Genomic DNA, 57,671 nt, shown 5'->3' with positions numbered 1-57,671 from the left:
CTGACGCTGTGTGGCGGCTCGCCCATGGGCCCGCAGATTGGCTCGCTGGAACACGGTGCGCACATCATCGTTGGCACGCCGGGCCGGCTGCACGATCACCTGGCGCGCGGCACGCTGGACCTGCGCCGCGTGAGCATGCTGGTGCTGGATGAAGCGGACCGCATGATCGACATGGGTTTTTACGACGAAGTGGTCAACATTGTCCGGCAGTGCCCCAAGCACCGCCAGACCATGCTGTTCTCCGCCACGTATACCGAAGATATCCGCAAGCAAAGCGCGGGTTTCCTGCGTCAGCCGGTGGAAATCAAGGTGGAGTCTTTCCACGACGCCAACCACATTGAACAGCGGTTTTACGATGTAGAACACACCCGCCGGAACGATGCGGCAGCGCAGATCATTGAACACTTCCGTCCGGTATCCACCCTGGCGTTCTGTAATACCAAGATCCATTGCCGCGAACTGGCCCAGGCCCTGCGCGAACGCGGTCTGTCCGCGCAAGCGCTGTATGGCGACATGGAACAGCGCGACCGCGATGAGATTCTGGTGCGCTTTGCCAACCGCAGTTGTTCCGTGCTGGTCGCCACCGACGTGGCCGCGCGCGGGCTGGATATTGCCTCGCTGGACATGGTACTGAACGTGGATGTCTCACGCGATGCGGAAGTCCACGTGCACCGCATTGGCCGTACCGGTCGCGGCAAGGAACGTGGCCTGGCGGTCACGCTGGCCTCGGCGGACGAGAAAAAGTGGGTGCGCCTGATTGAGGAATACCAGCAAGGCGTCAAAGCCGTCTGGCACCACCTGACCGAAGCCGCGCCGGCAGATGGCAAAACCCTGCAACCGCCCATGGCAACGCTGGAAATTGCCTCCGGCCGCAAAGACAAACTGCGTCCCGGCGACGTGCTGGGTGCGCTGACGGGTGACGCCGGCTTCAAGGGTGAGCAGATCGGCAAGATCAACGTGTTCGATTTCTCCACCTTTGTGGCGGTCGAACGCAATATTGCCTACGAAGCGTTGCAACGCCTGAGCAATACCAACATCAAGGGCAAACGCTGCCGGGTGCGCTTGCTGGATGAGTAACCACGCTGCTGGCAGGCGCTAACGCCCTGCCAGCAACGGGCCCAGTTCATTCATGTGCCCAAACACCCGCACCCCGGCGGGTACAGGTTCCTCTGCCTGATGGGGCTGATAAAACAGGGCCTGCATCCCTGCCGCTACGGCGGCAGTCACGCCGGTCGGGCTATCTTCCACCACCACGCATTGCGCTGGTGACGCCCCGTATTGTGCGGCCACGTGCAAGAACAAACCCGGATCAGGCTTCCAGATACCCACGTCGTAAGCACTATGCAGACGCTCCCCAAATACGGCGCCAGCCCGGTCACCGTCAGGGCATGGCGCATTTTGGCGAGCGGACCATTGGAAACCAGACAGAACGGCAAGGACAACTGGCGGATCATGTCCAGCACCCCGGGCATGGGCACCAACTCGTCATCGAACAGTTGCGCCACGCGGGCCCGGTAACGGGCTTCAAAGTCATCTGGCAAGGGGTGGCCAATGCGGCGGGAGAGATCGGCGGCAATGGGGGCAAACTTGACCCCGCGATAACGCGCCACCATCCCTTCAAGGGTTTCATCCAGTTGCGGCAACAACTCCAGAAACGCCTGATTACACAGTCGTTCGCTGTCAACCAGGGTGCCATCCAGATCAAAACAAACCAGTTCTACTGCAGACATCCAGGTACAACCTCAGGCACGAAACATGCCGTTCAGCATACCCGCCAACGCGGGCAGTGACTAGGCAACGGGTTGCGCTGCAGCAACGACAATTTCCTCACCCAGCAAGGTGTGGATTTCTGGCTGTACCAGCGCCAGCATGCTGAACGCCGTGCCGGTATCCATAAAGCGATCAGCCGCAGCCCGACAACTTGACTCGTCTTCCCAGACGAGGCGGTCAAAAAAGTAACCGTCGCCTTCGTACAGTTCATAGGCCACAAACCCTGCCTGTACGCGCAACCACGCCAGCATGTCCTGAGTCAGCGCTAGATAAACATCGTGGGCATTGGGGTCTTTGAGGCGAGACTGGACAAGCTGAACGAACATGCAAACTCCGATGGGTTTATATCAGGTTGAATTTATACTTACATATTAAACAAGTTTTAAAAAATTTGCAGGTAATCATTTAGCCGGAATTGCACACCATCCGGTATGTTTTATGTCGCAGTGCAACATCCACAACGCAACCGGTAGTTTCAGGATTACAGTCGTAAAAAAACACGCCGCGCAGGACGTGTTTTTTGTGCATTCCGAGGTGGTTTGTCAGTGACTGGCAGAGGCCTTGGGGGCCTTGGCGGTGGCGGGCGGTGCCAGATTCCACTCCCCGTCTGCACCTTTGCAATAAGACGGGTTCATGACATCGTTTTGCACCTTGTTGATAAAGTTAAGCTTCACCTGGCGGCAACTCAGGCCATTGCGCTCAAACTCACGGCTCGGGGTGATTTTGACTTCGGTCGGGTTGCTTTTTTGCGTATCGGCATTGCTCCAGGATTCGCTCTGGCCAATCTTGCTGTGCTCTAGCGCATCGCTAATGGTTTTATCCAGGCTGGCAATCTCGTCCGGCTTGAGGCGGCTCAGCGGGGTATTGCTCATGAAGCCAAGCCCGGCGGCATGCACCTGGCCGATCAATGCGGCACAAATCAACGCTGTTGTTATGAGGGTCTGTCGGGTTCGCATTTCGGTGTTCCTCAACGTTTTTCCGGATACAAGATTGGGTACTTCATTTTAAGGGGCAGGCCAGACGATCGCTGACTGGCGTGCGCTTCATACTGAAAAATCGGCGGCGTAATCCGCTTCGGTTCTGGCTTGCAAGCGACCAGAACGACACGCTTTCGAGAACGCATCATAGTCAATGTCGACCTGTGCCGCATACGCCATTGCATATTTACCAAGTGCCCCGGCCATGCTTTCGCTCTTGCCCAGATAACCACTGATTTCCGCCGCCATGCCCCCGGCGCGCGCGTGGGAACGCGCCAGTGCCCAGCCGCAAGCGCGAGCGTAACCGGTCAGACGTTCTGCATCATACAAATCAACCTGGGCAGAGACCTTCATGTCGCGCAACTGGCGCAGATAAAAGTGGCGGCCAGAGGGGCCGGTCGACCAGCCCAGGAAAATATCGCTGGAGGCCTGCATCAAGCGTTGACCATCGACCACCCGGCGACCCTGATGTTGCAACGGTGATTTGCTTTTCACATAGGGAGCCAGCACCGAGGTTGCCGCTTCTTTGATCTGCAAGAACAAGGGTTTGCCTTGATCATCCATCATCAGCGCCACAAGGCAGCGCGTGCCGACGCTGCCTACCCCGACCACCTTGAACGCCATGTCATGCAGTGAGAAGCGCTCCAGCAACAGCCGGTGGCTAGGCGCAATGGTGCCGCTGTATTCCTTGTAAAGTTTTTTGATCAATTCTTCCGGGCCGCCCAGTTGCACCCAGTCATCCACTTCATCAAACAGCGAGGTATTGCTGTGAATGTGAAAAACCGCTGGCGGTGCATCCCGGATTTTCCATTTACCGTTTTCCAGCACGCCCAGTTTGGGCAGCAATTCTTCGCTACTGCGCCGGTCTGCCTTGGCCATGCCTTCCTTGACGATCTTGCGCCCTTCAGCCGTTCTGGATTGCTCCAGAATCCGGTCAAAGGTGATCTGGTCGTACCAGACATCCAGCGCGCCCATCTGTGCGTATTCGCCCATGTATTGCTGATAGGTCCGGGCCGCAGTCCAGGCCATTTCTTCGGCCGCCACATCACCGTGGCCCAAGTGGCGCGCCGCCACGGCAAAGCTGGCACAAAGACGCTTGAGATCCCATTCCCACGGGCCGGGATGGGTTTCATCAAAATCGTTCAGATCAAACAACAAATGGCGCTCTGGCGTGGCAAATCCGCCAAAGTTGGAGAGATGACAATCGCCGCAGATCTGGAAATAAATGCCCGAGTCTGGCGTGCCGGACAAATCATGAGCCTGCAAAATGGCGCTGCCGCGGAAAAATGCAAATGGCGACGTCAGCATGCGCGCATAACGCAATGGCACCAACCGCGCCACCCGGCCTTCGCTATTGGCTTGCAGTAACAGGATAGGGTCTCGATCACACTTGCCCGGATGATCATGCGTACCCCGTTTGACCGCTTTGCGCGCTTCCACACCACGGGCAATCCGGTCTTCCAGGGTGATTTCATGTTTGCGCATTCATGACTCCATTGCGAGATGGCAGAGGGCAGCCCGCCCGCCTCTGCGAATAGTCACAGAATAGCCCGCCATGGCGCAATTGCCCGACCAACCCAAAACCAGGCGGCAACCGTGCGGGGAATCAATCAGGAAACAGCATGGATGCGGTCAAGCGCACACCCCAGCCGGGGGTGCTGTCCGGGCGGCTGATCCAGTATTTTCCTTCCACGCCCAGCATGGCTTTTTCGCTGCCGAAGGAAAACATGCGCGATAACCCGGCGCTGACGGGCACAGTCCAGACCTTGCCCACCCAGTCATAGGTGGTTTCTGAACCCAGTGACCAGATCAGACCGGAATGCTGGCTGATCGACACAAAGGGCTGCACGGCCGAGGTGCTGGCATTGCCATGCAAAGCCGGTACGGTGTAAGACCAGATATGATTGGCTTCTACCCCCCAGCTCCAGCTCTCGTTCTGCATCATCAGCACGCCAGAGGGGCCGGCCCCCCAGCGCGGTAAGCCGTTGGGAGAGTTAAGTGTACTTTCGCCCAGAAACGCCGTGCCGCCCCCGACCACCCAGGCGCCTTCGTTGACCTTGGCGGGCACCAGCAACAGGTTTTGCACATCCTGGCCGCTGCCATAGGGGTTGGAGCCGGGTAACAAATCGGAGTGAGAACCGCTCAATAGCGGTTGGGAAACAAGGGACCACTGATTGCCGAGCGTATAGGCAGAAGGCCCGAAGCCGGATGCCTTGGTGTTCCAGCCATTAGCCGCCGCATTGCTACCCATGCGTTCGGGGGCCAGGGCATTATCGGGCGCAGCAGGCTGCGCCGGCGAAAAATGATCATCTGCCAGTGCCACACCGGCAAGACTGGCGGCCAGCACGCAACCCGTCACAAGCTTGGTTAAGCCCGTTTGCATACCCATCTCCCGGCCGTTGCGCCTCTTTGGGCGGCGGTGCCGTATTTTTATCGATCTTGTGTGTGCCGCGACAGTTGCAAAAAGCCGCCGGTGCATTGTGCATTGCTCACCCCTAACGTTAGACGCTTGTAAGTCTTTGCGTTAGGCAGACTGTTGGACAAACGGCGCCGCCGGTCAGGCAGTGACACCAACAACACCCAAAACCGGCGCCACAGAGTCCGGATAATGTTGCGGCCGGTACGGCCAGAATGAGGAAAGACGCGTGTTGCAGCGCGACACCCGTCAGCTTGCTGCCCCTTTGGAGAAGCTGTGGACGGATCTGTTACCAGCGTCGCACAGAAACAACAAAGCCCGGATTAACCGGGCTTTGTCAGTGAAGCTGCTGGTCAATCAGGCCAGCGCGGGCGAGCGCGGATTGCGCTGATGCAGTACCACGGTCAACACTACGCCAGCGGCAGCGGCCAGCGCCGCAATGCAAAAGATCGCCGGATAACCGTAACCGCTGATGACCAACCCTGCCACCGGTCCAATCAGACCCAGGGCAACATCCAGGAACACTGAATACGCGCCCAGCGCGGCACCACGACTGGCGGCCGGCACCAGCGCTACGGCCTCAACCCCCAGCGCCGGGAATACCAGCGAGAAACCAATGCCGGTCAACGCCGCGCCGACCAGCGCCATGGTGGGGGTAAGCGCGTTCCACAACAGCGTCAGGCCAATGCACTCCACCACAAACGAGACGATAGCCACTTTGAAACCGCCATAGCTATTGATGCTGCGGGCAAACACCAGCCGCGTTGCGACAAAGCACAGGCCGAACATCGACAGGGTAAACGCCGCGTTGGGCCAATGCCGGCTGGCGTAGAACAGCGTAACAAAGGTGGCAATCGTGCCAAAACCAGCGGAACCCAGCGCCAGACCGGTGCCGTAGGCAAACACCTTGCCCAGCACGCTACGAAATGGCAGACGTTCACCATGCACGATCGGGGAAGCTTTACGCGGCAAGGCCAGCGCCACGCCAATCACGCCCAGCAACATCACCACCACACCAATGGATGCAAAGCCAATATGCTGGGTCAGCAACACGCCCACTGGCGCGCCCACGGCCAACGCACCATAGGTGGCGACACCGTTCCAGGAAATCACCTTGGCGGTATGTTGCGCGCCCACCGTGCCTATGCCCCAGGTAATCGCCCCGGTACCGCAACAACTTTCCGCAAAACCCAGCACCAGTCGGCCAATCAGCAACAGGGTCAGGCTCAGCAGCGGAATATGGGTGGTCAACGCCGCTGCCAGCATGAACACGCCACTGACGCCTGCGGCGGCCAGACCGTAAAGCACGGTGCGCTTGGCGCCCATGGTGTCAGACATGCGCCCGGCATGCGGGCGGCTGGCCAGCGTCGCCAGATATTGTGCGCTGATCGCCAGACCTGCCAGCACCGAGCCATAGCCCAGATCGTTATGCACGTAAGACGGCAGCACCGCCAGCGGGATACCAATGGTCAGATACGCCAGAAACGTAAACAGGACGATACTCACCACGCGCAGCGTGACGTTTTCGTCCTGGGTTTCGGTGATAACAGGGGTGGTACTGGATTCTGAAGACATGGATTGCAGCCGGTCTGGTCAAACAAGATTTTGCACGAGCACAAAACTGGACCGGTCGGTTTGATGCGGAGCAGCAAAATGTGCGCAAACTGAATGATAGGCCCAAACCTGACCGCGCTGTATCATTCATGCCCGAAAATGACCGTTTTCTTATTTACAAACTGTACAAAAATACCTACCTATGCCTTATCTGATTGTCATCAACGTGGTTTGGGCCTTGTCTTTCAACCTGATCGGCATTTTCCTGGCCGGGCATGTTGATAGCGACTTTGCCGTGCTGACCCGCGTCGCCATTGCCGGCCTTGTGTTCCTGCCCTTCACTGCCTGGCGCGCGATTCCCGCCATGCGCAAACTGGGCACCATGGCCGCCGGGGCTTTGCAGTTTGGTGTGACCTATCTGCTGCTCTACCGCTCTTTTCACTTTGTGAGCGTGGCCGAAGTCTTGCTGTTCACCATCTTCACGCCGATCTATATCACGCTGCTGGACGACCTTTATCAGCGCCGCTTCAACCGCCGCGCGTTTGGGGCCACGCTGCTGGCCGTGCTGGGCTCCTTGATCATCCGTTATGACCATATCGACGCCAACGCGCTGACCGGCTTTATGTTGCTGCAACTGGCCAACCTGACCTTTGCGGCGGGTCAGGTGGGCTACCGGCAACTGGTACGGCGTTACCCGGTCAGCCTGCCAGAATATCGTTCATTTGGTTATTTCTTTGCCGGCGCCCTGATCGTCGCCCTGCCCTCGTTTCTGATCTTTGGTAACCCGGCCAAATTGCCGACCTTGCCGGAGCAGTTTGCTGTGCTGGCCTTCCTGGGGCTGGCGTCTTCCGCGTTGGGGTTTTATTGGTGGAACAAGGGTGCGTGCATGGTTGACGCCGGCACGTTGGGTGCCATGAACAATATGCATATCCCGATTGGGTTGCTGATTAACCTGGTGTTTTTTAACCAGCATGCGGATGTGGTGCGGTTGGTGGCTGGCGGGGTGGTGATGTTGGGGGCGGTTTGGTATTCCAGGGGTGGAAACAGGGTTTAGGTCCTGGCACTCGCTGCTCTGCGCGGCAGGCTTATTCGTTTATTGCCTTGACTGCTATATGTAACACGCTGGCTTTTGTAAGCGCCTTCGGCGCAGTGTTTAAAAGCATTTAATACCCGCGGTGGCGGGAGCACCCTACTTTCTTTGCTTCACCACCTCGGCGGCCCCAAAGAAAGTAGGCAAAGAAAGGCGACCCCCGGGCTTTTCCGCTCCGCGGTTCCCTCAATCAGTCGGGAGCCTGGGGTCTCCCTCCCTCAATCGGAAAAGTCCTCGACAGGGGGAAACGTCAAAAACAACTACAATCCCGAAACCCAACACCAACACAACTGCCAATTCAACCGGCATCCCACTCGCTCGTCATTCCGGCCTTGAGCCGGAATCCAGCTGCAATGCATGCACGCTGTTCAGAGTAAATCCGAAGTGAAGCAGTCGGCCACCGCAAGCAGCCCGTTGGGCTGCGGACTGGATTCCCGCCTTCGCGGGAATGACGAAGTGGTGAGGCGGGCCAATCATTCTTGCGGGCAGACAGTTTGCGGGCTTGGGGGCTTTCGCTTTGGCTTTGGCTTTGGCTTTGGCTTTGGCTTTGGCTTTGGCTTTGGCTTTTGACCTCCCTCCCCTCCGGCAGTGCCGAGCATCGCAGCGGGGCCCGGGGTTTCGGCGAGGGGTGTCTGAGCGCAGCGAGTTCCCGAGCCTGCCGGGCCACGCGAGAAGCGCAGGGAACCCACGAAGTGGGCGCTGTCGCAGGGGGCGCCTTTCTTTGCTTACTTTCTTTGGCGACGCAAAGAAAGTAAGGTGCTCCGGCCACCGCCGGTATCAAACCCACCACGCCGCAAGGCGCTAAACCCCAAACAAAAAAGCCCCAGATCATCCGGGGCTTTTTTGTTTCAACCACCACAACCCATCACTTGGCAGCAGAAGCCGTCTGCGTCATCTGCGACGCCTCCCACCCACCACCCAGCGCCTTGATCAACAGCACATTGGCGGTAAAGCGCCGCTGCTGCACATCCAGCGCAGTGCGCTGGGCGCTCAGCAAAGAGGCCTGGGTCGTCGCCACATTGACATAAGTCGCCGTTCCCGCCTTGTACTGGTTGAACGCCAGATCAGCCGAATCCTTGGCAGCCTTCACAGCCAGGTCCTGGGTCTGGGCTTCGTCTTGCAAGATACGCAGCGCGGCCAGGTTGTCTTCGACCTCTTGCAAACCACCCAGTACGGTCTGGCGATATTCCGCGACGGTGGCGTCGTATTGGGCCTGCGCTTCTTGCTGCCCCGCTTTCAACAGGCCACCTTCAAACAGCGGTTGGGTCAGACCGGCACCCAGCGACCAGATGCGGTTGGGCAGGTCGAACAGATTGCCCCATTCATTGCCCTGGTAACCGCCGGAGCCAGACAGCGTCAGCGCCGGGTACATGGCGGCGGTGGCGACGCCGACGTTGGCGTTGGCTTGCGCGACGGCACGTTCGGCCGAGGCAATGTCCGGGCGGCGTTGTAGCAGATCAGACGGGAGCCCCGCCGGAACATCCGGCAGCGTGGCCATCAGCGCGGGTTGCTCGGGCAGGCTGAAATTGGCCGGGGCCTTGCCAATCAGGATGGCGATGGCGTGTTCAAGCTGTGCGCGCGACATGCCCAGATCGGTCTGCGATGCCTGCGCCGTCAACAGTTGCGTTTGGGCCTGGGCGACGTCAGCGCGGGTCACGATGCCGGCCTTGTACTGGTTTTGCGTCAGCGTCAGTGACTTCTGGTAGGCGTCGACCGTCTGGTTCAACAGCACTTTCTGGGCATCAATCACGCGCAGCTGGAAGTAATCTTGTGCCAGGGTGGCCTGGGCAGAGAGCAAGGCCCCGGCCAGGTTCGCCGCAACCGCTTGCGTGTTGGCGTCCTGAGCTTCGACCTGGCGACGCACCTTGCCCCAGATATCCGGCTCCCAACTGGCGTTCAGTGTTGCCCCGTAGTTGTTCTTTACGGCGCTGCGCTGCACGGTGGTGGTTGAGCCACCGGTGCCGCTCACGGTACTGGTGTTGCTCTGGCTGCGCGAGGCAGACAGATCCAGCCCCAGCGTGGGCCAGTAAGCAGCGCGGGCCACATCACCGGCGGCCTGGGCCTGGCGATATTGCGCTTCAAACTGTTTGACGGTCTGGTTGGTGACTTGTACCTGATCGATCAAACCATTCAGCGTGCTGTCGTTGTAGGCCTCCCACCACTTGCCACGCGGCGAGAGGTCTTGCGGGTTGGCCTGTTTGAAGCCCTGGGCTTCCTTGAACGCCGTACCGGCGTCCATCTGCGGCGCGCCTTTGTAGTCTGGGCCGACGGCGCAGCCGGTCAGCGCCGCCACAACGGCAAAGGTCATCAGGGTAAGTGTCAGATTGCGTTTCATTTAGCGGGCTCCTGCGCCACTTTGCGCGTCAAACGTCGTTTGTGCTTCGGTCCGGCCCAAACGGCGCAGACACCAGAAACGGAAACGGTCCAGGTACAGATACATGACAGGGGTGGTGTACAGCGTCAGCACCTGGCTGACCACAAGACCACCAACGATTGAAATCCCTAACGGCTGACGCAGTTCAGCGCCATCGCCCTGTCCGAGCGCCAAAGGGATGGCCCCGAGGATGGCCGCCATGGTCGTCATCATGATCGGGCGGAACCGCAACAGGCAGGCGTGATAGATGGCCTCACGCGAGGTCATACCCTGTTTGCGCTCTGCCTCCAGGGCAAAGTCGATCATCATGATGGCGTTCTTCTTGACGATGCCAATCAGCAGCAACACGCCAATCAAGGCCACGATGGTGAACTCGGTCTTGAACAACATCAGCGCCAGCAGCGCGCCGACCCCGGCGGATGGCAGCGTGGAGAGAATCGTGATCGGGTGCACGTAGCTCTCGTACAAAATGCCCAGCACGATATACACCGCCACAATCGCTGCCAGGATCAACAGCGGCTGCGAGTTCTGAGATTGCTGGAACGCCGCTGCGCTGCCGGCAAAGCTGCCGTGAATGGATGTCGGCACACTCAGCCGGTTCATCGTGTCTTCAATCGCTGCCTGGGCTTCAGACAACGACGTACCCGGGTCCAGGTTGAACGAGATGGTCGCCGCGACAAACTCGCCCTGATGGTTCACCGCCAGCGGTGTAAACGTGGGGCCGTAGCTGGCCACGGTGGATAGCGGCACCTGCGCCCCGGCAGCGGTGATGATATAGATATTCTTCAGTGCTTCCGGGCTTTGCCAGAACTGCGGTGCCACTTCCATCACCACGTGATACTGGTTCAGCGGCTGGTAAATGGTGGAGACCTGGCGCTGGCCGAAGGCATCGTTCAGCACGGAGTCGACCTGGGTGACGGTCAGCCCCAGCCGCGCCATGGCGTCGCGATTCAGCGTCAGCGTGGTTTGCAGCCCTTTATCCTGGGAGTCCGTATTCACATCTTTCAGGATGTCCACATTGGCCAGCGCGGCCTGGATTTTCGGCTGCCACTCGCGCAGCACGGCCAGATCATCTGCCTGCAAGGTGTACTGGTACTGCGCGTTGGAACTACGCCCACCCACGCGGATATCCTGCACCGATTGCAAAAACAGTTGCGCGCCCGGCTCGTTGGCCAGTTTGCCGCGCAAGCGGGCAATGACGGCGTCAGAGGAAATCTTGCGTTCGCTCAAGGGCTTGAGCGAGACAAACATGAAGCCGCCATTACGCTGACCGCCACCGGTATACGCCGTGACCACATCCACCGCCGGATCGCTCTTCACAATGGTGGCGAAATCCACCATTTTCTGGCGCATGGCCTGGAAAGAAATACTCTGGTCCGCCTGCACATTGCCGGTAATGCGGCCAGTGTCTTGCTGCGGGAAAAAGCCCTTGGGGATGACCACGTACAGGTAGACATTCAGGCAGACCGTGATCAGCAAGATCAGCATGACCAGCGGGCCGTGGCGCAGCACCCAGGTCAGTGAACGGCTATAGCCCTTTTGCATGCCATTGAAAAACGCCTCGCTCCAGCGATACAGCCGGCCGTGGGTCTTGCGTTCTGGCCGCAACAGGCGGGAGCACATCATCGGCGTGGTGGTCAGGGAGATAATCAGCGACACCAGAATAGCCACCGACAAGGTCACCGCAAATTCGCGGAACAGCCGGCCGATAATCCCTCCCATCATCAAAATGGGGATAAACACCGCCACCAGCGAAATACTCATGCTGATGACGGTAAAACCCACTTCGCTGGCCCCGGCCATGGCGGCCTGGAAGGGTTTCATCCCCTCTTCAATGTGCCGGGAGACGTTCTCCAGCACCACAATGGCATCATCCACCACAAAACCGGTGGCAATAGTCAGCGCCATCAGCGAGAGATTGTTCAGGCTGAAGCCGCACAGATACATCGCCGCAAAAGTGGCAATCAGTGACACCGGTACGGCTACCGCCGGGATCAGTGTGGCGCGGCCGTTGCGCAGGAACAGGAACACCACAAAGATCACCAGCACAATCGACACCACCAGCGTGCGCTCCACTTCATTGAGCGAGGCACGGATGGTGGGCGAGCGATCCATCGCCACATCGACATGAATAGCAGCGGGAATCTGCGCTTCCAGCTTGGGCAGTTCAGCGTAAATGCGGTTGACGGTCTCGATGATGTTGGCGCCCGGCGAGCGCTGCACAATCAAGAGGACTGATGGCTTGCCATTGGCCGAACCGGCATTGCGCAAGTCCTGCACCGAGTCTTTGACCTCTGCCACATCCGACAGCCGCACCGCGTTGCCGTTTTTGTAGCTGACGATCAGCGGCAAATACTCTTTGGCGGTCTTGGCCTGGTCGCTGGCGTAAATCTGCCAGTGCCGATCACCGTCTTCGGCAAAGCCCTTGGGCCGGTTGGCGTTAGCGGCGGCCAGCGTGGTGCGCACGGTTTCCAGCGATACGCCGTACTGATTCAACTGGGTGGGGTTGAGTTCTACCCGCACCGCCGGCAAAGAACTACCGCCGACGTTGACCGTACCGACGCCATCAATCTGCGACAGCTTTTGCGCCAGGATGGTCGAGGCCGCGTCATACATCTGGCCCTGACTCATGGTAGCCGAGGTCAGCGCCAGAATCATGATCGGCGCATCCGCCGGGTTCACCTTGCGGTACGTCGGATTGCTGGGCATGCCGGTGGGCAGCAAGCTGCGCGCGGCGTTGATGGCGGCTTGCACGTCACGCGCGGCACCATTGATGTCGCGATCCAGATCAAATTGCAGCGTAATGCGCGTGGAGCCCAGCGAACTGGACGAGGTCATTTCTGTCACGCCGGCAATGCGGCCCAGCGCACGTTCCAGCGGGGTGGCGACCGTCGCTGCCATGGTGTCCGGCGACGCGCCGGGCAAGCTGGCGGAGACCGAGATGGTCGGGTAATCCACCTGCGGCAGCGGCGACACGGGCAAGAGCATGAACGAGACCATGCCCGCCAGCGCAATGCCGATGGTCAGCAGCGTGGTGGCCACCGGCCGGGTGATGAAAGTGGCAGAAAAACTCATCAGCGCACGTCCGTCGAAGGCGTTGGCGTCTGGCCATTGCGGCGGGCTTGCCAGTCGCGGAACCGGCCACTGACACGATCAAACCACAGGTAAATCACCGGCGTGGTAAACAGCGTGAGCAACTGGCTGACCAGCAAACCACCGACCATGGTCACACCCAGCGGATGGCGCAACTCGGCCCCGACACCGGTACCCAGCATCAGCGGCAACGCGCCCAGCAAAGCGGCCATGGTGGTCATCAAGATCGGGCGGAAACGCAGCAGACACGCCTGGAAAATGGCTTCCCGCGGGGCTTTGCCTTCGTCACGCTCGGCCTGCAAGGCAAAGTCGATCATCATGATGGCGTTTTTCTTGACGATACCAATCAACAACACGATACCGATGATGGCAATGACCGAGAGGTCGGTGCGCGCCAGCAGCAGCGCCAGCAGCGCGCCAATCCCGGCTGACGGCAGCGTGGAGAGAATGGTGATCGGGTGGATGTAGCTCTCGTAGAGCACGCCCAGCACGATATACATGGTGACAATGGCGGCCAGAATCAGCCACAGCTCGTTAGAGAGTGCCGCGCGGAAGGCCAGCGCCGCCCCCTGATAGCTGGTGGCGATGGAGATCGGCATGCCGATTTCTTTCTCGGCCTGGTCGATCATCTGTACGGCCTCGCCCAGCGATGCGCCAGACGCCAGGTTGAACGACACCGTGGCCGACGGGAACTGCGCCAGATGGTTGATCACCAGCGGCGTGTTTTGCTCCACCACGCGCGCCACGGCCGACAACGGCACTTGCACGTTGTTGGTGCCAGCCACATGCAAGTCACCCAGCGACTGCGGGCCAATGGTCTGCTCTGGCGAGGCTTCCAGGATCACGCGATACTGGTTGGCCTGCGTGTAAATGGTCGAGACCATGCGCTGGCCATAGGCACTGTACAAGGCGTTGTCGATAGCTGCCGGCGTGATGCCCAGGCGGCCAGCGGCATCGCGATCAATATCCACATAGGCCTGCAAACCTTTGTCTTGCATGTCGCTGGCAACATCGGCCAGTTGTGGCAAGGCGGAGAGTTTATCCACCAGTTTGGGCACCCACGTGGATAGCTCGTTGATGTCAGCGGTCTGCAGCGTAAATTGGTACTGCGTACGTGCCACGCGGTCTTCAATAGTCAGGTCTTGTACCGGCTGCATGAAGAGCGAGATGCCCTCCACTTTCGCCACTTCCGGCTGCAGGCGACGGATGATCTCGCTGGCCGAAGAGGAACGCTGGTCATGCGGCTTGAGGTTGATCAGCATGCGGCCGCTATTGAGCGTGGCATTGGTGCCATCCACGCCGATGAAGGAGGTCAGCGACTCGACATCCTGGTCTTTGAGGATGACATCTGCCAGTTGTTGCTGGCGCGCCGACATGGCTTCAAACGACACCGATTGCGAGGCATCCGAAATCCCCTGAATCACGCCGGTATCCTGCACCGGGAAGAAACCCTTCGGCACAAACACATACAACAGGCCGGTCAGCACAATCGTACCGACGGCGACCGCCAGCGTGAGGCGCTGCCGATCCAGCACCCAGGTCAGCCACTTGCCATACTGCGCAATCACCCGGTCAAAGAACCCGCCGACGCTGTGATAGAACCGCCCCTGTTTTTCTTCCGGCACGTGCTTGAGCAAACGCGCGCACATCATCGGCGTCAATGTCAGCGACACCACGGCCGAGATCAGGATGGACACCGCCAGCGTGATGGCGAACTCGCGGAACAAGCGGCCCACCACATCGCCCATGAACAACAGCGGAATCAGCACCGCAATCAGCGAGAACGTCAGCGAAATAATGGTAAAGCCAATCTGCTCTGCGCCCTTGAGCGCGGCAGTCATGGGCTCTTCGCCCTCTTCAATGTAACGGGCAATGTTCTCGATCATGACGATGGCGTCATCGACCACAAAACCCGTGGCAATGGTCAGCGCCATCAAGGTCAGGTTGTTGATGGAGAACCCGCACAGGTACATCACGCCAAAGGTGCCCACCAGCGAAAGCGGCACGGCAATGCTGGGGATGATGGTGGCCGAGACATTGCGCAAGAACACAAAGATCACCAGCACCACCAGCACAATCGCCAGCAAGAGTTCATACACCGTGTCAGTGACCGAGGCGCGAATGGTGGTGGTGCGGTCAGTCAGCACCTTTACATCCACGGCGCCCGGCAGCGTGGCCTGGAGCGACGGCAACAGCTTCTTGATGTTGTCGACCACCTGGATCACGTTGGCACCCGGCTGGCGCTGAATGTTCAGCAAGATCGCCGGTGTGTCATTGGCCCAGGCGGCAAGGCGCGCGTTTTCGGCGCCATCAACAATGGTCGCCACATCAGACAAGCGGATCGCCGCGCCGTTTTTGTAGGCCAGCACCAGGCCGTTGTACTCGGCTGCGCTCTTGAGCTGATCGTTGGCATCAATGGTCGACGCGCGCATCGGGCCATCAAAACTGCCCTTGGCCTGATTGGTATTGGCATTGCCGATGGCGGTGCGTACATCTTCAATATTCAGACCGTAAGACGCCAGTTGCTTGGGGTTGGCCTGAATGCGCACAGCCGGGCGTTGCCCGCCGGACAAACTCACCAGACCCACGCCCGGCACTTGCGAAATCTTCTGCGCCAGGCGCGTGTCGACCAGGTCTTCCACCTTGGGCAAGGTCATGGTGCCGCTGGTAATCGCCAGCGTCATGATCGGCGTATCAGCCGGGTTCACCTTGCTGTAGATCGGCGGCATGGGCAAATCGGTGGGCAGCAAGTTACTGGCGGCATTGATGGCGGCCTGGACTTCTTGCTCGGCCACATCCAGCCCCAGCGAGAGGTCAAACTGCAGCGTAATGACCGACGCGCCGCCCGAGTTCACCGAAGACATTTGCGATAGTCCCGGCATCTGCCCGAACTGACGCTCCAGCGGCGCGGTAATGGATGACGTGGTGACATCCGGGCTGGCCCCCGGATAGAGCGTGACCACCTGAATGGTGGGGTAATCGACTTCCGGCAAAGCGGAAATCGGCAAAAAGCGCATGGCCACAAGGCCGGCCAGCAAGATGGCGACCATCAACAGACTGGTGGCCACCGGGCGCAAAATAAACAAACGTGACGGATTCATACGGGGTTCTCAGACGGCGCAAGCACAGCGAAGCCCGGATTACGCTGCAAACAAGAATATCCGGGCATGGTCATTAATCCTGGCTTTGCTTGTGTCGCCAGGCGCTACTTGCACCGCTGGCATGTTTGCCATGGGCCCAGCTGCCATTGCGGGCATGCGGTTTCACGCCGGCCACACCGCTGGCATTGGGCGAAATCACCTCGACCGAGCCGCCGTCCTTGAGCTTGTCGCCCCCGTCAATCACGACTACTTCGCCTGGCTTGAGGCCGGATTCCACACCGACATTGTCGCCATCGACCGGGCCCAGTTTGATCGGGCGTGCTTCCACGGTTTGATCCTCACCCACCACAAACACAAACGTCCCACTGGTACCGCGCTGAACCGCCGCGCTGGGGATCAGGGTGGCGTCATGCCGGGTTTCTACCAGCAGGCGCGCGTTGACAAACTGATTGGGGAACAGGCTGCCGTTTTCATTGGGGAAGGTGGCTTTGAGTTTGAGGGTGCCGGTGGTGGTATCAATCTGGTTATCCACCGTCAGCAGTTTGCCGCTGGCCAGTTTGATTTGCTGGCCACGATCAAATGCATCAACCGGCAAGGTATTGCCCTTGTTCAGTTGGGCCAGCACCGGACCCAGGCTGGTTTCCGGAATGGTAAACAGCACGGAGATTGGCGTGACCTGATTGATCACCACCAGACCATTGGTATCCGTGGTCGACACCATATTGCCCGGATCAACCTGGCGCAGACCGACGCGACCGGCGGCCGGAGCCAGCACCCTGGTATAGGAGAGTTGCAGCCGGGCGCTATCCACCGCAGCCTGATCGGCCTTGACTGTGCCTTCATCCTGCTTGACCAGCGCACTTTGCTGATCAACCTGTTGTGAGCTGATCGACTCTTGCTTGAGCAAGGTCTGGTAACGCGCCAGATCCTGTTGCGCACCCAACAGCACAGCCTTGTCGCGCACCAGCTGGCCTTCTGCCTGGGCCACGGTCACCGCAAACGGGGCCGGATCAATCTGGGCCAACACCTGCCCTTCTTTCACCATCTGGCCTTCGGAGAAGAACACTTTTTGCAAAAGACCACCCACGCGCACATGCACGGTCACATTGTTGGCAGGGGTAACGGTGCCAAGGCCGGTCAGATAAACATTCAAGTCACCTGCAATCACTTTGCGGGCCTGCACCGGCATGGCTGCACCGCCCCCTTTGCCCATGGCACCGCGCCGGCCCCCCCCTGCTTGTGCAGCAGCACCCGGTTTGGCATGGGTAATGAAATAGCCAGCAGCACCAATCACCACCACACCGGCCAGCAACCAGGGCCAGACACGGTGACGACGCGGGGTGGGGTCATAAGCTACGGGAACGGGCTGGTGTTGATCTGCAGACATGGGAAATCCAGTTTTTATATGCGGTGCGTTTGGTCAAGGCTTGTCGGGCGCCGCCTGCCGCCCCAACCGGGGCAGCAAGCGGGTCAATCTTGTATGGGCTCAGGTTTAACGTCAGCATTTGTGCAGGCGTTTACCCGCCACACCCCTCCGTGCCAAACGTATCAGCCAGCCACGGCGGCAAGTCTGCCGGAAATTGACTTAAGCCAGGGTTAGCCAATGGTAAAAAATGTGTAAAGGCACAACGGGGGCTGCGTTCCATTGTAGAAGCCGCTGCAGCTTGCATTGTTGCCCTGCAGCACCGTTCGGGGCCGGGCAAAGCGACAACTGTACATACGGATGGTTACAGGGCGCAGTCATCGGGTAACTGGCGCGAAACGTTGAATACCCGTGACACACCGGCCTGCAAGGATGCCAACCCATGCTGTTGACCCGCCCCCTGCCCGCTTTGGTTCTGGCCAGCATGCTCTTGAGCCCGTATGCCGGCGCCGCCGACGCCGCCCTGCCGCAATCAGACCTGGACTGGCTGCAGCGGGTGACCTGGGGCGTGGATGCCGCGACCGTCGCCCGTTACCACCAGCTTGGCCGCGCCGGTTTTCTGGATGAACAACTGCACCCGCAAGGCGATGAGCACCTGCCAGCCGCCGTCAAACAGCAAATCGCCGCGCTGGATATCACCCGGCAAAATCCGCTCAATTACGAAGCCCAATATCGTGCGCTGAACGAGCAACAGAAAACCGCCGCCAGCGATGTCGACAAACAGGCGCTGCAAAAAGCCCGTAACGATCTGGGCAACAACAGCATCAATCAGGCCATGCAGCGCCACCTGCTGCGGGCGCTGTATTCGCCCGACCAGTTGCAGGAGCGCATGACCTGGTTCTGGCTGAATCATTTCAGCGTGTTCTCCGGCAAAAACAATCTGCGCACGCTGATTCCGGATTACGAAGAAAGCGCCATCCGCCCGCACGCGCTAGGGCATTTTCGGGATCTGCTGACCGCCACCATGGAAAGCCCGGCCATGCTGGTGTACCTGGATAACGCCCAGAACGCCGCCGGCCACATCAACGAAAACTATGCCCGCGAGATCATGGAACTGCACACCATGGGCGTGAACAGCGGCTATAGCCAGCAAGACGTGCAGGAACTGGCGCGCATCCTCACCGGTCTGGGGGTGAACTTCAACGCCGATAACTCACGGGTGAAACCAGAACTGATGCCGTTCCTGGTGCGGGATGGCGCGTTTGAGTTCAACCCGCAACGCCATGATTTCGGCAACAAGAAATTCCTGGGGCACGACATTGCCGGCAAAGGCTTTGCCGAGATCAACCAGGTGGCCGCCATTCTGGCCAGCCAGCCCGCAACTGCGCGTTTTGTCAGCCGTCACATTGCCACTTACTTTATGGCGCAAACACCGCCCGAAAGCGTAGTCGATGACATGGCCCGCACCTGGCAGCATACCGACGGCGATATGGCCGCCGTCCTCAAAACCCTGTTAACCAGCCGCGAGTTCAACGCTTCTTTGGGCAAGCAGTTCAAAGACCCGATGGCGTATACCCTGAGTGCTCTGCGCCTGGCGTATGACGGCCGCCAGATCATCAACCTGCGCCCGGAAATCAACTGGCTCTACGGCCTGGGTGAGCCCTTGTATGGCCGCCTGACGCCAGATGGCTATCCGCTGACGGCTGAGGCGTGGTCCAGCTCGGGTCAGATGGTCAAACGCTTTGAAATTGCCCGCGCCATTGGTTCAGGTAACGCCGGTTTGTTCGATCAGCCCGATGGCACCAAAGGCACTGGTTTTCCCATGTTGACCAACCGGCTGTACTACCAGGTGTTTGACCCTTACGTGACTGGCAATACGCGCAATGCGCTATCCCAAGCCAACTCGCAGCAAGAATGGAACATGTTGCTGCTGTCTTCTCCGGAGTTCATGTATGACTGACCGGCACAATGAGTTTCAGGCAGAGCGCCGCCGTCTGCTGCAATGGCTGGGCGCGGGGGCAGCAGCCAGCACCTTGACCTGGTCGGGCAAGCTGTTTGCCGCCGCCAGCAATACCGATACCCGGTTTTTGCTGGTGTTTTTGCGCGGTGGTTATGATGCCACCAGCCTCCTCGTGCCGGTTAACAGCGCGGACTATTACAGCGTGCGTCCCAACATTGCCATCAGCAAAACCGACGCGCTGCCACTGAGTAATGACTGGGGCCTGCACCCGGCGCTGAAAGACTCGCTTTTCCCCCTGTGGCAACGTGCCGAAATCGCCTTTGTGCCCTTTGCCGGCACGGACGATCTGACCCGCAGCCATTTCGAAACCCAGGACAGTATTGAACTGGGCCAGCCCACCAGCGGGCATCGCAATTACCAAAGCGGTTTCATGAACCGCCTGGCGCAACAAATCCAGGGCGTCCAGGCGATCTCTTTTACCGGCACGCTGCCCGTCTGCTGCACCGGCCCGATCAACATCCCCAACGTAGCCCTGCAAGACGCCAACCGTGCACCGTTTGACGACCGCCAGAGCAAACTGCTGGCAGCCATGTACGACAATCACCCGCTGGGCGCGCAGGTCAAAGAGGGGCTTAACCTGCGACAAGGCGTCGCCAAAATGCTGCAAGACGAAATGATGGCCGCCAACCGGGGCGCCGTCTCGACCCGTGGTTTTGAAGACCAGGCCCGCCGTATGGGCCGCTTGATGCGGGAACAGTACCGCTTGGGGTTTGTGGACGTCGGCGGCTGGGATACGCACGTCAACCAGGGCAACGCCAACGGTGTGCTGGCGGCCAACCTCAACAGCCTGGGCAAGGGCCTTGCCGCATTTGCGCAGGAATCGGGTGATGCCTGGTCAAAAACCGTGGTGGTGGTCGTCTCTGAATTTGGCCGCACGTTCCGCGAAAACGGCAACAAAGGCACCGACCACGGTCACGGCAGCGTGTATTGGGTGCTGGGTGGCGGTATCCACGGCGGGCAGATTGCTGGCGAGCAACAGGAAGTCTCCATCCCCAAACTGTTCCAGAATCGCGACTGGCCGGTGCTCAATGATTACCGCGCCATGCTGGGCGGAATGTTTACGCATCTGTACGGGTTTACCGGGCAGCAGGTGGAGGCGGTTTTTCCGGGGGTGAAGCCGGTGGAGATGAAGCTGGTCTGATTTGGCTGATGGCTGCGGCAAGCCTGTTTGTGGGGGCCTTGCGGCGCGCGGTTGAGAGGGTGGCGGGGGCTACGGTGCCTCCTAAGCCGTCTGCGCGCAAGCATGGTTTTCTTGCATTTCTTTGCATCGTCATTCCGGCCTTGAGCCGGAATCCAGCTACGACGCATGCATGCTGCTCAGGGCAATTCAAAGCAGTCGCGGTCGTCCACCGCAAGCAGCCCGTTGGGCTGCAGACTGGATTCCTGCTTGCGCAGGAATGACGAAGTGATGGGCTAGAGAAACCATTTTTGCCGGCAGACGGTTTGCAGGGTTGGGGTTGTCTTTGACTTGCCCCCTACAACAAAATCCCCCTCGCCATCGCCGCCGCACTCAACACCATCGGCACCAGCAACATCAGTTGCAGATAACTGATCTGCGACAATTTACGCGCCACGGACAAATTCGGCGTCGCATCTCCCTTGCGTCCGCCCACCCGCCAGCGCAGCAAGGTAATCATGGGGTAGATTTCCAGCAGGAAAATCGCCACCAGACAGGCCATCTTGATGTGAAAAAACGGCTGGTGGCCGTAATAGACCGTGCCTTTTTCAAAGCCACCAAACGCGCGGGTCAGGCCGGTGAGTACCAGCACCAATGCGCTGATGCCCCACAAAGAATCCGCCAGAAACGCCTCGGGCAAATCAATGCGTGCTGGCGGTTTGCCCAGAACGCGGGCGCGGCTGTAAATGGCGGCAAAGGCGAGCCCCACCCCCAGAAGATGAACAACTGCAAGCACCCAGCTTGAAACCATGGTTCACATTCTCCGTTTGAATGCCGTGAATGTTAGACCACTTTGGCCCGGTTCCACCGGCGCCGCTCTTACACGGTGGCGGGTCGCGACAGAAATGCCACAGCGGCATTCACGCTGGTTTCATCCTTCAGTATCTTCAAATGCCCCAATTGCGAACTGGTGCGCAAAGCGGCGCCAGGCCAGCAGGCGACCAGGGCCTCCCCCTGCGCGACGGAAACCTTGTCGTCGTCCAGATCATGTAGCACCAGTAAAGGGGTGTTGAGGCCTGCGGCCAGCGCAACGGGTTCAACTTCATCAAAACCCAGGCAATAACGGGCCTCCATCCGCGTGATCATGCGCTGGATCAGCCCTTGGGAGACACCGGTGCGGGTCCGTACCGCATCCCACAGCGCGCCAAATTGCGTCATGGGCCCGATGAACACCACCCGGGGCACGGATAAGCCGCGTGACAAGGCGTAGGTGGTGCCCGCCGCGCCAAAAGAATGGGCGATCACGCCGTGCACCTGATCCCGCCCGGCGCGCTGGGCCATATCTTCCAGCGCCTCATGGAAATGCGGCAACGCCACCCGGGCGCGGGGCGAGTTGCCGTGGCCGGGGACATCGACCGCCAGCACCCGGTAACCGGCGGCCAGCAAGGGCCCGACCATGCCACTCATGTGTCCTGCATGCCCGCCCCAGCCATGCAGCAACAGCACGGCAGGCGCGGTGGCATCGCCCCACTCGTAACCGGACATCAACTCACCACGGACCCGGCTTTGCCAGCGCCGCGCGCTTGCCAATACGCTGCGCTCATCCGCACGCAAGGCAGTTCGCGGGGGCGTCGTGAACAGATGCTGCAAGACCCCTGCTGCGGCCTGGGGTGCCACGGCGTTCAAGGCAGACAAGCCGGTTTTTACCCATTTCGGCGCGGGCGGCTCATAAGAACGACCGGTCGTGCTTTTTTGGCGATTCGCAAAGGCAACATCAGGCTGGTTCATGATCAGGCTCCGGAGTGTGGAATTGCTGTGTTGATGTGTTTGTAATGCGTTATGACGGGCGCACAGCCAGGGCTTCGGGCTGGCGGTAAGAGCGCAGCAATCGTTTGAATGCTTGCCGGGCGCGCGCTTCGGCTTGCGCCTCGCCCATCAATTTGTGGGCGTGCTGAAACACCATGACAATGCCGACAAACTCAAAGGCGAACTGGCCTGGGTCGCAATCTGGCCGGAACTCGCCCTCGGTAATGGCGGTGGCGGCCACGCGCGCCACCGAGCCGCCGAACTCGCGCCAGCAATTGACCAGCACGTCGCGGATATCGCCCGGCCGGTCATCGTATTCATGCGCCAGCGCCATAAAAATGCAGGACCCCTGACTGGCCTGGCCGCGTATCCAGGCCAGATAACGGTCAAACAATCCGGTCAGCCGCGTCATGCCGCGCGGGAGCGCCACTGCGGGCGCCATGACTTCCGCCACAAAACGCTCGCGCGCCAGTTCCAGCACGGCCAGTTGCAGGGCCTCTTTGGATTTGAAATGCGCAAACAGCCCGCTTTTGGATATCTCCATGCTGGTGGCAAGGCCACCCAGGCTCAGGCCTTCCAGCCCCACCTGCCCGGCCAGCATGAGCGCGTGCTCAATGATGTCTTGTCTTTTCTGTTCGCCTTTTCCCATGCGCTGAAAATTAGCACGATCGGTCGTTTTATACAAACAGCATAAGTTGGCGAGATGCCAGACGGTCATCTGGCCGGTTACGTCACGTTTGCGACAGCGCTGCAACGCCGCTTTGATAGCGCGGGAATCGCTGCCAGAATGCAGTCACAACACGGTGCGAAACCCAACAGCACGATACTGCGAGTACCTCTTTTTATGTCCCCTGCCCGCGTGTTTGCCCTCACGCTGTTTGCCATGGTGGCCTTTGCCGGCAATTCCATCCTGTGCCGGCTGGCATTGAAAACCACCGCAATTGACCCGGCCAGTTTCACCTTGATCCGCATCGCATCAGGGGCGGCAGTGCTGGCGGTGCTGGTGTGTTTGCGAACGCAACGTCCACGCTTCAAAGGCAATCTGACCTCTGCGCTGGCCTTGTTTATCTACGCGGCCGGGTTCTCCTGGGCCTACGTCAATTTGCCAGCCGCCGCGGGTGCGTTGATTCTGTTTGGCGCCGTGCAGATCAGCATGATTGGTTATGGCATGTGGCGTGGCGAACGGCTCACGCCCTGGCAATGGTTGGGTGTCGTGATGGCTGCGGCCGGCGTCATCGGCTTGATGTTGCCCGGCCTGTCCGCCCCGCCACTGTTTTCTTCCCTGCTCATGATTGCCGCAGGAGTGGCCTGGGGTGTGTATTCCCTGCGCGGCCGCGGTGCGGGTGACCCAACCGCGGTCACCGCCGGTAATTTCTTGCGGGCAACACCTGTTGCGTTGGGCTGCTGGATTATCGTTATGCAGCACACGCGGTTTGATATGGCAGGTGTGCTCTATGCGCTGGCCTCTGGTGTGGTCACATCCGGTCTGGGTTACGCTTTGTGGTACCGCGTCTTGCCAGCGCTGGCGGCCACCACTGCGGCCATTGTGCAGTTGTCCGTCCCCGCCATTGCCGCGATCGGGGCGGTGTTGTTTCTGAATGAGCCACTGGGTCTGCGGCTGATTCTGGCGTCAATCGCTATTCTGGGCGGGATTGTGCTGGTGATTTTGAACCGGCGGCGGGGTTAGGCGGCGGGGATTGCAGAGTTCACCGGAATGACGAGGCGGAGTGACAGGGGTGACGCCCGTATTCTTGCGAATATTGCAGCTGGATTCCCGCCTTCGCGGGGGCCCGCCGAGGGGAATACGAGCTGTGTGCCAGTCCAGCAGTGCTGTTGCTGTTGCTGTTGCCGTTGCTTTTGCCGTTGCTTTTGCCGTTGCTTTTGACTTTCTCCCCCGTTAAAGCCAAGCGCCGAAGGAGTGGAGGGAGACCTTAGGCTCCCGACCGACTGAGGGAAGCCCGGAGGGCCGCCAGGCTGGGTCGCCTTTCTTTGGTTACTTTCTTTGGCGAAGCAAAGAAAGTGACGTGCTCCGGCCACCGCCGGTATCAAACGATTTTAAAACTTGCGCCGTCAGGCGCTAACAATAGTTCAGGTTTCAACGACAGCAATGGTGGATTGTCGCTGCCGCTCCGAATCCACCCTACAACTGGATTCCCGCCTCCGGCTCCATCCGGGCTACGGACGCTTTTCTTTGGCGAAGCAAAGAAAGTAACGTGGGCCCGGCACCCCGGGTATCAAATGTCTTTCAAGCCCGCGCCCTCAGGCGCTGACAATGGTTCAGGTTTCAACGACAGCAATGGCGGATTGTCGCTGCCGCTCCGAATCCACCCTACAACCGGATTCCCGCCTCCTGCTCCATCCGGGCTACGGATGCTGTGGCATCTGGTTCACCCGCTGAAACCAGTCAATAAACACCCGCAGTTTGCGCGGCATCCACGCCCGGTTGGGGTAGTACAAAAAGAACCCGTCAAACGGCGCGCACCAATCAGCCAGCACCCGCTCCAGCCGCCCGCTGGCCAGGTCCCCGGCAATCACGTCTTCCGTGATGTGAACAATCCCCAGACCCAGCCGCGCGGCATCCACCATATCGTAAATGTCGTTGTACACCAGCCGCCCTTCCAGACCGATTTCAAACTCACGTCCATCCCGCGTGAACTCCCAGGCGTAGAGTCGGCCACTGGTGATAAAGCGGTAACGCAGGCAGTTGTGGTTAAACAGGTCTTCCGGCACCTGTGGGCGGCCGTGGCGATCCAGATAATCTGGCGTGGCCGCGACGGCGATGCGCCGCTTGCCGCCGATCCGTACCGCGACCATATCCCGTGCCACGCTTTCTCCAAAGCGGATACCGGCATCAGAACCCTCACCGACGATATCGCTCAGGCCCTCATCCAGGCGGAACTCCACGTGCAGATCCGGGTAGGCCTGCATAAACACCGCCAGGTACGGGGCGATGATGATGCGGTACGCCAGACGCGGCAGGTTAATGCGCAAGGTGCCGGCCGGTTGTTCACGCAGGTCTTCCAGATCAATCAGCGCGGCTTCAATCTGCGCCAGCCCGGGCGTCACGCCGGATAAAAGACGCAGGCCGGCTTCCGTGACGCTGACCCGACGCGTGGTGCGGTTAAGCAAATGAATGCCGGTGCGCGCTTCCAGGTTGCGGATGGTCTGCGAGAGCGCCGAGGGCGACACGCCCATTTCATCGGCCGCCTTGCTGAAATTGCCGTGGCGGGCCACCCGTTCAAATGCTAACAAGGCGGGGAGTTGGGCCGGATCTATTTTTAAGTTTTGCTTCATGGTCCATCAATCCAGAAAGTATTTTTCTTCACAATAAAGCAGACCAGAATGGGTTCCGTCAACAAGCGACCACCCCGGTTGTCTGGCCGGGATTACTGAGGAGATTCATCATGAGTAACGCCACTTACCATCTGCTGGGTCGTTCTGGTTTGCGGGTTAGCCCGTTCTCTCTGGGCACCATGACGTTTGGCACTGAATGGGGCTGGGGCACGGAACGTGATGTCGCCAAGAGCCTGTTTGATGTTTACCTGGAGCACGGCGGCAATTTCATTGATACCGCAGATCTGTACACCGCCGGTACCAGCGAGATCTGGACTGGCGAATTCATTGCCGAACGCGGGGTGCGCGATCGCGTCGTGCTGGCGACCAAATACAGCTACAACGCCGAGCCGGGTAACCCCAACGCCGGTGGCAATCATCGCAAGAATCTGATGCGGGCGCTGGAGGGTTCGCTCAAGCGCCTGAACACGGATTACATTGATCTGTATTACCTGCACACCTGGGATCGGGTCACGCCGGCAGAAGAAGTCATGCGCACCATGGATGATGCCGTGCGCGCCGGCAAAATCCGTTATGTGGGTTTGTCTGACACACCGGCCTGGTATGCCGCCAAAGCACAAACGCTGGCGCAATGGCGCGGTTATGAACCGGTCGCCGCCCTGCAATTGGAGTACTCCATGATCGAACGCAATGCCGAACTGGAGTTCTCTGATCTGGCCGTAGAAACCGGCATGGGTCTGGTGGCCTGGAGCCCGCTCGCCATGGGGTTGTTGAGCGGCAAGTACAAGCCCAGCCAGGGCGGCCAGTTTGGCGACGGCCGTTTGCAGACCACCTCTGCCGGTGGCCAGGCGGCACCGGGCTTTGACAAGCTCACCGCCCGTAATTTTGAGATCGTGGCGGAACTGGAACGCGTGGCCCAGGACATCGAGCGGCCGATGGCGCAAGTGGCGCTCAACTGGTTGTACCACCGCAAGGGTATGAGCAGCGTCATTGTGGGTGCGACCAAACCGGAACAACTGCAGCAGACCATGCGCTCGCTGGAATTCGCCATTCCGGATGCACAACTGGCACGGCTTGACGCCATCAGCGCACCTGCCCGCCCCTTCCCGTATTACATGTTTGCGGACAATCACCAGCACCGCATTCACGGCAACGTACCCGTAAACAGTCAGCCCGCAGCCTATGCGCCGGTGACCGCCGTGCCGGTCGCAAAAGCGTGAACGCGCTGCGACAAAAAAAGCCCGGCAAATGCCGGGCTTTTTAATCCGCTTATCCGTTCAGGAAACGCCTCCCGCTTTTTTCAGCAGACCGGCAAAACGCTGCAGATCGGCCCCGTTCAGATCAGACACCGCCCACATATTCATGCCTTCTTGCTGCCAGCCCAGAATCTGATAGCCCTGACGCGTTTGCAGCGCCTCACCGACCGGTTTGCCCGCCGCCGGCCAGGCGTAGACCTCAATCACATGCAACCGGTAACGGTAGTTGAGCACAGCCACCGGCCGTTGTTGCAGGTAATCCAGCCGGCCCCCGGCCAGCGGAAAGCCATCCGCCACCAGGTCATGCACAGGTGGCGAGAAATCCAGTTTGCCGGCAAACCACGGTTTGACCGTGTGCTGGTCGGTACTGATTACGTCAGACAAATGATCCACCTGCAGCGCCCGAATATGCCCGGCCAGCAGGTCCTGGCTGAGCAGATCAGAGGAAGGCTGCAACAGTGGGAGCACGGCGAACATCAGCGCAGCACCGGCCAGCACGCCGCCCAGGCCGGTCAGAGACGGCCAGAACCAGCCGCGCACCGGGGCGCTCTGGCGTACCGGCCGGGCCGGAGCGGCCGGTGCAGTTGGCCCCAGGCTGGCAGAGAGTTGCGCCGCCAGCACGGGCGGCAATGGGGTCATGGCATCGCGCTGCACCCAGGTACCCAATGCCAGCATGGCCGTATAGGCCTCGCGGCATTCAGCGCAGTCATTCAGATGCGCCCGCAGGGTATCGGCCTCTGCGGCGGGAAGTTCGTCATCAATCAGCGCGGACAAACGCGTCTGGATATCATCATGGTTCATCGCGTTGTTCCTGGTTGGGCCGCGCCCAGCAATTGGGCCAGCTGGCTGCGGGCGCGAGAGAGGCGCGACATCACCGTGCCGGCCGGCAAACCCGTCAGCGTGGCAATTTCTTCATACGTGCACTCCGCCAGTTCGCGCAGCACGATCATCTCCCGATACGCCACTGGCAGTTGCCGCAAAGCTTGCTCCAGCACGCGCCGGGCGTCGGCACGGGCGGCCAGGATTTCCGGATTGAAGCGCCAGTCCACCGCATCGGGGCCGGCTTCGTCCAGCGGTTCGGTCTCTGGTTTTACGGCCACGCTGTCATAGAACGCGTTGCGCACAATGGCCAGCAACCACGCGCGGGCATCCTCGGCGTTGCCGGAAAAACCATCGAAATAACGCCATGCGCGTAACCAGGCCTCCTGCACCACTTCCTGGGCCTGCACATCATTGCGTGCCAGCCAGCGCGCCAGTTGCCAGGCACGGTTCAGATGAGGCAAAGCCAGTTGCTCAAAGCGGGTCTTTTTGTCGGGTGGCATGGGGGCGTTCATGCTGTGTTAACTGCCGGGCGGACAGTTTTATTTCACCTGATGCGGAATATTTTTTCCGCACCGCTGGTTTGTACACACAAGGGCAGCAAGCGCCCCACACGTGTTCAACATAGCAAAGGTGAAAAACATGGAAAACGCAATCAACCGGCGCAGTTTTCTTAAACTGGCCGGATTGGGAAGTGTGGTACTGGTCACCGGCTGCACCGGCATGGGCAAAGGGGGCCAGGACGCCAACAGTGATTTTTACTTTGTGCAGTTGTCTGACACGCACTGGGGGTTCAAGGGCCCGGCCGTCAACCCGGACAACACCGGCACGCTGCCCAAAGCCATCGCCGCCGTTAACGCGCTCAACCCACCGCCGGATTTTGTGGTGTTCACCGGCGACCTCACCCACATCAGTGAAGACCCGGCCATGCGCCGCCAGCGCATGCAGGAATTCAAACAACTGGCGGCACAAATCACCGTCCCGGTCGTGCATTACATGCCAGGCGAGCACGATGCCTCGCTGGATAACGGTGCGGTGTTCCAGGCATTTTTTGGCGCCACGCACTACACCTTTGATCACAAAGGCGTGCATTTCATCGTGCTGGATAATGTGAGCGACCCGCATGCCAAAGTGGGCGACGCCCAACTGCAATGGCTGGCGGCGGACCTGGCCAAACAGCCGCATGATGCCCGCATCATTGTCTTCACCCACCGCCCGTTATTTGATCTTTACCCGCGCTGGGATTGGGCCACGACAGATGGCGATCAGGTGCTGGCCCTCCTGCAGCCTTATGACAACGTGACCGTGTTCTACGGCCATATCCACCAGGAACATCATCATCTGACCGGCCACATTGCCCATCACGCTGGCCAGGGCCTGATGTTTGCCCTGCCCGCTCCGGGATCACAACCGCAACGCATGCCCGTGCCATGGAATGCCGCAGCGCCCTATCACGGGTTGGGTTTTCGGGAAGTGACCGAACCCGCCAGCGCCGTCATGCCGGTATTGCATGAACTGCCGGTACAGGGGGCCTGATCATGACGACACGACGCCAGTTTTTGCGTGGAAGCATGGCGGCTTTGTCTGCGGGCGCGCTGACCACGCTGGTCGCTGCCGCCGAGCCCAAAGTGGTGCGCATTAGCGCCAAACGCTTTGTCTATACGCCCGCTACCGTCGCCATTCCCGCGAATCAGCCGGTAGTGCTGGAGGTGACAGTGAGTGATGTCGTGATGGGGTTTTCCTTGCCGGACCTGAAATTGCGAACTGATCTGGTGCCAGGGCAGACGGCCCGGCTGACCCTGCCGGCTTTACCGCCGGGGGAAGTGGTGTTTTTGTGTGATGTGTTTTGTGGGAGTGGACATGAGGATATGAGTGGGGTGTTGAAAGTGGGGTAAGTGCGATTGGATGCAAACCGTCTGAGCTCGGGGTGCTTGCCCTGGTACTTCGTCATTCGCCTCGGCGGCCCCCCGCTGAGGCTGGAATCCAGCCGGCCACCAGCGGCGGCCTTTGGTGGCAAGAACCACTTTGTAGCCCGGATGGAGCCGGAGGCGGGAATCCGGGGTGCGGACCAGCTTCATCTTGTTGCGGGTGTTAGCGCCTTCGGTGCGGGTCTTTTTAAAGCGTGGGATACCCGCAGTGGCCGGAGCATGTCACTTTCTTTGGGGGTAAATAACCAAAGAAAGGCGACCCCAGCCTGCCCCTTGGTGGGTATCCCCACAAAGACACTGGCGCACCAAATGGCAGTTGCAGCGGGGTGGCGGCCCTCCGGGCTGCCCTCAGTCGGTCGGGAGCCCAAGGTCTCCCTCCACGCCCTCGGCGCTGGGCTTTAATGGGGGAAAGAAAGTCAAAAACAACAACTGCAACTACGAAACACCAGGACAACGGCAACCGCTACCTCAACACGCATCCCACTGACTCGTCATTCCGGCCTTGAGCCGGAATCCAGCTGCGATGCATCCATGCTGCTTGGGACAATTCAAGACGGTCGTGGTCATCCACCGCAGGCAGCCCGTTGGGCTGCGGACTGGATTCCCGCCTCCGCGGGAATGACGAAGTGGTAGGCAAGGTGAACCATTCTTACGGACAGATGGTTTGCGGGGTTGGGATGGCTTTTGGCTTTTGGCTTTTTTGGCTTTGGTTTTTGGTTTTTGGTTTTTGATGTGGCCGTTGTTTTTGACCTACCTCCCCTCCGGCAGTGCCGAGCATCGCAGCAAGGCGCGGGGTTTCGGCGGAGGGGTGTTTGAGGGCGTAGCCCGAGTTCCCGTAGCCAGCCGCGCCTTGCGAGAAGCGCAGGGAACCCCGAAGGGGCGCTGTCGCAGGGGTCACCTTTTCTTTGGTTACTTTCTTTTGGCGACCCAAAAGAAAGGCACTTGCTGTCGGGCAACCCCCGACATGTAAAACACCGCGCCGCAAGGCGCTAACAGATGTTCAGGTTTTACGTCAGCCACGGTGGATTGTCGCTACGCTACGCTCCGAATCCACCCTACTCGTACCCCAGCCCCGCAGCAGCGCGCTGGTTAAAGCGCCGTAGTATCCCCGCCCAATGCCTTATACAACGTCATCAAATTCACCAACTGGTTATACCGGTTCTCATCCAGATTGATCTTCGCGGTCCGCCGGGTTTCTTGCTGATCCAGCCAGTCTTTCACGCCTGTCTGCCCGGCCCGGTAGCGGGTTTCTGCCAGTTGCTCGGCCTTGAGCGCTGCGTCATACGCAATCTGCCGCTGCTCGCCTTCTGCCTTGTATTGCGTCCGGGCGGAGAGCGCGTTTTCCACATCCGACAGCGCGGAGTACAACGTCTGGCGGAAGTTGATCACGGCCTCTTCGTATTGGGTTTGCGAGACCTTGATCGTCAGTTGCGTGGTGTTCCATTGAATGAACGGCAAGGTCAGGCCCGCGCCCAGCGTACCAATGGGATTCTTGAGTACATCGACTAGCGTGGTGGTGGATGTTCCCACGCTGCCGGTCAGGCTGAACGTGGGGTAAAAGCTGGCCCTGGTCGCATCCACGTTCGCCAGGCTCTCCCGCAAACGGGCCTCAGCAGCGCGCAGGTCCGGTCGACGACCGAGCACATCGGCCGGCACGCCAGCAGGCACTTCCGGCAGCGGGCCAATGGGCAGCGCGTCGCGCTCCGTTTCACGGTTTTCCGGGGCCTGGTTAAACAGGATAGCCAGTGCGTTACGCGCTTCTTCGCGCTGTTGCAGCAAGCTGGTCAGTGCGGCTTTCTGGCTGGCCAGGTTCTGTACGGATTGCGCTTCATCCAGACCAGAGGATTGCCCGGCGTTGTGCTGCACACGCACCAGATCCAGCGTGCGCTGGGCGTAGTCGATACTTTGCTGCGCGGAGAGCACGCGCTGGTTCAGGTAACCAATCTGCCAGTACAACTGCGCTGTCGTGCCAATCAGGGCGAGCGCGGTGTTCTGGCGGTCCAGTTCCGTGGCTTTGGCTTCCCAGCCAGAGACATCACGCAGGGCCGACAGATGCCCCCACAGGTCAACCTCATAGCTCAGCGATACCGTAGCGCCCATCGTGCGGGTGCTCGGGCCACCGCGTTGCAGGTCTTTGGACGCGCTGCCATTCACGCCCGCCGTCACCGTCGGCGTGAGGTTGGTATCGGCCAGTCCGGCTTGCAATTGCGCGGCGCGCACTTTGAGTGTCGCGGCGGCCAGATCGTTATTGGTCCGCAATGCCTTATCAATCAACGCATTGAGTTGCGGGTCATTAAAGCTGTGCCACCACGGGTCTTGCGCCGCAACGCTGCTGCCGGTGGTCACCGGGCCCACCCACTGGGCGGGGACGGTGGTGGGCGGCGTGGTGTAATCGCTGCGCAAGACGCTGCCGCAACCGGCCAGGCCCAGCGCCAGCAAGAGCGCGGATAACGTAGTCAGGGGTTTCATGGTGCTCATCATTCGCGCGCCAGGGCTTCAATCGGGTCCAGCCGCGCCGCGTTACGGGCGGGCATGAAACCAAAGATCACGCCAATCAAAGTGGAACACACGCAGGCCGCCACAATGGAGCCCACGGAAAATTTCATCGCCATGGCGGACACAAACAGGCTGAACACAAAGCCAATGCCAAAGCTGAGCAGCACGCCAATCACGCCGCCCATCAAACACACCAGCACGGCTTCAATCAAAAACTGTTGCAGGATGTCATGCTGACGCGCGCCCACGGCCATGCGAATACCGATTTCATGCGTGCGCTCAGTGACCGACACCAGCATGATATTCATGACGCCGATCCCGCCCACCACAAGGGAAATCACCGCAATGGCAGAGATCAGCAAGGTGAGCGTGCCGGTGGTTTTTTCTACCGTTTTCAGAATGCTGTCGGACGAATTGGTAAAGAAGTCCTGAGTGCCATGCCGCAAGGTCAGTACCTTGGTCAGGCTTTGTTCGGCCAGATCATTGGGCAAGCCATCCCGCACACGCACAGTGATGCTGTTGAAGTACTGCTGCCCCAGCAAACGCCCCATGGCCGTGGTGTAGGGGATGAACACCTGCAGGCTGGAATTGCTGCCAAACGCGCTTTCTTTTTTCTCTGCCACGGCCACTACCGTGCACGGTAGCGTGCCCACCAGGATCACCTTGCCGACCGGGTTTTCCCAGGTTTTGAAGAGCTTGGCGCGGGTGTTGTCGTCAATCACCACGGTTTGTGCCTGACGCGTCACTTCCGCCGCGCCAAAGGCCTGGCCGCTGGCCATTTTCATGTCCCGCACACGAAAATACTGCTCACCCACACCGCTGACCGACGCGCTGGCTGTCACATTGCCAAAGCGCAGCGTTTCACTGCCCGAGACCGAGGGCGTCACGCTGTCGATAAAGAACTGGGATTGCAGCACGGCCAGATCGCTCTGACTGAGGGTTTTGATCGAACTGGCTTTGTCATCGCCCCAGCCTTTGCCAGGGAATACGTCGATGGTGTTGGTGCCGATTGAACTGATGTCGTCGATCACCTTTTGCCGCGCGCCCTGCCCCAGCGCCACCACCGACACCACCGAGGTAATGCCGATGATGATGCCCAGCATGGTCAAGAGCGTGCGCATGCGGTGCGTCATCATGGCAATCCACGCCATTTTGAACGCCTCGCCAAAGCGGCCCCAGTTGGCGTGCAACAGGTTTTGTTTGTGAGCCAGCGGTTTATCCAGCGTTTCACGCGGCAGGCTGTGCTGGTCATGCACGTTGGGGCGATCCGCAATCACCTCACCGTCCCGCAGTTCAATGATGCGTTCGGCGTTATTGGCCACAGTCATGTCATGCGTGACCAGAATGACGGTATGCCCGCGCTGGTGTAGCTCCCGCAGGATATTCATGACTTCTTCGCCGCTGCGACTATCGAGCGCGCCGGTCGGTTCATCGGCCAGAATCACATCGCCACCATTCATGAGCGCGCGGGCGATACTGACCCGTTGCTGCTGGCCGCCGGACAACTGGCTGGGCCGGTGCAAGGTGCGGTCTGCCAGCCCCAGCCGGGCCAGCAGGCCCCGGGCGCGTTCACGACGTTGGGTTTTGTCGGTGCCGGCATACACCGCCGGGATTTCGACGTTTTCTTCTGCCGACAGATGCGGCAACAAGTGATAGCGCTGGAAGATAAACCCGAAATACTCGCGCCGTAGTGTCGCCAGTTCGTCGGTTTGCAGTTCGCGGGTTTCGCGCCCGGCCACCTGATAGCTACCGCTGGAAGGCCGGTCGAGGCAGCCCAGAATATTCATCAACGTGGATTTACCCGAGCCAGACTGCCCGACAATCGCCACCATTTCACCGGCGTTGATCGTCAGGTTGATGTCTTTGAGCACGGTAACTTCTTCTTCCCCGGCCGGGAAGCGCCGCTCCAGATGCGTCAATTGCAGGAGCGGACGACCTTGTGTCGTGCTCATGTCAGTGCCCCGGGCCACCAGGGCCGCGATGGTCATCGCTGGCGGCCTTGAGGGTCGTGGTATCGCCCACGATCACCTTCTCGCCCTCGTTGAGGCCGCTGATGACCTCAACGTTCACATTGTTGTTCAGGCCGGCCTTGATCTGGCGTGTTTCCGGCAGGTCATTCTTGCCCAGCACGCGCACTTCGTAGCTACCGTCCGCGGCCTTGCGGCCCAGGGCGGTGACCGGGATCGCCAGCACGTGTTTGGCCTCGCCCTGCACAATCGACACCTGCGCCGTCATATTGGTCTTGAGCACATGCCCCGGGTTGGCGACGTCAAACAGGCCGTTGTAATACACCGCGCTGGTGGTGGTTGTACTGGTGGTCGTGGTGCTTTCTGAACTGATGGATTCTGGCGCAGGTTCAATCGCCCGCAGCTTGCTTTCAAACTTTTTGTCTGGCGCGCCCAGAATGGTGAAGTACACCGGTTGGCCGGGCTTGACGCGTACGACATCGGCCTCTGACACCTGCGACTTGATGGTCATGGTATCCAGATTGGCCATGATCAGAATGGTCGGTGCGCTTTGTGCGGACACCACGGTCTGACCTTCTTGCGTCACGATGGAGATGATCTCGCCATCCATGGGCGCGGTAATGCGCGTGTAGCCCAGGTTGGCTTTGGCGGTATCCACATCCACCGCCGATTGCTTGATCTGCGCATCCAGTGCGGCCAGATCGGCTTTGGTGGAATCCACTTGCGCCTGCGCGCTTTCCAGATCAGCGCGCGCGCTGGCGTCCGTGGCGATCATGGTTTGCTGACGTTGCAGCGCCAGTTCATATTGCTTGAGCAGCGCCTGTTTGGAGGCCTTTTGCGCAATCACGTTACTGAGCCCGGCCTCAGCCTTGCGCAGGTCGTTCTCTTGCAAAACCGGGTCGATTTCGGCCAGCCACTGGCCTTTGGTCACGCGCTCGCCCAGCACGACCTTGAGCGACTTCAACTGACCGTTGACCTGTGCACCCACACTCACCTGCTTGATCGGCTTGATGGTGCCGCTGGCCAGCACGCTGTCTTCCAGATCCATGCGGCTCACGGGGGTGGTCAGAAATTGCGGTTTGGCCGGCTTGAACAGCACACGGCTCAGGGCAAACAGGGCGACAAGCACAAGCAGCCCGATCACGACGATGCGGGTCGTTTTTCTGGATAGTTTCATGTTCTTTTTGGGTGGCTCAAGGCCAGTCGGTTGACTGCGGCATGATACCTGCACGCCGGCTGGCGTGGCGGTGATGGCGCGAGGTGAAATGTACCGCTACCGCGTTGATACAAATGAAACAGCACCACGCCTGGCTGCGACACAGCGCAAGCGCAGAGGTTCAGCGGGTCAGCACCGCTTGCAGTTGCGTCAGGTCTTTGCGCACCCAGTTCTGGTCACGCTGCCAGATGTCATCCGCCATGCCAGGTTGCCGGAACAGCGTGAGCAGCACCTCGGCACTATCGGCATTGGCGATGACCCGCATGGGCACATGCACCGGCGCCTGGCCCGGCGGGATAACAGTGTGGTCCAGCACGCCGTAATCGTTGCGTGGCGAGAAATCCACCGGCAACTCGCCCGACGGACTTTGCGCGTACCAGATGCCGTTGACCTGGCGAATACCGCTGGCCAGGCCAGTGGCCCATTGCGGCCAGTTTTCAGGGTCGGCCAGGAAGGCATAGACCTCAATCGCCGGGCGGTTGATGCTGACAGAGAAGGTGAGCGCGGGAAGCATGGAGTGGGCCTTGAAGGGCTTAATTGGTACGCAAATTCAGCCACTTGCGCACAGAAGGCCGTTCCCACTGCGCAGCAGCGTAACGGCGCAGTTTTTCCGGAATCTCATCACCGTTGCGCGCCAGACGATTGAGCATCAGCGCGAGATCAGTATCGGCAATGCACCAGTGTTCAAACAGGCTGGTGGCCCCATCCGGGATCAGTTTGTCGGCCACATCAAACAACTTCTCGACAGCGTCGGTGGCTTCAAAAGACAGCGGTGTGGGGTTGGGCTGGATGAATACCACTTCGGTGGAACGCTCGTACCGCAGCGGCAACAGGTCGCTGCGCAGCCAGGCTTGCACCTGGCGGGCGCGGGCACGCTCCAGCGGGTGGACTGGCAACAGCGGCGCAAAATCCGGTGCGGCGAAGGTGTCGTCCAGAAATTCGATGATGGCGGTGGATTCAGACAGCGTGAACTCGCCAGCCTGCAACATGGGTACGCGGGCGGTGAGCGAACTGGCCCGGTAGGTAGGCGCGTAGTGCGCGCCTTTATCCAGGTCTACGCTGACCAGCGAAAACGGCAGCCCTTTTTCATGCAGACCCACAAACACGCTCATGGCGTAGGGGCTGAGAAATGCGGCATCGGTATAGAGCGTGATGGCAGCGTCGGTCATGATCCGGCCTCAAGGTTGCAAAACGGCAGCAGCGCGCTGGTAGTACAGATCGACCCCATCCTCGCGCAGTTTGGCAAAACCGTGGCGTTCGTAAAAACGCGCAGCGTCACTTTCAATCAGCACTTCAAGGTGCACCGGCAAACCGGCGCTATCCGCCTGAGCGAGGATGGATTGCAGCACGGCCGACCCCAGGCCCTGCCCGCTCATGGCCGGTAACAGATACAGATTTTGCAGATAAAACGCCTTGTCCTGGCGGATCAGGCAATAAAACCCGGCCCGCGTGTCATTCACGCTGATCAGCCAGGTGAAGGCCGGTTGAAATTGATCCCTGAAGCGCTGGCGCGCGCGGGCGTCGTCAAAGCGCCCCAGCCGTGCCAGGCTGGGCTGCATGGCCTGCACGCGAATCTCGCACAGGTCCTCCAGATCAGCCGGGCTGACCGGCAGACACACAAAGGCGGCCTGGGCGCTCACGACGTGGTTACTCCAGCCAGCCGTGCCAGACATCAACCAGCGCATCGGCCGTGGCAGTGGCGACATCGGCACGAGCCTTGAACCAGGCCACAAACGCGTCACGGTCTTCCTCGCCCAGCGAGCCGCGAGCAGCCTTGCAGACAAAGGCCGAGGTTTCTGTCAGCGGCAGATGACCGCCCAGACCACCGAGCATCCAGCCACGCTGGTCGGCGTAATCCAGTGTGTCGTTGATGAATGCGGTCATGGCGGCATCATCCAGCGGGGCCTTGAACGTCACGTGGATATCAAAGCCCAGTTCCTGATATTCCGCCACATGCAGCTTTTTGCGCTGGCGCGGGTTGAGTTTGCTGATACGGCGGCGTGATACGGCGTCAAGTGCGGACACGGGCAAAACCTCAAGGCAATTAAACGACAAAACAGAACAATAGCAGTGTGGCAGCGCTTCTTGCAGATGGCATGAACAAAAAAACGGGTTGTACACCGGCGCCGCACACTGGTTTGCGCCAGGACCAGCCAGTGGTTCAGATAAAAAAAGGACGGCTTCGGCCGTCCTTTTTTCTGGCTACCTCTTTCTCACCGGGTCTGTGGGTTCGTGGGTGAGATTAATCCGGCCAAGCCTGCCAGGCGTACGAATTCGGCGCGGTAGCCCGCTGTATCTTGACCTTTGGCGGCCGCTGCCCAATCTGCGATAGACGTCCAGGAGGTAGAAGCCAGTGACGGGTTATTACGCAGCTTCTGCCCGTACGCGGCAACGGCGGCCAGGAAGCGGGTGTCAGTGGAAGCATCATTAAATGAGATCCGCATCCCGGATTTCTGCAATGCCATCGAAACCAGCTGGCTTTGTTTGCCTTCCGGCTTTTTCCACCGCAGCTTCAGGTACGCCAATTCGTCACCGTGCTGTGTCACGCCCGCTTTGGCAGCTTTGGCCGACTGGTAGCGAGATGGATCTACACTTGGTTTACCCCCCTTCAGGGTCAGCTCATACAGGACAGTGACACGTTTACCGGCACCAATATCGCCTGCGTCGACTTTGTCGTTATTAAAGTCTTCGTTACGCAATTGGCGCTTCTCGTAGCCAATCTGCCGATATTCGATCACTTGCGCCGGGTTGAATTCAATCTGCGCCTTGACGTCTTTGGCGACGGTCACCAGGGTGGACTGCATTTCATCGTGCAGCACTTTGTTCGCCTCTGACAGCGAATCCAGATAGCTATAGTTGCCATTACCTGCATCCGCAATCTGCACCATCATGGCATCGTTGAAGTTGCTGCCGCCGACGCCCAGTGTGGAAAGCGTGACGTTCGAATCACGCTCACGCTTGACCATCTCGATCAGCGCCTGGGTACTGGTGACGCCCACATTGAAGTCTCCATCCGTAGCCAACAACACGCGGTTCACACCGCCAGCGATGAAACCTTGCCGGGCCATTTGATAGGCCAGCGCCAAACCCGATGCGCCCGCCGTGCCACCACCGGCCTGCAGTTGATCAATGGCAGCCTCGATAGCAGCCTTGTTCTCACCCGACAAGGGCGGCAGTACCACCCGGGTGCCACTGGCATAAGTGACCAGCGATACCGTGTCCTGAGGGCGCAACTGTCGCGTCAACATTTTGAGGGAGGTCTTGATCAGCGGCAGGCGCTCCGGCGAATCCATAGACCCCGACACATCAACCAGGAACACCAGGTTCGAAGCGGGTACAGGCTCGTTGTTACCGACAGCTTCAACATTCACCCGCAGCAGGACCTTGTTCGGGTCCCAGGGGCTGGGGGCAAGCTCATAATTTGCGGCAAAGGGCGAGTTATTCAGGCGCTTGCCGCTAATCCCCTCGGCAGGAAAATAGTTGATCAGCTCTTCAGTACGCACCGCATCGGCAGGAGGCAGGCTGCCCTGATTAAGAAAGCGCCTGACGTTGGCATAGCTGCCGGTGTCCATATCAAGACTGAACGTCGTCAGCGGATGTTTGGCAACCTGCTGGATGCCATTGTCGTCATAGTGTTTGTACTTGGCGGTGTCTTGCGAGGACATGACACGGTACTGGCTATCCATCTCCGCGCTACCTGAGATGACAATGCCAGCCCTTGCTCCCACCGGGGCCGATACGGGGGCAGGCGCAACTGCGGGATGAACTGCAGGTACCGGCGTCACGACGGTCGGAGGTGGGGCTACTTTTGATACCTGGTTTTCAGGCATGGGGGAGCTACAGCCCATAAGAGCGGCCAGAGCAAGGCAGACAAGGCTGCTGTATGCGGTGCGTTTACACATTGAACTTTCCTGTTGGCGTGAGCGGAACGTGGAATCAGGTGTGAGGCAGCCTTCCATGAGAAAGCGCGCTGGTGAAGGTAGGCGGGAGGCTTCGCAACTCACAATCAGGTCACACTGATTTGCTTATCCAGCGGGGCTGGAACCCTCAACAGTCTTGCGCAGGTTCAATGCGGGAATGGGGATTTGGCAACAAAAACGCCTTAAACCAGGGACACGCCTGGCGGGAACGGATGGCATTCCCCCCCGGGGGCACGCCGGACGCAATAACAAAAAAAACGGGCCCGAAGGCCCGTTTGGTTCAGCGTGCAACGGGGTGGATTACTTTTGCGAGAAATCCAGCGCGTTGGACAAGTCGCCCATTGGCTTGGCACCGTTGGCCACCAGCGCGGTATCACGATCCTTCAAGCCTTGCAGCACCGGCAAAGAGAAGCGGTTGGTGATGAAGCGCAGGATGGATGCGGTGTCGTACTGGGTGTGATCCACGTAACCCTTCTTGGCAAATGGCGAGACAATGATCGCCGGAATACGTGTGCCCGGGCCCCAACGGTCGCCCTTGGGCACCGTGGCGTGGTCGTAGAAGCCACCGTTTTCGTCGTAGGTCACGACGATCAGCATGTTCTTCCATTGCGGCGAGTTTTGCAGCGTGGTGATCAGGTCTGCAATGTGCTGGTCACCGTCAGTCACGTTGGCATAGCCGTTGTGCTGGTTCAGGTTACCTTGCGGCTTGTAGAAAGACACCGTCGGCAGCGTACCGGCGTTGGCATCGGCCACAAAGCGGCTGTCGAAGTCACGCAAGTGTTCTGCGCGCTCGGCAGCGCCCTGGGTGGTACCCGGGTCAAAACGCTGGAAGTAGTTGAACGGATGATGGTGGAACTGGAAGTTCGGTGTCGGGGAACCAAAGCTGCGGCTGCCCTGGGCGGCGGTCAGCGTCGTGTTCCAGGCACCGGCATACCAGGCCCAGGTGATGCCCTTGGCGGTCAACAGGTCACCCACGTTGGTCTGCGTTTGCACCGGCAAGGTGTTGGCCTTGGTCGGGTCTGCATACAGCTTGGCAGTATCGGTGCTGGCCGGCGCGTTGCTGGACGGCTGATACGGCGGTTGCATGGTGTTGACGGCGTAGAACATGCCGTTCTTGTCCTTCGGCGTGATGTTGCCGTCGGCCAGATAGGTCGCGGCAGCGCTCAGCACGGAGGACGCTGCGGTCGCAGCCGGGGTCAGGCGGACAAAGTTGCCGTTGGCATCGGTATCTACTGCCGAGATGCTCGGATGCGCACTGGCGGTATCCGCATTCGGGTAGGTCGGTGCGCACGCGCAGATCAGGTACTGGTGGTTCAGGAACGAACCGCCAAATGCGCCTTGATAGAAGTTGTCGGCCAGCACGTAGTTCCTGGCGACGTTCCACATTTTCATCTTGCTACCGTCGAAGTAACCCATGGTCAGGGCACCCGCGTCGGTATAAGCGGCGTATTTGTCGTTCTTGCCGCCGTTGATCTGCATCTGGTTTTCATAGAAGCGATGCACCAGATCGCGCGTGATGACGGTCTGGTCCACCACGACACCCGTGCCTTGCACGCCTGCAGGATCATCTACCTGGAACATGTTGTTGGCCCAGCCCGTAGCTTGCGCCTGGGTCACGGTGACCGCTTGACCTGCCAGCGTCAGACCACCCCAGACCGGCGGCAGGGTCGGCAGCGTGCTGCCGTCAAAATCCACCTGTTTGGCGATGCTGCCAGTGGCGGTCGGGTTTTTGCCCGGAATACCGTTGGCGCCCGGGAACAGGCCATACAGGTTATCGAAGCCGCGGTTTTCGGCGTAAATCACCACCACGGTCTTGATCTGATCCAGCGCCAGATCATTGTTCAGCGCGGTCAGCGGATCAGAGCCCGAGGCCAGCGCGCCGGCAATCCGTGGAATCACGCGATCGTTTTCGGCTTGCAGCGCGGCCTTGATGGTCGCGTCGGCTTCTTTGTTGTGGTCTTCCAGCAGCTTGTCTGCGCTGACGCCCAGACGGGTTGCCAGCGTGCTGGTTGCTGCGGCTTGATCGCCACCGTTCTGGCTCATCATGGCGACGAGTTCGGTGCTGATGGCGCTCAGAACGGTCGTGCCGGCCGGTGCGCGGAACAGCAAACGGCTGGTTACGGGTGTGGCGGTATTGGTGGTGGGGTCAAACCGGGTGGCATCGGTGCCGATTTCGGCAATCAGCGCAACCTTGGAACCTGCGGCAATATTGGCCTTGAGGGTATATGCGCCGTTGTCGTCCGTGTAAGCGGAGACTTCGCCGCTATCGCAAACGCCGTTGGCATTGGTGTCGATGCACACCTTGGCATGACGGAAGTAACTACCTGTGACTACACCCGAAGTCGAAACCGAAGTATCACTGCTGCCGCCGCCACAGGCGGACAAAGCAGAAAGTACGGCGACAGCGGCGGGCAATTGGATCAATGCGCGCTTCATTTTTGTACATCTCCTTGTAAGAAGAGCGCGCATTATGCGTATCGCAATGTTTCATCCTGATTAGATAAATATTGCAGCGTAGCTAAACATTTCTTTGCTTCTGTCCCCGTTTACACAAACTTGTCACTGATCCGTAATGAGCGGGTCTTAGACTCCCTGGCTGTTCGAGAACCATTCCCAACTGGTTCCGTTGATTTCCTACACCTATAAAGTCAACCGCAGGGCTGTCCATGTTCAGCAAATTCCGCTTTCCCCCCATCCGCCAACAGCGTACCGGTGTGTACTATCCGCTGTTCGTGGCTGGTGCCGTGCTCACCCTGGGCGCGCTGTATGGCTGTAAAGACAGCGTGGCCAGCACAGCGGCCCAACCCGCTGCCGCATCGCAACCGGCCTGGAAAAAAGCCGATTACGCGCCCACGCTCAAACAGCAACCCAAGGCCGCAGACATGGCAGCACTGGGCAAACTGATGTTTTACGATGTCTCGCTCTCGGGCTCGGGCAAGGTGTCTTGCGCCACCTGTCACAGCCCGGATCATGCCTATGGCCCGGCCAATGCCCTGCCCGTGCAAATGGGTGGCAAAGACGGCAATCTGGCCGGGACACGCGCCGTGCCCTCTTTGCGTTATCTGCAAAACGTGCCCAATTTTTCCGAGCATTTCTTTGACGATGATGGCGACGACAGCGTGGATGCCGGCCCCACCGGCGGCCATAATTGGGATGGCCGCGCCCGCACCGTGCATGAGCAAGCCCGTATTCCGCTCCTGGCTGTGAACGAAATGGCGAACACCTCGCCGGCCGATGTCGCCAGCAAAGTAGCCAAAGCGCCCTACGCCAGCCAGTTCAAAAAGGTGTTTGGCGACGATATCTTCAAAGACCCGGAAAACGCCTTCAAATGGGCGACGATGGCGCTGGAAGTCTTCCAGGAAACCCCGGCCGAGTTCTACCCCTACAGCAGCAAGTACGACGCTTATCTGCGCCACCAGGCCAAGCTCAGCGCGCAGGAGTTACGCGGTCTGGACGTCTTTAACGATGAAGACAAGGGCAATTGCGCCAGTTGCCACATCAGCGCCATCAGCGAGAGCGGCGGCTTTCCCAATTTCAGCGACTTTGGCCTGATTGCGCTGGGTGTGCCGCGCAATATGCATATTCCGGCCAATGCCGACGCAGCCCACTTTGACATGGGCGCCTGCGGCCCGGACCGCACCGATCTGAAAGGCCGGGGCGAGTTCTGCGGCTTGTTCCGCACGCCATCGATACGCAATGTCGCCACCCGCAAAGTGTTCATGCACAACGGCCAGTTCATCACGCTGGAACAAGTGGTGCGCTTTTATAACGAACGCGATACCAACCCGGGCAAGTGGTATCCGCGCGGCAAGGACGGCAAGGTGATCGCCCCCAACGATCTACCCCGGCAATACACCGCCAACCTGAATCAGGAACCGCCATTTGGCCGCAAGCCGGGCCAGAAGCCCGCCATGTCTGAAGCGGATATCCGGGACGTCGTCGCCTTTATGAAGACCCTGACCGATGGGTATACCGACCCGATCCAGCAAGGGGGCAAGGTCAAAACGGCGGTAAAGTAAGCTAAAACGCCGCCCGGCCCCGGCTGGGCGGCGCTTGTTCCCACATCACCGCTTGCCCCAGCCAGACGGCAAATCACCGCTGCCGGCCTCAAAACAAGGCAAACCCGCGCCGGTTATCGGCCGTTATCCCCCGCAGACACCCCAAAACGGCGCAGATTGCGCCATAAAGGGGCATGAAACCCTGTCAGGTGTTTTACTGATCAGCAAAACTCCTTACTTATCAAAGCCATGCCGCTTATGTTGCAATGCCACATAGCCGGCATGCTTCTTGCATTTGCCTGAGTGTCCCTTTGATGAAGCCAAAGCCATGCTACGTATTCTTCTGGTAACTGATACCGAGAAAGCACTGGGCGAGCTGCGCCAGTCCTTGGGTAAACGCGGCCATACGCTGCTGCCCGATGCCGCCACCGCCCCCGCACTGGCCCGCCTTGTTGAAGGCCAGTCCCCAGACCTGGTGCTGGTCGATGCTGAATCCCCCCTGCGCGATACGCTGGAGCAAATGGCGGTCATGAACCGCAACGCCCCGCGCACCGTGCAGATGGGTGAGTCTGACGCTGACCAGCGTTTGCTGGCGGCAGCCCTGGCCTTGGGCGTGTCGGTGTATGGATCGCATAACGCCACCACCGCCGCCATTGCGCCAGTCCTGGCACTGATTGTGGCCCGGCTGACCACTACCCGCCCGGCGGTGCGCGTCCCTGTCAGCGAGCGGCCGGTACAGGTTAGCCTGCGCTAACCTGGCAGAACAGACAGCCCGGTTGACACACAGCGGCGCTTACAATGGTCGGGGGGACGTACCAACCCCGTTTTTCACCTCTGAACGCAGTGTTGCCTTGCTTGCTGCTTTTTCCATGCCAACCACTGCCAGCGCCGGGCGTTTAACGCCGTCTTCTTCCAAAACGCATCTCAGACTGGGCTACGTCGCCCAGGCCGAGTGCGCGCCGCTGGTTGTCGCCCAGCGTTTGCGCCTGGCCGAGCAATACGGCATGACGCTGGAGTTATGCCGCCAGCCCTCCTGGTCTGCCCTGCGCGACAAACTGTTGCGTGGTGAACTGGACGCCGCGCAAATGTTGCACGGCATGGCCTATGGCATTCAGCTTGGGCTGGGCGGCCAGCAGGCCGATATGGCCGTGCTGATGACGCTCAGCCAGAACGGCCAGGCAATCACACTCTCCAACGCGCTGGCCGATGCCGTCATGGCCGGTAGTTCGTTGCGCATGAAGCTGGTGGACACCCCGCGCCGGCGTGTGTTCGCGCATACCTTCCCCACTGGCACGCACGCGCTCTGGCTGTTTTACTGGCTGGCCGCGCAAGGTATCCACCCACTCAATGATGTGCGTAGTGTCACCGTGCCCCCCACGCAAATGGCGGAATCCCTTGCCCGGGGTGAGCTGGATGGATATTGCGCGGGCGAGCCCTGGAGCACACTGGCCAGTAACAGTCATCACGGTACGACGGTGGTGACCAGCAGCGAAATCTGGCCCGATCATCCGGAAAAAGCCCTGACTTGCCGCCTGGATTTTGTCAAACAACATCCGGATGCCGCGCGGGCCTTGATCCGCATCCTGCTTGAGGCCTGCCAATGGCTGGATGACCCGGCGCTGCGCCCGCTGGCCGCGCCGTGGCTGGCCACACCGGAGGTCATTGGCCAGCCCGAACACCTGATCCTGGCCCGCTTGCTGGGGGACTATGGCAAAGCACCACTGCGCCAGCCCGCCCGCCCTATCCGCTTTTTTGCGGGCGGCGAAGTCAACTACCCGTGGTTGTCGGATGGCTTGTGGTTTCTGTCCCAATTCAAGCGCTGGGGCATGACCCAGGAACCGGCCAGCAATGTCACCGTGGTCAAAGCCGTCAACCAGACGGCGCTATTTGCCGAAGCTGCTGGCGAGGCCGGCGTGGCCGTGCCGCCAGACGCCTATCGCACCAGCATCTTGATGGATGGGCAACCGTGGAACGGCATTAACCCGGAAGGGTATGCCAGTTCATTCTCTGTACGGGAGCGCAGCCCGGTCACCGGGCCACGCCCGTAATCAAGCCGCGCCAAACACCCCCGGATTGACGGCGTTGGCCAGATCAGGCTCTCCCGCCAGCGCACGCAGCAGGTTTTGCCCGGCACTCACCGCCATGGCATGGCGCGTTTCTTGCGTGGCCGAGCCAATGTGCGGCAAGGCCACCACGTTGGCGAGCTGGAGCAAGGGGTTGTCTGCCAGTACCGGTTCGGTTTCAAACACATCCAGCCCGGCACCGGCCAGATGACCGGATGCCAGTGCCGCAGCCAGTGCGGCCTCATCAATAATCCCGCCGCGCGCAATGTTGATCAGAATGGCTTTGGGCTTCATGCGCGCCATCTCGGCCGCGCCTAAAAGGTTGCGGGTCTGCGGGGTCAGCGGCACGGTGACGCAGACAAAATCAGACTGGCTCAACAGTTCATCCAGCTCGCACCGGCGTGCGCCAAAGGCTTGCTCTGCCTGCGGATGCGGCGTGCGTTTGGTGTAGAGCACGCGCATGCCAAAGCCCAGCGCGCCGCGTCGGGCTACTTCGGCGCCGATGCTCCCCATGCCGATAATCCCCAGGGTTTTGCCCTGCACATCCACGCCAAAAAACTCAGCGGGCAAGTTCTGCCGCCAGTGGCCATCACGCACCCAGCGATCCAGCTCAACCACCCGCCGCGCCACCGCCAGCATCAGCGCCAGTGCGGTATCTGCGGTGGTACCGGCCAGCGCGCCTGAGGTATTGAACAAGGCCACGCCGCGTGCGGTCAGGTCATCAACCTTGATGGTGTCGTAACCGGCAGAAATGGTTGAAACCACCTTCAGTTTCGGGGCGTGCGCCAGGAAGGCAGCGTCAATCTTCAGGCCCACACCGATCAAGCCTTCGGCATCAGCCAGGGCGGCGTGAAAAGCAGCCAGATCCGCTTTGGCGCGGGGCGCATCAAAGCGGCGCAACTGGCTCTGCGCCTCAAGCTGTTGCAGCACATCATCCGGGACGGGGCTGGCGAGTACGACAACGGGTTTCATACGGCACTCCTGTGAAATGGGCGGCGCTGTGCGCTCTGGTTTGTTTTTATGCGTGGATATTGTTGCAAATGAGATTATTGCAGTGTGTCAGAGAACGCATTAATACGCACGCGCCCGATCGACCAGACCATCCACCGTCTCGCCACGTTGTAGCGCCTTGATCCGCGCGGCGATCTGCGCCACGGATGGCCCAATCAAGGTATTGGCTGCCACGTGCGGCGTGATGAACAGCGCCGGGTGCGTCCAGGCCCGGTGCCCGGTTGGCAATGGCTCGGCGGGGAAAACATCTAGCTGGGCACCCTGTAACTGGCCGCTATCGAGCAGCGCCAGCAAGGCGTCCAGATCTATCAGATCTCCTCGCCCGGCGTTGATGATGGCCGCGCCGGCCGGCAAAAGGGTAAGCCGTGCTTCGTTCAGCAATTGCCGGGTTTGCGGGGTGGCCGGTAGCAAGCAGACCAGCACATCGGTTTGACGCAACAGCTCGTCCAGCGCTGGCAACCCATGAACGCACGGCACGTTCTCGACCACTTTGGCAGAGCGGCTCCAGCCCGTGACCGGATAACCCAGACGCCCCAACGCCTGGGCCACTTGCGTACCCAACTCACCCATCCCCAGCACGCTGATACGCATCTCGGCGGCGGCCCGCTGCGGCAACCCCTGCCACAGGGCCTGCTGTTGCTGGCGCAGGTAGCCATCCATATTGCGCTGGAACCGCAATACGCCAAACAGCACGTACTCGATCATCTGTTGTGCCATGCCGGCGTCGGTCAGCCGGTACAGGTTGACGTGCGCAGGCAGGTCTGGCCGGTCCAGAAACCGGTCTATGCCTGCACCAAGGGCAAAGACGTGCTGCAAGTTGGGAAAACGCGCAAACAACCCTTCTGGCGCGCGCCAGGTGATCAGGGTGGTGACGGCGGTGTCATCTACCGCGTGCGGATGCGCGGTGATGACTGCATCCGGCAGGGCTTTGCCAAACAGGTCAAGCCAGAGCGCGTTATCGCTGGGGGTATGGATATAAATCATCGGGTATATGGGGTGGGAACGAACAGACAATACAAAGACTATGCCATGCCCGCCGTGACACGAACAAAAAAAGGCCTGCACCAGGTGCAGGCCTTGAGACGACGCTCCGTTACCGGAGCGAACCAGGATCAACGTGTCTTCAACCCTTGCTAGCGGAAGCGGCGAAAGCCGCCCATATGCCCCTGAAACCCGCCACCGTAGCTGCCACGGTCAAAACTGCGCATATTCTGGGCCCGCCCTGCATTCTGGCTCTGCATACGCTCGCCCGCACCCTGCAGGTTCTGACGGGTAGCGCCAGACAGATTGCCATTGCCCTGGGCCGCTGGTGAAACACCGCTGCGATCAAGCGTGCGTTCCGTGCCACGCTGGCGGGCCAGTTGGTCAGTGGTCACCCCCGATTCCGCCGATGGTTTGGGCACGTTCTTGAACTGGCCGTCGGGTTGCACTTGCTGCCAGCCCTGGCCCTGTTCGTAGCGGTAGACATTGCCGTCCTTGCCCGCATAAACGTTGCCGCCAGAATTGACCACCCCGCCGTGGGTCACCTGGCCTGTGCTGGCGTCGTAATGCACATAACCCTTGCCGCTGACATCGCCTGCAGCCCCTTTGCTATTAAAGCCGCCCGCGGCGGTTGCGCCCTGATCGGTGCGGGTCGCTCCGCCGGCACTATGGGTCACCCGGCCAGTGTCGGTGTTGACGCTGGTGCGTTGCCCGCCGGCAGCGGCATTGCCGGTGTTGGGGTTATAAGCTGCACCACCCTGCCCGGCTACAGCGCGGCCGGTTTCCGGGTTATAACGCACACCACCAGCGACGCCGGATGTTACGCCGGTGTACTGGTTGTAATTGCGCGCCGCATAGCCATAGCCATGGCCGCCAGTGGCCTCGTTGTAGAAACTGCCGCGCACGCCGGTACCACTGTTGCCGGTCCACGGGTTGTACCAGTCCGCCCGCACGCCCTGGGCCACGGTGTTGCCCCAGCGCCCATAGACATTGCCCACCGCCACAGACGGCCCCCAGTACCATGGGTTAGGCCCATACCAGCCATACCATGGTCCCCAATACGGACCATACCAGGCCGATGCCCACGCCCAGCCAGCGACAAAACCAAAAGTCCAGCCGGCGTAGGCGTCATAGCCAAACGCCACGTTGTAGCCATACGTGCTGGGGCAGGCATACCAGACATCGCCAATCCAGGCATTGCAGGTGTAACCCGTGCCATAAACCACCACGCCATTGGTAACCACCGTGCCGTAATAACCCGGTGTATAGCCCACGTAAACCACAGTATCGGTGTGGCCGTATACGTGTACGTAGGTGACGTAATGCAACGGGGAGTTGGCGGGGATGGTGTAAATCACCGCCGGCACCAGCGTGGCCACCGCCCACGGCCCGAGGGCGGATGTGGCACTGAACCAGACCCCGTTCTGCACCGCGTAATACTGCGTGGGTGCCACCTGAATCACGGGCGTGGCGGTGTTCCAGGCGTAGTTCAGCACCGTGCCTTCAATCGGCTTGAACTGAGCTTGATTGCCATCGTACTGCACGTGCAATTGCGCCTGACTGACCTGAACGGTCGCGGTTTGCGGAATCGAATTGGCAATCAGCGATTCACGTGCTTCCGGCGTACCCGGGATCGATGCCAGCACCGCGCTCTTGGGGCTGTCTGAGGCGATTTTGGCAAAGCCGGCGGGCAGTTTGTCGCCCGGCACATACGTCCATGGCCCTTTGGTCGAAGACGCGGTGAACCAGCGGCCGGACAACAACACATACCAGGCGTTCTCGGCCTCGGCATCCACAAACACATCGCCGGCTGTGTTCACTACGTACGCCAGGTTGGTGCCCGCCAGCGGCGCAAATTGGGGCTCGCCATCGACCATGATCAGTTCGGTGGGGCTGGTGGCGGTGTAGATGGCCGGGTACTTCCCCGCCGCCAGTGCTTTTTTCATCTCGTCACTGGGTTTGTCCATCACATCCACCTGTTTGGCGGCAATGGCTTGCTGCATGGCCTGATCCAGCCCGGCCGGCACGCTGGTGGCCGGGGTCCACGGCCCGGTCAGGGCAGACGCTTTCACCCATTTGCCGGCAAAGCGCAGATACCACGTCCCGTCATCAATCAGCAGCAAAGAACGCGTATTGATCACCCGGCTGACCCCAGCGGCGGCCGTGGGTTTGACGGAAGGTGAGCCATCCACCAGCACCAGCAACGCCGGTTCAAACGAGAAAATAATCTGCGGCGGCGCGTTATTGACCTCCACACTGGCCTGCGCAGCATCCGCATGGTTAATGGCCAGCGTGGCCTCCAGTTGATCCAGACTGGATACAAACGGCTTTTGCGGGATGGCTTTGCGCGCCAGCGCCAGATAACGGCTCTGGTTGGCGGTATCAGTCGGGAAGCTGACTTTGTCCAGCGTCACATTATGCAAGGTCACCGTGCGGGCTTGTTTGTCGGTTTCCGTGCGGGCAGAAAACCAGCCCACCCCATAGGCCAGAATGTCTTTTTTCTTGCCATCCGGCGCAGTCGCGGAGCCCTTTTTGACAGAGATGGCGAGGCGCCCGCTCAAGGTATCGCCAGACCAGTTATCAAGCTGTGGCTGGTAAAACGTGACCGGCGTGCCATCCACCGTAAAGTGATGTGGCCAGGGGGCGTTGTTGACACTGGCCGCGTAGGCTGGCAACGCCAGCACCGCCAGCAAAATCGCCAGGGATCGCCACAATTTCTGGAGCATATTCCATCCTTTTGGGAAACCGTCGTGCTGTCCTCAGGTGTAGACCGCCGACGCTGTGGTATTGCGGGTCATAGCACTGGTTTTAGCGCACGCGCGGCTGCTTCACCAGGCGGGCGGCATAAGTACACGCTTTTATGTGAGAAATTTCCGGCCAGACCGGCCGCCCGCCAAACCGGCTGAAGGTGATGGGATGAGCTTGGGCTGTCGCCGTTTGTCGTAGAAAGGCTTGACTTGATATTTCGTAAAATATATCTTAAGACACATATCGTAAGATATAGGTGACAGTGCAAAGACGCTGCACCTCAACAAAACCAGCAATTTCTACAAAGGAAAAACCCATGCGCCATTTTTTTGACAAACTGCGCGAACACCACCATCGGCATCACGAATGCCGCGAAGACATGCTGCACATGATCGGCCGGCGCGGCCATGGTCATGGTCGTGGCTTTGGCCGTTTTGGCGGCGCGGATGATGAAGGCGGTGGCCGCGATTTTCGCGCTGGCCGCAAGCTCTCTTCTGGCGACCTGCAACTGATCATTCTGAGCCTGCTGGAAGAAAAACCCTGCCACGGTTACGAAGTCATCAAAGCCCTGGAAGAACGTACCAACGGTTTTTATGCCCCCAGCCCCGGCATGGTCTACCCTGCCCTGACGTATCTGGAAGAAACAGGCCAGGCCAGCGTGGTGCAAGACGGCAACAAAAAGCAGTACAACATCACGGAAGAAGGCCGCACCTGGCTCAATGAAAACCGCGATCGCGTCGAAGCCATCCTGGGCCGCCTGACCGCCATTGGCGACAAGATGGACCGTATCCGTGAAGTATTCGGTGAAAAACTGGATATGCATGCCAGCCGCTTTGGCATGAGCGTGGAAGACGACGGCGGCCGCTTCATCAAGGAACTCAACCAGGCCCGCAGCGCGCTCAAATCCGCCATCCGTGCGCATGTCGGTGCGGGTGAGGAAGAGCAACGCCGTATTGCCAGCATTCTGGCCGAAGCCGCGCGGCAGATTGAGGCCGGCGGCAAGTAAACTGGCCCCTGTCTCGCAAACCAAAAAGCCACCATTACGGTGGCTTTTTTTCTGGCCGGCGCCTAGCGATGTTCCGGTGCGATCGTGGCAATGGGTTCGGCAAACCGTGCATGCGCAGCCGGGTCTACCGGTTTGTAGCGGCGCACCGCGCTGGCCGGGTCCTGGCCGAGGAAATTGTTATCTTTCCAGTTACGTGCGGGCCGTACCGGGCGGGGGGTGAACCCGCCGCCGCAATTCGGGCACACATTGTTGAGTATGTTTTGCACGCACTCTGCGCAGAAGGTGCATTCATAAGAGCAGATGCGGGCATCCAGCGCATCGGGAGGCAGTGGTTTGTCGCAATGTTCGCAACCGGGTCTGAGTTCGAGCATGGTTCACTCCGTGGCAAAAAAGGAAAAACTGTTGCCATGTTATCCAACAGATAAATCTGTGTTAAATGCGGGTTCTGCCATAAACAGAAAAATTCATGCCATCCGTTATGTCATGGCAAGATGAGTATCCAGGCATCCATTTCCGGGTAAAGCCGCGCATGCAACGCGTTCTCTTTGTGATCCCGCCGCAGGCCCATTTACTGGACCTGGCCGGCCCCGCGCAGATGCTGGCGACCGTACCAGAAATGGGGATTGCGCCCTTGCCATTGGTTTATGTCGGCGCAGCACGTGAAACCCCCAGTTTTCAAGGCGTGGGCCTGGGACCACTCCAGCCCTTGCCGGGGCAATTACGGACGGGCGACGTGGTCATCGTCGTGGGTAGCAAACAACACCCTGACAGTCAGGAGCAAAGCGCCAATGCGCAGATCGTCCGCTGGTTGCGAGAGGTAGCTACCCCCGCCTTGCCGGAGATTCGCCTTGCCAGCGTGTGTACCGGCGCGTTTTTCCTCGGCGCGGCCGGGTTGCTGGATGGCCGCAGTTGCACTACCCATCACAGTCATCTGACCCGCCTGCAACGGCTTTGCCCAACAGCACGAGTGCTGGCAGAACGCATGCTGGTTGAGGATGGCCCGCTGCTGACCAGCGCTGGCGTCTCTGCCGGCATTGATCTGGCTTTGCATTTGCTGGCGCAGCAGTTTGGCGCAGGCATAGCCATTCGCATTGCCCGCGACAATCTGGTGCCGTTCCGGCGACTGGAAAAAGATCCGGCGCTGGATGCCCAATTGCAATATCGCAACCACCAGCATGCCCTCATCCACCAGGTGCAGGATTTTCTGGCAGATCAACCGGCTTTTGATCAGCCCTATGACGATCTGGCCCGCCGTTTTGCGGTCAGCTATCGCCATCTGGCGCGCTTGTTCCAGCAAGCCTGTGGCGTGCCGCTCAAGCAATATCACCAGCAATTGCGGTTGGGTCTGGCACGTCAGCTGTTGCGGGACAGCCGCTGGCCGGTAGAGCGCGTGGCAGAACGGTGTGGTTTTGCCAGTCCGCAAGCCTTCCGGGCGGCATGGCGGCAGGTAGAGCCGTTATCACCCACGGCCTGGCGCACGGCTGAACGGTTGGTCGGGGCGGTAACAATCCCGTCTTTGCCTGGTGCGAACAGGATCATGTCAAAATAACGGCTGTGGTTTGCTAGATACGTAAACCACTTCTTCATCATTGGATGCCACTACATGCTGTCGCTGGTTTTCATCTGTCGCATCATCGCCCTCCTCGCCTGGCTGGAAGGCTTGTCTTTCGCCTCGGTGCGTTGCGATCCACGCTGGGCAGCGCAAACCCCGCGCCAGCCCTGATGGCCGGGTAACGCCCATAAAAATGGCCCGGTTCAAGACCGGGCCATCGCGTTTGAGGCGCTGCCGTTCAAGTGCGGTTGATCGACAAACCACCATCAATCAACGAAGCCGTACCCGAGACAAAGCTGGAATCATCCGAGGCAAAATACAGCACCGAACGGGCCAGTTCTTCTGGCTTGGCGACGCGCTTGAGCGCATGCAATTGGGTGATGAAGGCGGTTTTTTCCGGGTTGTCGTTCATTTCGCGATACATATCCGTATCGACCGCGCCCGGTAAAATGGCGTTTACCCGGATATTGCTGGGGCCAAACTCGGCCGCCAGTGTCTGGGTCAGGCCAATCAGCCCGGATTTGCTGGCGGCATAAGCGGCCACGCCCGGAAAAGACGAGCTGTAACCGACAAAGGTGGAGGTGAAAATCACCGAGCCGCCACCGTTCTTGAGCATTTGCGCAATCTGATGCTTGGCCCCAAGGAACGAACCGGTCAGGTTAATGGCAACCGCATCACTAAAACCCTCGGCGCTCACACCGGTGCTCGGGCCGGCTTCACCCAGCGTACCGGCGTTATTGAAGGCGATATCCAGCCGGCCATAAGCTTCGACGGCCGTGGCCACCAGCGCTTTGGCATAGTCTTCCGAACGCACGTCACCCGCCAGGCTGACGGCCTCACCACCGGCAGCGCGGATTTCTGCCACCAGCCGGGCCAGTTCATCCTCGCGGCGGGCCCCGATCACCACTTTGGCGCCTTCTGCGGCAAACAGCTTTGCGGTTTCCCGGCCAATACCAGAACTTGCACCGACCACCAGTGCTACCTTGTTTTGCAAACGTCCCATGATGTTTCTCCGTCAATGTGTCAATGAAGATGTCTTGATGTTTTCCCCACAGAACCTGGGTCAGGTCCGGCTGGAGGTGTGACTGCAGTATGGTCTTGCCTTATCTGCCGGAGTAGCCTTCAATTTCCGCATCTGCTTTCCGGAAAAACCGAACAATCATGAAGTTAGATGGCATTGCCACGTTTGTCACCGTTGCCGAGTGCAAGTCTTTGAGCGAGGCAGCACTGAAACTGCGTATTTCACGGTCCGTGGTCAGCGACCGTATTGTGGAACTGGAAAAAGAACTGGGTACCAGCCTGCTCCAGCGCACCACTCGCAAGATCACGATCACCGAAGACGGCATGGAGTTCTTGCAGCGGGCCATCCGCATCGTCCGGGAGGTGGAAGAAGCCACCGCAGTCATCGCTGAGCGCCATGGCACGCTGGCCGGGCCTTTGCGCATCTCTGCGCCGGTCACCTTTGGCCGCCTGCATCTGGGCCCGGCGCTCTACCCGTTTCTGGCCAGGCATCCGGAAATCGGGCTCACGCTGGATTTGAATGATCGTCGCGTAGACGCTTTTTCTGACGGGTTTGACGCCATCATCCGTCACGGACCCATTCAGGACTCCTGGCTGGTGGCGTGGACACTGGCCAGCAGCCGCCGTGTACTGGTCGCCGCGCCTGCGTATCTGGCTGCGCACGGCCAGCCCACAACAGCCGCAGAACTGGAGGGCCATCGGGGTATTTTCTATCTGAACCGGGGGGCGGGTGACTGGCGCTTTGGGCCGGCGGGCAACACCACCATCGTGCATGGTCAAGCCGGGCTGGTGCTCAACAATGGCGACATGATGCGTGACGCGGCCGTGGCCGGGCTGGGTATCGCCCTGCTGCCACAGTTCATTGCCAGTGAGGCGTTGCAGCGTGGCGAATTAGTCAGCGTGGATATCGGGATTGAGCCGGAGCAAGAGTTCATCTACATCGCCCACCGGGAAGGTCAGCGTGTATCCGCCAAACTGCGCGCGCTGGCGGACTGGCTGCGTGAGGCCTTTGGCAACCCGCCTTATTGGGATCACTCTGGGGATCACTCTGCCTAAGCGGGCATGACGTTGTATTGCCCAAAAAAAAACGCCGCCAGAAATTCTCCTTGGCGGCGGGGGTTTATCAGCGTTGTCCCAAGACTTATCCACAGTTTCTGTGGGCAAATCCGTATCAAAATCCGTATCACTTAACGGCGGTGCTCGCCCCAGAAGTTCTTGCGCCGGATCCAGCCGGTTTCAAACTGGCGCTCGCTCAACAATACGTTCTGGACATCCCGCACCGTACTGGCTGCGCCGGCCAGGTAGATCGTGGTCGGCATGGGTAAATCCAGGGTGCGCGCAATGCCGGACTGGCGAGAGGAACCATTGCGCTTGTCCATTTGCAAGAACGGCAGTTGCAGCGCCTCAATCACCCGGCCGATGCGGTCATCGCCATCAATCACACCTTCACACGGCCCGTTGGCCGCCGCCGCAATGGCGGCAAACGGTGCCAGCGTCGTGGCATCGCCAAAGAACCAGTGCGCCTGAGCTTGCCAATCCACCGTAATGCGGCCAGAGAAGCCGCGAAACCGCACATTGTCGCCGCGCTCCAGCAACCGTGCCCACGCGCTACCCGGCCCTTGCCCATGCAAGTGGATCAACAGTTCGATCTCGCCTTTTTGCGGATCAAAGCGGTACACCGAATATTTGCGGCGCACCTGCATGCCCTGACCATCGACAAACACGGAGATTTCCATACCCGGCTGGTAGCCCGTCATGCTGCGGATGCCGTCCCCGGCCAGGACCACGTGGCGGATCACGCCTTCCAGTGTGGTCGCGCGCAGTACGGTGGCGCGCTCAATCCGTTCGCCCTTGATCAGGGCCTTGATGCTTTCAATCACGCTCATGCCCGATCTCCTGCGGCTGATGCCTTGTTGCGTCTCATGATTTTTCCTTTGCAGATCTTGTTTTTGCTGTTGTGGTGCTGCGGTATTCAGTGCGGCCTCTGCGGGCCTTTTATATCTTACGATATAAGTCTTAAGATATATCTAAAGAAATGATGATGACAAGTCAAAGACGGGGCAAACAAGCTTGCTGTGACACACCACCAGACAAACGGCAGGATGCCCACGGTATTGAATACGAGTATTTACTCGTATAATCTGCGCCATTCTATGAGCAATTACTCGCGTTTCATACTCGCGTCCTGGAGCCACCATGCAAGCACCGGCAAACCCAAGAAAATCGCCGCGTCAGGCCCGATCACAGCTGATGGTGGAAACCATTTTGCAAGCCACGGCTCGCGTTTTGAGCGAGCGCGGTTATGCCGCCACCAACACCAATGCGGTCGCAGAACGTGCCGGCGTGAGCGTGGGTTCGGTGTATCAGTATTTTCCCAACAAGGATGCCCTGATCAACGCCCTGCATGAGCGGCATGTGCTGCAAATGGAAACGCTGATCCTGGATGCGCTGGATCACCTGGCCGGCAAAACCCTGCATGAAGCGGTGGAATGCATGATCGAAGCGGTGCATGAAGCCCATTTGCTGGAGCCGGAACTGCACCGGGTGCTGGAAAACGCAGATTTGCTGTGTGACCCGCATGACGATGACGACGGCTACCGCGCGGTGATGCTGGCCGTGCGCCAGTTGTTTGAAGAACACCGGTCCGCCATCAGGGTCAGCGATCTGGATCTGGCGGTGTGGAGCACCATGAAGATTGTGGAAATCATGGTGCACAGCGCGGTGCTCAACCCGCCGCCCAACTTCACGCAATGCCAGTTGCGCTGCGCCATTGTCGATGCAGTGATGGGCTACCTGGTGTTTCCCTCTTCTGTCACCCCGCGCCCCGTTGCGGCGGGTGAACTGATCGAAGTCAAAACGTAAGGCGCAAGACAGCACAACGCGCGTCGGGTGCATATACTGAGTGGATCAGCCCGGCGGGCCACAAGTCACGCCGGGTTTTTGATCTACCCACAAAAAGGAACCCGTCCATGAAAATTGCGATTATCGGCGTTACCGGTCGCGCAGGCTCACGCATTGCCGAAGAAGCCTGCCGCCGTGGTCACAGCGTGACCGGCATTGTGCGCAACCCGCAAGATGCGCCCACGCCCAAAGGCTGCGTCTCGCTGGCCAAGGGTGATGCCACCCGGCCAGAAGAACTCGCGCCCTTGATCAAGGGCCATGACGTGGTGGTCAGTGCAGCGCATTTCAGCGTGCTCAAGGCCGCGCCGCTGCTGGCAGCCGTGAAAGACGCTGCCGTGCCGCGCCTCGTGGTGGTGGGGGGTGCAGCCAGCCTGGAAGTTGCCCCAGGCAAGATCGTGCTGGATGACCCGAATTTCCCGGAGGCCTATAAGGTTGAAGCCGTGCCCGGCAAGCAATTCCTGGATGACCTGCGCGCAGAAAAAGCCGTGTTGTGGACGTTTATCTCGCCACCGGCTGAATTTGCACCGGGCGAGCGCACCGGCAAGTTTCGCATCGGCAAAGACCAGTTGCTGGCCGACAGCCACGGCCGCAGCCATATCTCGATGGAAGACTACGCGATTGCGCTGGTGGATGAGCTGGAAAACCCGCAGCACACGCAGACCCGGTTTACGGTGGGGTATTGATTGAGGTGTGAGGTGTGAGGTGTGAGGTGTGAGGTGTGAGGTGTGAGGTGTGAGGTGTGAGGTGTGAGGTGTGAGGTGTGAGGTGTGAGGTGTGAGGTGTGAGGTGTGAGGTGTGAGGTGTGAGGTGTGAG

Annotated in this window: 49 protein-coding genes (1 of these 49 running past the window's edge); 17 read left to right on the top strand and 32 right to left on the bottom strand. The window is 59.8% G+C overall.

Annotated elements, in window-relative coordinates; translation table 11 throughout:
* A protein-coding gene (gene dbpA / locus HNQ50_RS20375) for an ATP-dependent RNA helicase DbpA (RefSeq protein WP_184103072.1) crosses the window boundary here: on the top strand, window positions 1-1,077 show its 3' portion. Its footprint begins 315 nt before the window's first position; the window shows 1,077 of its 1,392 coding nt (coding positions 316-1,392); its start codon lies beyond the left edge, outside the window; it ends in the stop codon at window positions 1,075-1,077.
* Between the two features lie 18 nt (window positions 1,078-1,095).
* Here dbpA and HNQ50_RS22575 read toward each other — a convergent pair whose 3' ends face one another.
* The 7 genes from HNQ50_RS22575 to HNQ50_RS20345 form a co-directional block, all read right to left on the bottom strand.
* Window positions 1,096-1,329, bottom strand: a complete 234-nt coding sequence (locus HNQ50_RS22575) for an HAD family hydrolase (RefSeq protein ID WP_373282245.1) — start codon at window positions 1,327-1,329, stop codon at window positions 1,096-1,098.
* Window positions 1,224-1,730 (bottom strand): HAD family hydrolase, encoded by a 507-nt coding sequence (locus HNQ50_RS20370; protein ID WP_184103071.1) that lies wholly within the window; start codon window positions 1,728-1,730, stop codon window positions 1,224-1,226. Before HNQ50_RS20370 ends, HNQ50_RS22575 begins: the two co-directional genes overlap by 106 nt.
* A gap of 60 nt (window positions 1,731-1,790) precedes the next feature.
* Complete coding sequence (locus tag HNQ50_RS20365; RefSeq protein ID WP_184103070.1) at window positions 1,791-2,096, bottom strand: hypothetical protein; 306 nt, start codon at window positions 2,094-2,096, stop codon at window positions 1,791-1,793.
* A gap of 216 nt (window positions 2,097-2,312) precedes the next feature.
* Window positions 2,313-2,726, bottom strand: coding sequence for a hypothetical protein (locus HNQ50_RS20360; RefSeq protein ID WP_184103069.1), 414 nt, complete (start codon window positions 2,724-2,726; stop codon window positions 2,313-2,315).
* Window positions 2,727-2,813: 87 nt separating this feature from the next.
* A complete protein-coding gene (locus HNQ50_RS20355; RefSeq protein WP_184103068.1) occupies window positions 2,814-4,232 on the bottom strand; it encodes a DUF2252 domain-containing protein in 1,419 nt (472 codons plus the stop codon).
* 121 nt (window positions 4,233-4,353) lie between these two features.
* The gene (locus tag HNQ50_RS20350; RefSeq protein WP_184103067.1) at window positions 4,354-5,130 is read right to left on the bottom strand and encodes a hypothetical protein; all 777 of its coding nucleotides are present in this window, start codon (window positions 5,128-5,130) and stop codon (window positions 4,354-4,356) included.
* A gap of 390 nt (window positions 5,131-5,520) precedes the next feature.
* A complete protein-coding gene (locus HNQ50_RS20345) occupies window positions 5,521-6,738 on the bottom strand; it encodes an MFS transporter (RefSeq protein WP_184103066.1) in 1,218 nt (405 codons plus the stop codon).
* 181 nt (window positions 6,739-6,919) lie between these two features.
* On the opposite strand from HNQ50_RS20345, the gene HNQ50_RS20340 reads away from it, so the two are divergent.
* Both HNQ50_RS20340 and HNQ50_RS20335 read left to right on the top strand, forming a co-directional pair.
* On the top strand, window positions 6,920-7,771 hold the full coding sequence (locus tag HNQ50_RS20340) for a DMT family transporter (protein WP_184103065.1): 852 nt from the start codon (window positions 6,920-6,922) through the stop codon (window positions 7,769-7,771).
* A 393-nt stretch (window positions 7,772-8,164) separates the two neighbouring features.
* Window positions 8,165-8,377: a hypothetical protein gene (locus HNQ50_RS20335; protein WP_184103219.1), complete on the top strand. Its 213-nt coding sequence runs from the start codon at window positions 8,165-8,167 to the stop codon at window positions 8,375-8,377.
* Window positions 8,378-8,672: 295 nt separating this feature from the next.
* Here HNQ50_RS20335 and HNQ50_RS20330 read toward each other — a convergent pair whose 3' ends face one another.
* From HNQ50_RS20330 to HNQ50_RS20315, 4 genes are all read right to left on the bottom strand, one after another.
* Window positions 8,673-10,142, bottom strand: coding sequence for an efflux transporter outer membrane subunit (locus tag HNQ50_RS20330; RefSeq protein ID WP_184103064.1), 1,470 nt, complete (start codon window positions 10,140-10,142; stop codon window positions 8,673-8,675).
* Complete coding sequence (locus tag HNQ50_RS20325) at window positions 10,143-13,256, bottom strand: multidrug efflux RND transporter permease subunit (protein WP_184103063.1); 3,114 nt, start codon at window positions 13,254-13,256, stop codon at window positions 10,143-10,145.
* The gene (locus HNQ50_RS20320) at window positions 13,256-16,375 is read right to left on the bottom strand and encodes an MdtB/MuxB family multidrug efflux RND transporter permease subunit (RefSeq protein ID WP_184103062.1); all 3,120 of its coding nucleotides are present in this window, start codon (window positions 16,373-16,375) and stop codon (window positions 13,256-13,258) included. Before HNQ50_RS20320 ends, HNQ50_RS20325 begins: the two co-directional genes overlap by 1 nt.
* Window positions 16,376-16,448: 73 nt before the next feature.
* A complete protein-coding gene (locus HNQ50_RS20315; RefSeq protein WP_184103061.1) occupies window positions 16,449-17,762 on the bottom strand; it encodes an MdtA/MuxA family multidrug efflux RND transporter periplasmic adaptor subunit in 1,314 nt (437 codons plus the stop codon).
* Window positions 17,763-18,180: 418 nt separating this feature from the next.
* Between HNQ50_RS20315 and HNQ50_RS20310 the strand changes: the two genes are divergently transcribed.
* Entirely contained in the window at window positions 18,181-19,698 is a 1,518-nt protein-coding gene (locus HNQ50_RS20310; RefSeq protein WP_184103060.1) for a DUF1800 domain-containing protein, read from the top strand.
* The gene (locus tag HNQ50_RS20305; protein ID WP_184103059.1) at window positions 19,691-20,899 is read left to right on the top strand and encodes a DUF1501 domain-containing protein; all 1,209 of its coding nucleotides are present in this window, start codon (window positions 19,691-19,693) and stop codon (window positions 20,897-20,899) included. The genes HNQ50_RS20310 and HNQ50_RS20305 overlap by 8 nt, the downstream gene beginning before the upstream one ends.
* A 334-nt stretch (window positions 20,900-21,233) precedes the next feature.
* On the opposite strand, the gene HNQ50_RS20300 is transcribed toward HNQ50_RS20305, so the two are convergent.
* The 3 genes from HNQ50_RS20300 to HNQ50_RS20290 form a co-directional block, all read right to left on the bottom strand.
* Window positions 21,234-21,686, bottom strand: a complete 453-nt coding sequence (locus HNQ50_RS20300) for a DUF2214 family protein (protein WP_184103058.1) — start codon at window positions 21,684-21,686, stop codon at window positions 21,234-21,236.
* A gap of 68 nt (window positions 21,687-21,754) precedes the next feature.
* A complete protein-coding gene (locus tag HNQ50_RS20295; protein WP_184103057.1) occupies window positions 21,755-22,663 on the bottom strand; it encodes an alpha/beta hydrolase in 909 nt (302 codons plus the stop codon).
* 49 nt (window positions 22,664-22,712) lie between these two features.
* On the bottom strand, window positions 22,713-23,330 hold the full coding sequence (locus tag HNQ50_RS20290) for a TetR/AcrR family transcriptional regulator (protein WP_184103056.1): 618 nt from the start codon (window positions 23,328-23,330) through the stop codon (window positions 22,713-22,715).
* A gap of 195 nt (window positions 23,331-23,525) precedes the next feature.
* On the opposite strand from HNQ50_RS20290, the gene HNQ50_RS20285 reads away from it, so the two are divergent.
* Window positions 23,526-24,368, top strand: coding sequence for a DMT family transporter (locus HNQ50_RS20285; RefSeq protein ID WP_184103055.1), 843 nt, complete (start codon window positions 23,526-23,528; stop codon window positions 24,366-24,368).
* Window positions 24,369-25,045: 677 nt separating this feature from the next.
* Here HNQ50_RS20285 and HNQ50_RS20280 read toward each other — a convergent pair.
* Window positions 25,046-25,975 carry a LysR family transcriptional regulator gene (locus HNQ50_RS20280; RefSeq protein ID WP_184103054.1) on the bottom strand — a complete coding sequence of 310 codons (930 nt, stop codon included), beginning with the start codon at window positions 25,973-25,975 and terminating at the stop codon, window positions 25,046-25,048.
* Window positions 25,976-26,085: 110 nt separating this feature from the next.
* Between HNQ50_RS20280 and HNQ50_RS20275 the strand changes: the two genes are divergently transcribed.
* Window positions 26,086-27,195, top strand: a complete 1,110-nt coding sequence (locus tag HNQ50_RS20275) for an aldo/keto reductase (protein WP_184103053.1) — start codon at window positions 26,086-26,088, stop codon at window positions 27,193-27,195.
* Between the two features lie 57 nt (window positions 27,196-27,252).
* Here the strand turns inward: HNQ50_RS20275 and HNQ50_RS20270 are convergent, their stop codons facing one another.
* Together HNQ50_RS20270 and HNQ50_RS20265 are read right to left on the bottom strand one after the other, a co-directional pair.
* Window positions 27,253-28,032 carry an anti-sigma factor family protein gene (locus HNQ50_RS20270; protein WP_184103052.1) on the bottom strand — a complete coding sequence of 260 codons (780 nt, stop codon included), beginning with the start codon at window positions 28,030-28,032 and terminating at the stop codon, window positions 27,253-27,255.
* Window positions 28,029-28,553, bottom strand: coding sequence for a sigma-70 family RNA polymerase sigma factor (locus HNQ50_RS20265; RefSeq protein ID WP_184103051.1), 525 nt, complete (start codon window positions 28,551-28,553; stop codon window positions 28,029-28,031). Before HNQ50_RS20265 ends, HNQ50_RS20270 begins: the two co-directional genes overlap by 4 nt.
* Window positions 28,554-28,692: 139 nt before the next feature.
* Here HNQ50_RS20265 and HNQ50_RS20260 point away from each other — a divergent pair, with 139 nt between their 5' ends.
* Both HNQ50_RS20260 and HNQ50_RS20255 read left to right on the top strand, forming a co-directional pair.
* Entirely contained in the window at window positions 28,693-29,586 is an 894-nt protein-coding gene (locus tag HNQ50_RS20260; protein WP_184103050.1) for a metallophosphoesterase family protein, read from the top strand.
* A gap of 2 nt (window positions 29,587-29,588) precedes the next feature.
* The gene (locus HNQ50_RS20255; RefSeq protein WP_184103049.1) at window positions 29,589-29,945 is read left to right on the top strand and encodes a cupredoxin domain-containing protein; all 357 of its coding nucleotides are present in this window, start codon (window positions 29,589-29,591) and stop codon (window positions 29,943-29,945) included.
* Between the two features lie 1,122 nt (window positions 29,946-31,067).
* Here HNQ50_RS20255 and HNQ50_RS20250 read toward each other — a convergent pair.
* The 9 genes from HNQ50_RS20250 to acpA form a co-directional block, all read right to left on the bottom strand.
* Window positions 31,068-32,447, bottom strand: coding sequence for an efflux transporter outer membrane subunit (locus HNQ50_RS20250; protein WP_221303291.1), 1,380 nt, complete (start codon window positions 32,445-32,447; stop codon window positions 31,068-31,070).
* A gap of 8 nt (window positions 32,448-32,455) precedes the next feature.
* On the bottom strand, window positions 32,456-34,426 hold the full coding sequence (gene macB / locus HNQ50_RS20245; RefSeq protein ID WP_184103048.1) for a macrolide ABC transporter ATP-binding protein/permease MacB: 1,971 nt from the start codon (window positions 34,424-34,426) through the stop codon (window positions 32,456-32,458).
* 1 nt (window position 34,427) lies between these two features.
* On the bottom strand, window positions 34,428-35,618 hold the full coding sequence (gene macA / locus HNQ50_RS20240) for a macrolide transporter subunit MacA (protein ID WP_184103047.1): 1,191 nt from the start codon (window positions 35,616-35,618) through the stop codon (window positions 34,428-34,430).
* A 160-nt stretch (window positions 35,619-35,778) separates the two neighbouring features.
* Entirely contained in the window at window positions 35,779-36,171 is a 393-nt protein-coding gene (locus HNQ50_RS20235; protein WP_184103046.1) for an SRPBCC family protein, read from the bottom strand.
* A gap of 19 nt (window positions 36,172-36,190) precedes the next feature.
* Entirely contained in the window at window positions 36,191-36,826 is a 636-nt protein-coding gene (gene yfcF, locus HNQ50_RS20230; RefSeq protein WP_184103045.1) for a glutathione transferase, read from the bottom strand.
* A gap of 9 nt (window positions 36,827-36,835) precedes the next feature.
* Window positions 36,836-37,297 (bottom strand): GNAT family N-acetyltransferase, encoded by a 462-nt coding sequence (locus tag HNQ50_RS20225; protein WP_221303290.1) that lies wholly within the window; start codon window positions 37,295-37,297, stop codon window positions 36,836-36,838.
* 7 nt (window positions 37,298-37,304) lie between these two features.
* A complete protein-coding gene (locus HNQ50_RS20220) occupies window positions 37,305-37,682 on the bottom strand; it encodes a 50S ribosome-binding protein YggL (RefSeq protein WP_184103044.1) in 378 nt (125 codons plus the stop codon).
* Window positions 37,683-37,870: 188 nt separating this feature from the next.
* Window positions 37,871-39,322: a vWA domain-containing protein gene (locus HNQ50_RS20215; RefSeq protein ID WP_221303289.1), complete on the bottom strand. Its 1,452-nt coding sequence runs from the start codon at window positions 39,320-39,322 to the stop codon at window positions 37,871-37,873.
* A gap of 555 nt (window positions 39,323-39,877) precedes the next feature.
* Window positions 39,878-42,013, bottom strand: coding sequence for an acid phosphatase (gene acpA / locus HNQ50_RS20210; protein WP_184103042.1), 2,136 nt, complete (start codon window positions 42,011-42,013; stop codon window positions 39,878-39,880).
* Between the two features lie 230 nt (window positions 42,014-42,243).
* On the opposite strand from acpA, the gene HNQ50_RS20205 reads away from it, so the two are divergent.
* The 3 genes from HNQ50_RS20205 to HNQ50_RS20195 all read left to right on the top strand — a co-directional run bounded on the left by HNQ50_RS20205 (window position 42,244) and on the right by HNQ50_RS20195 (window position 45,623).
* Window positions 42,244-43,596 carry a cytochrome-c peroxidase gene (locus HNQ50_RS20205; RefSeq protein WP_184103041.1) on the top strand — a complete coding sequence of 451 codons (1,353 nt, stop codon included), beginning with the start codon at window positions 42,244-42,246 and terminating at the stop codon, window positions 43,594-43,596.
* A gap of 307 nt (window positions 43,597-43,903) precedes the next feature.
* Window positions 43,904-44,329 carry an ANTAR domain-containing protein gene (locus HNQ50_RS20200; RefSeq protein WP_184103040.1) on the top strand — a complete coding sequence of 142 codons (426 nt, stop codon included), beginning with the start codon at window positions 43,904-43,906 and terminating at the stop codon, window positions 44,327-44,329.
* Between the two features lie 115 nt (window positions 44,330-44,444).
* Window positions 44,445-45,623, top strand: coding sequence for a CmpA/NrtA family ABC transporter substrate-binding protein (locus HNQ50_RS20195; protein ID WP_184103039.1), 1,179 nt, complete (start codon window positions 44,445-44,447; stop codon window positions 45,621-45,623).
* On the opposite strand, the gene HNQ50_RS20190 is transcribed toward HNQ50_RS20195, so the two are convergent.
* The 3 genes from HNQ50_RS20190 to HNQ50_RS20180 form a co-directional block, all read right to left on the bottom strand.
* Window positions 45,624-46,610: a 2-hydroxyacid dehydrogenase gene (locus HNQ50_RS20190; protein WP_184103038.1), complete on the bottom strand. Its 987-nt coding sequence runs from the start codon at window positions 46,608-46,610 to the stop codon at window positions 45,624-45,626.
* 99 nt (window positions 46,611-46,709) lie between these two features.
* Window positions 46,710-47,633: a 2-hydroxyacid dehydrogenase gene (locus HNQ50_RS20185; protein WP_184103037.1), complete on the bottom strand. Its 924-nt coding sequence runs from the start codon at window positions 47,631-47,633 to the stop codon at window positions 46,710-46,712.
* 149 nt (window positions 47,634-47,782) lie between these two features.
* Window positions 47,783-50,356, bottom strand: coding sequence for a hypothetical protein (locus tag HNQ50_RS20180; protein ID WP_184103036.1), 2,574 nt, complete (start codon window positions 50,354-50,356; stop codon window positions 47,783-47,785).
* Window positions 50,357-50,694: 338 nt separating this feature from the next.
* Here HNQ50_RS20180 and HNQ50_RS20175 point away from each other — a divergent pair, with 338 nt between their 5' ends.
* Window positions 50,695-51,384, top strand: a complete 690-nt coding sequence (locus HNQ50_RS20175; RefSeq protein ID WP_184103035.1) for a PadR family transcriptional regulator — start codon at window positions 50,695-50,697, stop codon at window positions 51,382-51,384.
* A gap of 62 nt (window positions 51,385-51,446) precedes the next feature.
* Here the strand turns inward: HNQ50_RS20175 and HNQ50_RS20170 are convergent, their stop codons facing one another.
* A complete protein-coding gene (locus HNQ50_RS20170; RefSeq protein ID WP_184103034.1) occupies window positions 51,447-51,755 on the bottom strand; it encodes a DUF1272 domain-containing protein in 309 nt (102 codons plus the stop codon).
* Between the two features lie 158 nt (window positions 51,756-51,913).
* Here HNQ50_RS20170 and HNQ50_RS20165 point away from each other — a divergent pair, with 158 nt between their 5' ends.
* Window positions 51,914-52,933, top strand: a complete 1,020-nt coding sequence (locus tag HNQ50_RS20165; protein ID WP_184103033.1) for a GlxA family transcriptional regulator — start codon at window positions 51,914-51,916, stop codon at window positions 52,931-52,933.
* Between the two features lie 241 nt (window positions 52,934-53,174).
* Here the strand turns inward: HNQ50_RS20165 and HNQ50_RS20160 are convergent, their stop codons facing one another.
* Entirely contained in the window at window positions 53,175-53,939 is a 765-nt protein-coding gene (locus HNQ50_RS20160) for an SDR family oxidoreductase (protein ID WP_184103032.1), read from the bottom strand.
* Window positions 53,940-54,097: 158 nt separating this feature from the next.
* On the opposite strand from HNQ50_RS20160, the gene HNQ50_RS20155 reads away from it, so the two are divergent.
* Window positions 54,098-55,012, top strand: a complete 915-nt coding sequence (locus HNQ50_RS20155; protein ID WP_221303288.1) for a LysR family transcriptional regulator — start codon at window positions 54,098-54,100, stop codon at window positions 55,010-55,012.
* Window positions 55,013-55,143: 131 nt separating this feature from the next.
* Here HNQ50_RS20155 and HNQ50_RS20150 read toward each other — a convergent pair whose 3' ends face one another.
* Window positions 55,144-55,842 (bottom strand): siderophore-interacting protein, encoded by a 699-nt coding sequence (locus HNQ50_RS20150; RefSeq protein WP_184103031.1) that lies wholly within the window; start codon window positions 55,840-55,842, stop codon window positions 55,144-55,146.
* Window positions 55,843-56,152: 310 nt separating this feature from the next.
* Between HNQ50_RS20150 and HNQ50_RS20145 the strand changes: the two genes are divergently transcribed.
* A complete protein-coding gene (locus tag HNQ50_RS20145; RefSeq protein ID WP_184103030.1) occupies window positions 56,153-56,818 on the top strand; it encodes a TetR/AcrR family transcriptional regulator in 666 nt (221 codons plus the stop codon).
* 107 nt (window positions 56,819-56,925) lie between these two features.
* Window positions 56,926-57,540 (top strand): NAD(P)-dependent oxidoreductase, encoded by a 615-nt coding sequence (locus tag HNQ50_RS20140; protein WP_184103029.1) that lies wholly within the window; start codon window positions 56,926-56,928, stop codon window positions 57,538-57,540.
* Window positions 57,541-57,671: the final 131 nt, after the last annotated feature.

The organism is Silvimonas terrae, from assembly GCF_014202765.1.
GTDB classification, from domain to species: domain Bacteria; phylum Pseudomonadota; class Gammaproteobacteria; order Burkholderiales; family Chitinibacteraceae; genus Silvimonas; species Silvimonas terrae.
This window is presented reverse-complemented; position numbering and strand designations above follow the sequence as displayed.

Excerpts from the sequence above, each read along its gene's own strand:
- HNQ50_RS20265 (WP_184103051.1), bottom strand. The coding sequence starts at position 28,553 with ATGCCACCCGACAAAAAGACCCGCTTTGAGCAACTGGCTTTGCCTCAT.
- HNQ50_RS20200 (WP_184103040.1), top strand. The coding sequence starts at position 43,904 with ATGCTACGTATTCTTCTGGTAACTGATACCGAGAAAGCACTGGGCGAG.
- HNQ50_RS20185 (WP_184103037.1), bottom strand. The coding sequence starts at position 47,633 with ATGATTTATATCCATACCCCCAGCGATAACGCGCTCTGGCTTGACCTG.
- HNQ50_RS20170 (WP_184103034.1), bottom strand. The coding sequence starts at position 51,755 with ATGCTCGAACTCAGACCCGGTTGCGAACATTGCGACAAACCACTGCCT.
- HNQ50_RS20260 (WP_184103050.1), top strand. The coding sequence starts at position 28,693 with ATGGAAAACGCAATCAACCGGCGCAGTTTTCTTAAACTGGCCGGATTG.
- HNQ50_RS20300 (WP_184103058.1), bottom strand. The coding sequence starts at position 21,686 with ATGGTTTCAAGCTGGGTGCTTGCAGTTGTTCATCTTCTGGGGGTGGGG.
- HNQ50_RS20370 (WP_184103071.1), bottom strand. The coding sequence starts at position 1,730 with ATGTCTGCAGTAGAACTGGTTTGTTTTGATCTGGATGGCACCCTGGTT.
- HNQ50_RS20205 (WP_184103041.1), top strand. The coding sequence starts at position 42,244 with ATGTTCAGCAAATTCCGCTTTCCCCCCATCCGCCAACAGCGTACCGGT.
- HNQ50_RS20175 (WP_184103035.1), top strand. The coding sequence starts at position 50,695 with ATGCGCCATTTTTTTGACAAACTGCGCGAACACCACCATCGGCATCAC.
- HNQ50_RS20360 (WP_184103069.1), bottom strand. The coding sequence starts at position 2,726 with ATGCGAACCCGACAGACCCTCATAACAACAGCGTTGATTTGTGCCGCA.
- HNQ50_RS20295 (WP_184103057.1), bottom strand. The coding sequence starts at position 22,663 with ATGAACCAGCCTGATGTTGCCTTTGCGAATCGCCAAAAAAGCACGACC.
- HNQ50_RS20275 (WP_184103053.1), top strand. The coding sequence starts at position 26,086 with ATGAGTAACGCCACTTACCATCTGCTGGGTCGTTCTGGTTTGCGGGTT.
- HNQ50_RS20340 (WP_184103065.1), top strand. The coding sequence starts at position 6,920 with ATGCCTTATCTGATTGTCATCAACGTGGTTTGGGCCTTGTCTTTCAAC.
- HNQ50_RS20195 (WP_184103039.1), top strand. The coding sequence starts at position 44,445 with ATGCCAACCACTGCCAGCGCCGGGCGTTTAACGCCGTCTTCTTCCAAA.
- HNQ50_RS20350 (WP_184103067.1), bottom strand. The coding sequence starts at position 5,130 with ATGCAAACGGGCTTAACCAAGCTTGTGACGGGTTGCGTGCTGGCCGCC.
- HNQ50_RS20235 (WP_184103046.1), bottom strand. The coding sequence starts at position 36,171 with ATGCTTCCCGCGCTCACCTTCTCTGTCAGCATCAACCGCCCGGCGATT.
- HNQ50_RS20165 (WP_184103033.1), top strand. The coding sequence starts at position 51,914 with ATGCAACGCGTTCTCTTTGTGATCCCGCCGCAGGCCCATTTACTGGAC.
- HNQ50_RS20320 (WP_184103062.1), bottom strand. The coding sequence starts at position 16,375 with ATGAATCCGTCACGTTTGTTTATTTTGCGCCCGGTGGCCACCAGTCTG.
- macB (WP_184103048.1), bottom strand. The coding sequence starts at position 34,426 with ATGAGCACGACACAAGGTCGTCCGCTCCTGCAATTGACGCATCTGGAG.
- HNQ50_RS20250 (WP_221303291.1), bottom strand. The coding sequence starts at position 32,447 with ATGAAACCCCTGACTACGTTATCCGCGCTCTTGCTGGCGCTGGGCCTG.
- HNQ50_RS20190 (WP_184103038.1), bottom strand. The coding sequence starts at position 46,610 with ATGAAACCCGTTGTCGTACTCGCCAGCCCCGTCCCGGATGATGTGCTG.
- HNQ50_RS20145 (WP_184103030.1), top strand. The coding sequence starts at position 56,153 with ATGCAAGCACCGGCAAACCCAAGAAAATCGCCGCGTCAGGCCCGATCA.
- acpA (WP_184103042.1), bottom strand. The coding sequence starts at position 42,013 with ATGAAGCGCGCATTGATCCAATTGCCCGCCGCTGTCGCCGTACTTTCT.
- HNQ50_RS20285 (WP_184103055.1), top strand. The coding sequence starts at position 23,526 with ATGTCCCCTGCCCGCGTGTTTGCCCTCACGCTGTTTGCCATGGTGGCC.
- HNQ50_RS20355 (WP_184103068.1), bottom strand. The coding sequence starts at position 4,232 with ATGCGCAAACATGAAATCACCCTGGAAGACCGGATTGCCCGTGGTGTG.
- HNQ50_RS20310 (WP_184103060.1), top strand. The coding sequence starts at position 18,181 with ATGCTGTTGACCCGCCCCCTGCCCGCTTTGGTTCTGGCCAGCATGCTC.
- HNQ50_RS20150 (WP_184103031.1), bottom strand. The coding sequence starts at position 55,842 with ATGAGCGTGATTGAAAGCATCAAGGCCCTGATCAAGGGCGAACGGATT.
- HNQ50_RS20255 (WP_184103049.1), top strand. The coding sequence starts at position 29,589 with ATGACGACACGACGCCAGTTTTTGCGTGGAAGCATGGCGGCTTTGTCT.
- HNQ50_RS20315 (WP_184103061.1), bottom strand. The coding sequence starts at position 17,762 with ATGTCTGCAGATCAACACCAGCCCGTTCCCGTAGCTTATGACCCCACC.
- HNQ50_RS20280 (WP_184103054.1), bottom strand. The coding sequence starts at position 25,975 with ATGAAGCAAAACTTAAAAATAGATCCGGCCCAACTCCCCGCCTTGTTA.
- HNQ50_RS20290 (WP_184103056.1), bottom strand. The coding sequence starts at position 23,330 with ATGGGAAAAGGCGAACAGAAAAGACAAGACATCATTGAGCACGCGCTC.
- HNQ50_RS20155 (WP_221303288.1), top strand. The coding sequence starts at position 54,098 with ATGAAGTTAGATGGCATTGCCACGTTTGTCACCGTTGCCGAGTGCAAG.
- HNQ50_RS20180 (WP_184103036.1), bottom strand. The coding sequence starts at position 50,356 with ATGCTCCAGAAATTGTGGCGATCCCTGGCGATTTTGCTGGCGGTGCTG.
- HNQ50_RS20325 (WP_184103063.1), bottom strand. The coding sequence starts at position 13,256 with ATGAGTTTTTCTGCCACTTTCATCACCCGGCCGGTGGCCACCACGCTG.
- yfcF (WP_184103045.1), bottom strand. The coding sequence starts at position 36,826 with ATGACCGACGCTGCCATCACGCTCTATACCGATGCCGCATTTCTCAGC.
- HNQ50_RS20365 (WP_184103070.1), bottom strand. The coding sequence starts at position 2,096 with ATGTTCGTTCAGCTTGTCCAGTCTCGCCTCAAAGACCCCAATGCCCAC.
- HNQ50_RS20160 (WP_184103032.1), bottom strand. The coding sequence starts at position 53,939 with ATGGGACGTTTGCAAAACAAGGTAGCACTGGTGGTCGGTGCAAGTTCT.
- HNQ50_RS20305 (WP_184103059.1), top strand. The coding sequence starts at position 19,691 with ATGACTGACCGGCACAATGAGTTTCAGGCAGAGCGCCGCCGTCTGCTG.
- HNQ50_RS20330 (WP_184103064.1), bottom strand. The coding sequence starts at position 10,142 with ATGAAACGCAATCTGACACTTACCCTGATGACCTTTGCCGTTGTGGCG.
- macA (WP_184103047.1), bottom strand. The coding sequence starts at position 35,618 with ATGAAACTATCCAGAAAAACGACCCGCATCGTCGTGATCGGGCTGCTT.
- HNQ50_RS20270 (WP_184103052.1), bottom strand. The coding sequence starts at position 28,032 with ATGAACCATGATGATATCCAGACGCGTTTGTCCGCGCTGATTGATGAC.
- HNQ50_RS20215 (WP_221303289.1), bottom strand. The coding sequence starts at position 39,322 with ATGTCCTCGCAAGACACCGCCAAGTACAAACACTATGACGACAATGGC.
- HNQ50_RS20345 (WP_184103066.1), bottom strand. The coding sequence starts at position 6,738 with ATGTCTTCAGAATCCAGTACCACCCCTGTTATCACCGAAACCCAGGAC.
- HNQ50_RS20335 (WP_184103219.1), top strand. The coding sequence starts at position 8,165 with ATGCACGCTGTTCAGAGTAAATCCGAAGTGAAGCAGTCGGCCACCGCA.
- HNQ50_RS20140 (WP_184103029.1), top strand. The coding sequence starts at position 56,926 with ATGAAAATTGCGATTATCGGCGTTACCGGTCGCGCAGGCTCACGCATT.